The 56,047-nt window shown below is 74.0% G+C and carries 49 protein-coding genes (1 of these 49 cut by a window edge); 18 read left to right on the top strand and 31 right to left on the bottom strand.

The annotated features are described in order from the left end of the window. On the bottom strand, window positions 1-463 hold the 5' portion of the coding sequence (locus ACZ7H1_RS04465) for an alpha/beta fold hydrolase (RefSeq protein WP_470783671.1). The gene continues 362 nt to the left of window position 1, outside the view; only the first 463 of its 825 coding nucleotides appear in the window; its start codon is at window positions 461-463; its stop codon lies beyond the left edge, outside the window. 229 nt (window positions 464-692) lie between these two features. Here ACZ7H1_RS04465 and ACZ7H1_RS04460 point away from each other — a divergent pair, with 229 nt between their 5' ends. Continuing rightward, window positions 693-1,817 (top strand): alpha/beta hydrolase, encoded by a 1,125-nt coding sequence (locus ACZ7H1_RS04460; protein ID WP_470783669.1) that lies wholly within the window; start codon window positions 693-695, stop codon window positions 1,815-1,817. 16 nt (window positions 1,818-1,833) lie between these two features. On the opposite strand, the gene ACZ7H1_RS04455 is transcribed toward ACZ7H1_RS04460, so the two are convergent. Then, window positions 1,834-3,300 carry a carboxylesterase/lipase family protein gene (locus ACZ7H1_RS04455; protein ID WP_470783667.1) on the bottom strand — a complete coding sequence of 489 codons (1,467 nt, stop codon included), beginning with the start codon at window positions 3,298-3,300 and terminating at the stop codon, window positions 1,834-1,836. 295 nt (window positions 3,301-3,595) lie between these two features. Between ACZ7H1_RS04455 and ACZ7H1_RS04450 the strand changes: the two genes are divergently transcribed. Together ACZ7H1_RS04450 and ACZ7H1_RS04445 are read left to right on the top strand one after the other, a co-directional pair. Next, a complete protein-coding gene (locus ACZ7H1_RS04450; RefSeq protein ID WP_470783666.1) occupies window positions 3,596-3,907 on the top strand; it encodes a hypothetical protein in 312 nt (103 codons plus the stop codon). Window positions 3,908-4,002: 95 nt separating this feature from the next. Beyond that, complete coding sequence (locus ACZ7H1_RS04445; protein ID WP_470783665.1) at window positions 4,003-4,278, top strand: chaplin; 276 nt, start codon at window positions 4,003-4,005, stop codon at window positions 4,276-4,278. Window positions 4,279-4,377: 99 nt separating this feature from the next. On the opposite strand, the gene ACZ7H1_RS04440 is transcribed toward ACZ7H1_RS04445, so the two are convergent. The 5 genes from ACZ7H1_RS04440 to ACZ7H1_RS04420 form a co-directional block, all read right to left on the bottom strand. Continuing rightward, a complete protein-coding gene (locus tag ACZ7H1_RS04440) occupies window positions 4,378-5,241 on the bottom strand; it encodes a tyrosinase family protein (protein WP_470783663.1) in 864 nt (287 codons plus the stop codon). Between the two features lie 100 nt (window positions 5,242-5,341). Then, a complete protein-coding gene (locus tag ACZ7H1_RS04435) occupies window positions 5,342-5,788 on the bottom strand; it encodes a tyrosinase family oxidase copper chaperone (protein WP_470783662.1) in 447 nt (148 codons plus the stop codon). A 315-nt stretch (window positions 5,789-6,103) separates the two neighbouring features. Then, on the bottom strand, window positions 6,104-7,306 hold the full coding sequence (locus ACZ7H1_RS04430) for an acyl-CoA dehydrogenase family protein (RefSeq protein ID WP_470783660.1): 1,203 nt from the start codon (window positions 7,304-7,306) through the stop codon (window positions 6,104-6,106). After that, window positions 7,303-8,484, bottom strand: a complete 1,182-nt coding sequence (locus tag ACZ7H1_RS04425) for an acyl-CoA dehydrogenase family protein (RefSeq protein ID WP_470783658.1) — start codon at window positions 8,482-8,484, stop codon at window positions 7,303-7,305. Before ACZ7H1_RS04425 ends, ACZ7H1_RS04430 begins: the two co-directional genes overlap by 4 nt. Continuing rightward, on the bottom strand, window positions 8,481-9,464 hold the full coding sequence (locus tag ACZ7H1_RS04420; RefSeq protein WP_470783656.1) for an NADPH:quinone oxidoreductase family protein: 984 nt from the start codon (window positions 9,462-9,464) through the stop codon (window positions 8,481-8,483). Before ACZ7H1_RS04420 ends, ACZ7H1_RS04425 begins: the two co-directional genes overlap by 4 nt. A gap of 182 nt (window positions 9,465-9,646) precedes the next feature. Between ACZ7H1_RS04420 and ACZ7H1_RS04415 the strand changes: the two genes are divergently transcribed. After that, window positions 9,647-10,765, top strand: coding sequence for a hypothetical protein (locus ACZ7H1_RS04415; protein ID WP_470783654.1), 1,119 nt, complete (start codon window positions 9,647-9,649; stop codon window positions 10,763-10,765). Between the two features lie 67 nt (window positions 10,766-10,832). Beyond that, window positions 10,833-11,801, top strand: coding sequence for an SDR family oxidoreductase (locus ACZ7H1_RS04410; protein WP_470783652.1), 969 nt, complete (start codon window positions 10,833-10,835; stop codon window positions 11,799-11,801). 13 nt (window positions 11,802-11,814) lie between these two features. Here ACZ7H1_RS04410 and ACZ7H1_RS04405 read toward each other — a convergent pair whose 3' ends face one another. The 6 genes from ACZ7H1_RS04405 to ACZ7H1_RS04380 form a co-directional block, all read right to left on the bottom strand. Continuing rightward, a complete protein-coding gene (locus ACZ7H1_RS04405) occupies window positions 11,815-12,651 on the bottom strand; it encodes an enoyl-CoA hydratase/isomerase family protein (RefSeq protein ID WP_470783650.1) in 837 nt (278 codons plus the stop codon). A 48-nt stretch (window positions 12,652-12,699) separates the two neighbouring features. Next, window positions 12,700-13,440 (bottom strand): PIG-L deacetylase family protein, encoded by a 741-nt coding sequence (locus tag ACZ7H1_RS04400; RefSeq protein WP_470783648.1) that lies wholly within the window; start codon window positions 13,438-13,440, stop codon window positions 12,700-12,702. 80 nt (window positions 13,441-13,520) lie between these two features. After that, window positions 13,521-14,825, bottom strand: coding sequence for an alpha/beta fold hydrolase (locus ACZ7H1_RS04395; RefSeq protein WP_470783646.1), 1,305 nt, complete (start codon window positions 14,823-14,825; stop codon window positions 13,521-13,523). Between the two features lie 126 nt (window positions 14,826-14,951). After that, window positions 14,952-15,536: a hypothetical protein gene (locus ACZ7H1_RS04390; protein WP_470783645.1), complete on the bottom strand. Its 585-nt coding sequence runs from the start codon at window positions 15,534-15,536 to the stop codon at window positions 14,952-14,954. 86 nt (window positions 15,537-15,622) lie between these two features. Beyond that, the gene (locus ACZ7H1_RS04385) at window positions 15,623-16,708 is read right to left on the bottom strand and encodes an S-(hydroxymethyl)mycothiol dehydrogenase (protein ID WP_470783643.1); all 1,086 of its coding nucleotides are present in this window, start codon (window positions 16,706-16,708) and stop codon (window positions 15,623-15,625) included. A 62-nt stretch (window positions 16,709-16,770) separates the two neighbouring features. Then, window positions 16,771-18,462 (bottom strand): serine/threonine-protein kinase, encoded by a 1,692-nt coding sequence (locus ACZ7H1_RS04380; RefSeq protein ID WP_470783641.1) that lies wholly within the window; start codon window positions 18,460-18,462, stop codon window positions 16,771-16,773. Between the two features lie 197 nt (window positions 18,463-18,659). On the opposite strand from ACZ7H1_RS04380, the gene ACZ7H1_RS04375 reads away from it, so the two are divergent. Further along, a complete protein-coding gene (locus ACZ7H1_RS04375) occupies window positions 18,660-20,105 on the top strand; it encodes a Gfo/Idh/MocA family protein (RefSeq protein ID WP_470783639.1) in 1,446 nt (481 codons plus the stop codon). Window positions 20,106-20,182: 77 nt separating this feature from the next. Here the strand turns inward: ACZ7H1_RS04375 and ACZ7H1_RS04370 are convergent, their stop codons facing one another. After that, complete coding sequence (locus ACZ7H1_RS04370) at window positions 20,183-21,847, bottom strand: peptide-N4-asparagine amidase (RefSeq protein WP_470783638.1); 1,665 nt, start codon at window positions 21,845-21,847, stop codon at window positions 20,183-20,185. A 79-nt stretch (window positions 21,848-21,926) separates the two neighbouring features. After that, window positions 21,927-22,409, bottom strand: coding sequence for a ribonuclease E activity regulator RraA (gene rraA / locus ACZ7H1_RS04365; protein WP_470783636.1), 483 nt, complete (start codon window positions 22,407-22,409; stop codon window positions 21,927-21,929). 171 nt (window positions 22,410-22,580) lie between these two features. Between rraA and ACZ7H1_RS04360 the strand changes: the two genes are divergently transcribed. The 3 genes from ACZ7H1_RS04360 to ACZ7H1_RS04350 all read left to right on the top strand — a co-directional run bounded on the left by ACZ7H1_RS04360 (window position 22,581) and on the right by ACZ7H1_RS04350 (window position 28,803). After that, complete coding sequence (locus ACZ7H1_RS04360; protein ID WP_470783634.1) at window positions 22,581-23,924, top strand: radical SAM protein; 1,344 nt, start codon at window positions 22,581-22,583, stop codon at window positions 23,922-23,924. 104 nt (window positions 23,925-24,028) lie between these two features. After that, a complete protein-coding gene (locus ACZ7H1_RS04355; protein ID WP_470783632.1) occupies window positions 24,029-26,101 on the top strand; it encodes a SpoIIE family protein phosphatase in 2,073 nt (690 codons plus the stop codon). After that, entirely contained in the window at window positions 26,098-28,803 is a 2,706-nt protein-coding gene (locus tag ACZ7H1_RS04350; protein ID WP_470783630.1) for a SpoIIE family protein phosphatase, read from the top strand. The genes ACZ7H1_RS04355 and ACZ7H1_RS04350 overlap by 4 nt, the downstream gene beginning before the upstream one ends. Window positions 28,804-28,830: 27 nt before the next feature. On the opposite strand, the gene ACZ7H1_RS04345 is transcribed toward ACZ7H1_RS04350, so the two are convergent. After that, on the bottom strand, window positions 28,831-30,891 hold the full coding sequence (locus ACZ7H1_RS04345; RefSeq protein WP_470783628.1) for a SpoIIE family protein phosphatase: 2,061 nt from the start codon (window positions 30,889-30,891) through the stop codon (window positions 28,831-28,833). 229 nt (window positions 30,892-31,120) lie between these two features. Between ACZ7H1_RS04345 and ACZ7H1_RS04340 the strand changes: the two genes are divergently transcribed. Next, window positions 31,121-31,903, top strand: coding sequence for a VOC family protein (locus ACZ7H1_RS04340; RefSeq protein ID WP_470783626.1), 783 nt, complete (start codon window positions 31,121-31,123; stop codon window positions 31,901-31,903). Window positions 31,904-31,963: 60 nt separating this feature from the next. Here the strand turns inward: ACZ7H1_RS04340 and ACZ7H1_RS04335 are convergent, their stop codons facing one another. Both ACZ7H1_RS04335 and ACZ7H1_RS04330 read right to left on the bottom strand, forming a co-directional pair. Continuing rightward, entirely contained in the window at window positions 31,964-32,629 is a 666-nt protein-coding gene (locus ACZ7H1_RS04335) for an HAD family acid phosphatase (RefSeq protein ID WP_470783625.1), read from the bottom strand. A 138-nt stretch (window positions 32,630-32,767) separates the two neighbouring features. Continuing rightward, window positions 32,768-33,256: a MarR family transcriptional regulator gene (locus ACZ7H1_RS04330; protein WP_470783623.1), complete on the bottom strand. Its 489-nt coding sequence runs from the start codon at window positions 33,254-33,256 to the stop codon at window positions 32,768-32,770. Between the two features lie 88 nt (window positions 33,257-33,344). On the opposite strand from ACZ7H1_RS04330, the gene ACZ7H1_RS04325 reads away from it, so the two are divergent. Continuing rightward, window positions 33,345-33,683 carry an HGxxPAAW family protein gene (locus ACZ7H1_RS04325; RefSeq protein WP_470783622.1) on the top strand — a complete coding sequence of 113 codons (339 nt, stop codon included), beginning with the start codon at window positions 33,345-33,347 and terminating at the stop codon, window positions 33,681-33,683. A 25-nt stretch (window positions 33,684-33,708) separates the two neighbouring features. Here ACZ7H1_RS04325 and ACZ7H1_RS04320 read toward each other — a convergent pair whose 3' ends face one another. From ACZ7H1_RS04320 to rpmB, 5 genes are all read right to left on the bottom strand, one after another. Next, entirely contained in the window at window positions 33,709-34,041 is a 333-nt protein-coding gene (locus ACZ7H1_RS04320; RefSeq protein WP_470783620.1) for a hypothetical protein, read from the bottom strand. Window positions 34,042-34,161: 120 nt separating this feature from the next. Then, entirely contained in the window at window positions 34,162-36,102 is a 1,941-nt protein-coding gene (locus ACZ7H1_RS04315) for a glycoside hydrolase family 5 protein (RefSeq protein ID WP_470783618.1), read from the bottom strand. Window positions 36,103-36,194: 92 nt separating this feature from the next. Further along, window positions 36,195-36,734, bottom strand: coding sequence for a GNAT family N-acetyltransferase (locus ACZ7H1_RS04310; RefSeq protein ID WP_470783616.1), 540 nt, complete (start codon window positions 36,732-36,734; stop codon window positions 36,195-36,197). 171 nt (window positions 36,735-36,905) lie between these two features. Beyond that, entirely contained in the window at window positions 36,906-37,211 is a 306-nt protein-coding gene (gene rpsN, locus ACZ7H1_RS04305; RefSeq protein WP_470783614.1) for a 30S ribosomal protein S14, read from the bottom strand. Further along, window positions 37,211-37,447 (bottom strand): 50S ribosomal protein L28, encoded by a 237-nt coding sequence (gene rpmB / locus ACZ7H1_RS04300; protein ID WP_470783612.1) that lies wholly within the window; start codon window positions 37,445-37,447, stop codon window positions 37,211-37,213. The genes rpsN and rpmB overlap by 1 nt, the downstream gene beginning before the upstream one ends. Before the next feature lie 68 nt (window positions 37,448-37,515). On the opposite strand from rpmB, the gene rpmG reads away from it, so the two are divergent. The 4 genes from rpmG to rpsR all read left to right on the top strand — a co-directional run bounded on the left by rpmG (window position 37,516) and on the right by rpsR (window position 39,421). Beyond that, the gene (rpmG, locus tag ACZ7H1_RS04295; protein ID WP_470783610.1) at window positions 37,516-37,680 is read left to right on the top strand and encodes a 50S ribosomal protein L33; all 165 of its coding nucleotides are present in this window, start codon (window positions 37,516-37,518) and stop codon (window positions 37,678-37,680) included. 34 nt (window positions 37,681-37,714) lie between these two features. Next, window positions 37,715-37,963, top strand: coding sequence for a type B 50S ribosomal protein L31 (locus tag ACZ7H1_RS04290; RefSeq protein WP_470783608.1), 249 nt, complete (start codon window positions 37,715-37,717; stop codon window positions 37,961-37,963). Then, entirely contained in the window at window positions 37,960-39,111 is a 1,152-nt protein-coding gene (locus tag ACZ7H1_RS04285; protein WP_470783606.1) for a CobW family GTP-binding protein, read from the top strand. Before ACZ7H1_RS04290 ends, ACZ7H1_RS04285 begins: the two co-directional genes overlap by 4 nt. A 73-nt stretch (window positions 39,112-39,184) precedes the next feature. Next, window positions 39,185-39,421, top strand: coding sequence for a 30S ribosomal protein S18 (rpsR, locus tag ACZ7H1_RS04280; RefSeq protein WP_470783604.1), 237 nt, complete (start codon window positions 39,185-39,187; stop codon window positions 39,419-39,421). 59 nt (window positions 39,422-39,480) lie between these two features. On the opposite strand, the gene ACZ7H1_RS04275 is transcribed toward rpsR, so the two are convergent. Then, window positions 39,481-41,037: a S8 family peptidase gene (locus tag ACZ7H1_RS04275; protein ID WP_470783602.1), complete on the bottom strand. Its 1,557-nt coding sequence runs from the start codon at window positions 41,035-41,037 to the stop codon at window positions 39,481-39,483. A 277-nt stretch (window positions 41,038-41,314) separates the two neighbouring features. Here ACZ7H1_RS04275 and ACZ7H1_RS04270 point away from each other — a divergent pair, with 277 nt between their 5' ends. Then, window positions 41,315-42,715, top strand: a complete 1,401-nt coding sequence (locus ACZ7H1_RS04270; protein WP_470783600.1) for an NADP-dependent succinic semialdehyde dehydrogenase — start codon at window positions 41,315-41,317, stop codon at window positions 42,713-42,715. 13 nt (window positions 42,716-42,728) lie between these two features. Here the strand turns inward: ACZ7H1_RS04270 and ACZ7H1_RS04265 are convergent, their stop codons facing one another. From ACZ7H1_RS04265 to ACZ7H1_RS04255, 3 genes are all read right to left on the bottom strand, one after another. Then, window positions 42,729-45,995, bottom strand: a complete 3,267-nt coding sequence (locus tag ACZ7H1_RS04265) for a hypothetical protein (protein WP_470783598.1) — start codon at window positions 45,993-45,995, stop codon at window positions 42,729-42,731. A gap of 104 nt (window positions 45,996-46,099) precedes the next feature. Continuing rightward, the gene (locus ACZ7H1_RS04260) at window positions 46,100-47,233 is read right to left on the bottom strand and encodes an aminopeptidase (RefSeq protein ID WP_470783596.1); all 1,134 of its coding nucleotides are present in this window, start codon (window positions 47,231-47,233) and stop codon (window positions 46,100-46,102) included. Further along, window positions 47,230-48,162, bottom strand: a complete 933-nt coding sequence (locus tag ACZ7H1_RS04255; protein WP_470783594.1) for a serine hydrolase domain-containing protein — start codon at window positions 48,160-48,162, stop codon at window positions 47,230-47,232. The genes ACZ7H1_RS04260 and ACZ7H1_RS04255 overlap by 4 nt, the downstream gene beginning before the upstream one ends. Window positions 48,163-48,209: 47 nt before the next feature. Here ACZ7H1_RS04255 and ACZ7H1_RS04250 point away from each other — a divergent pair, with 47 nt between their 5' ends. Continuing rightward, window positions 48,210-49,544 carry an aminotransferase-like domain-containing protein gene (locus ACZ7H1_RS04250; RefSeq protein WP_470783592.1) on the top strand — a complete coding sequence of 445 codons (1,335 nt, stop codon included), beginning with the start codon at window positions 48,210-48,212 and terminating at the stop codon, window positions 49,542-49,544. Window positions 49,545-49,594: 50 nt separating this feature from the next. Here the strand turns inward: ACZ7H1_RS04250 and ACZ7H1_RS04245 are convergent, their stop codons facing one another. Beyond that, window positions 49,595-50,494 (bottom strand): aminoglycoside phosphotransferase family protein, encoded by a 900-nt coding sequence (locus ACZ7H1_RS04245; protein ID WP_470783590.1) that lies wholly within the window; start codon window positions 50,492-50,494, stop codon window positions 49,595-49,597. A 66-nt stretch (window positions 50,495-50,560) separates the two neighbouring features. Next, window positions 50,561-51,130 (bottom strand): GNAT family N-acetyltransferase, encoded by a 570-nt coding sequence (locus tag ACZ7H1_RS04240; RefSeq protein WP_470783588.1) that lies wholly within the window; start codon window positions 51,128-51,130, stop codon window positions 50,561-50,563. A 206-nt stretch (window positions 51,131-51,336) separates the two neighbouring features. On the opposite strand from ACZ7H1_RS04240, the gene ACZ7H1_RS04235 reads away from it, so the two are divergent. Further along, on the top strand, window positions 51,337-52,047 hold the full coding sequence (locus ACZ7H1_RS04235) for a hypothetical protein (protein ID WP_470783586.1): 711 nt from the start codon (window positions 51,337-51,339) through the stop codon (window positions 52,045-52,047). A 176-nt stretch (window positions 52,048-52,223) separates the two neighbouring features. Here ACZ7H1_RS04235 and ACZ7H1_RS04230 read toward each other — a convergent pair whose 3' ends face one another. Together ACZ7H1_RS04230 and ACZ7H1_RS04225 are read right to left on the bottom strand one after the other, a co-directional pair. Further along, window positions 52,224-53,099 (bottom strand): phosphotransferase, encoded by an 876-nt coding sequence (locus ACZ7H1_RS04230; protein ID WP_470784008.1) that lies wholly within the window; start codon window positions 53,097-53,099, stop codon window positions 52,224-52,226. Between the two features lie 130 nt (window positions 53,100-53,229). Beyond that, window positions 53,230-55,773 carry a DUF4118 domain-containing protein gene (locus tag ACZ7H1_RS04225; RefSeq protein ID WP_470784006.1) on the bottom strand — a complete coding sequence of 848 codons (2,544 nt, stop codon included), beginning with the start codon at window positions 55,771-55,773 and terminating at the stop codon, window positions 53,230-53,232. Between the last annotated feature and the right edge of the window lie 274 nt (window positions 55,774-56,047).

Genomic DNA, 56,047 nt, shown 5'->3' with positions numbered 1-56,047 from the left:
CGTACCCGTTCATGCCCTCGGTGAGCAGCCGTTCGGCGAGCGCTTTCCGGGAGGCCTTGCCCTCCTCGGTCTCCGCGATCGGCGAGGTGTCGGACAGGACGAGGGCGAGCACCCGGTCGGGGTGGGCGAGGTGGAACTCCATGGCGATCTGGCCTCCCATGGAGACGCCGCCGACCACGGCGCGGTCCACATCGAGGTGGTCGAGGAGGGCGGCGAGGTCGGCGGCGAAGTCCGCGAGCAGGGTCTTGCCGGAGACCACGTCGCTCTGGCCGTAGCCGCGCAGGTCGGGCAGGATCACGCGGTGGCCGGCGGCCGTCAGCGCGGCGGCCTGCGGGTGCCAGAGAGTGTGGTCGAAGGGGTGCCCGTGGACGAGCAGTACGGGCGCTCGTCCGGCGGGTGCGTCCTGCGGCGGGGTGAGGTCTTCGTAGCGGAGGGTCGCGCCGTTCACCGTAAGGGAGTTCATGCGTTCACCCTACGAGCGGCGTCGTCGCGGACGACCCCCGGACCGAAGTCCCCGGACCCCGCGACCCCGTGCCGGGCGGCCGCTCCGCGCTCCCGGACGGCAAGGGTCTGCTTTACGGAATGCCAAGAGAAGTAAAAACACGCAACCCGCACGGCCCGATCGGCATCTACAGGTCGGAAACGGAAACCGCCCCCCCGGGGCATGCTGCACAGTCCGGAGCACGCACACGATGTCGTACGCACCCCACGAGCCGCGGCCCGAGGGCCACCACCCCCAGCGCCCGCGCGCCCGCCGCTGGGTGATCGCGGGCGCCGGCGTGGCCGCGCTCGGGCTGATCGCCTGGCCCGTCATGTCGCACTTCGAGATACCCCCGTTCACGGACAAGGGGGACCCGGTCTCCTTCGGCGCTCCCGCGACGCGCGATCCGGGCGCCGCCAAGCAGCCGGGCGGCGGGCCGAAGAAGCAGGCCCAGGGGCCCTCGGCGCTGATGCCGACCGGTCCGGCCGCGGACTTCAAGAACTCCATGACGCTCGACGACGGCACGCACGTCGCCGTGACGACCTTCCACGGCAAGAAGTCCGGCTTCACGGGCAAGGTCTGGGTCTGGGCCCCCAAGGAGTACAGCGAGGAGAAGTTCGCCGCGAGCGGCTTCCCCGTCATGATCGCGCTGCCGGGCGGCGCCGGATACCCGAACAACTACTGGATGGGCACCGACCTCGGCCTCCAGAAGAGCATCAGCAAGTGGTACGAGGAGGGCAAGAGCAAGCCGTTCCTGCTGGCCATGCCCGTACTCAACCCCGGCCCCGACGACCAGGGCGTCTACTGGGACGGCTCCGACATCCCCGGCCAGCCCAGGATGGGCACCTGGCTCACGGAGGACGTGCCGGACCTGATGCGGGAGAACTTCCGCACGGTCGACTCGCGCGACGGCTGGGCCTTCATGGGCTCCTCGACGGGCGGCTTCGCGGGGCTCAAGGCCGTGCTGAAGCACCCCGACAAGTTCAAGGCCGTCATCGCGTCCGGCCCGGACATCCTCCCGGACTCCCCGCTGTGGAAGGGCCACGACAAGGAGAAGGCGGAGAACAACCCCGAGCTGCTGGCGAAGGACCTCATCGCCGGTAAGGGCCCGGACGTCTACCTCGCCTTCCAGGCCGGCACCAACGAGAGCAACAAGAACACCCTGCCGAACGTGCGCAAGTTCATCGCGGCCTTCGGCAACAAGGGCCCGGTCCACACCCAGCTGAACGTGATCGAGGGCGGACGGCACAACGCCAAGACGTACGTGCCCGCCATGGGCGAAGGCCCCATCCAGTGGATCAGCGAGCACATGGCGGGCCCGGTCCCCGCACCCTGACCGGCGGCGGGCGTCGTCAGATGCGGGCGCGCTCGGCCTCCGGCGCCTCCTGCCGGGGGCCGCGGAACGGATGCGGCTGCTCCGCCGCATCCCACGCCTCCCAGCCGGGCTCGCCCGACACCGCGAAGCGCACCCAGGCCCGGTGCATCTCGTCCGCGAGGGCCTGCGGTGCGCCCGGCCCCGCCAGCCACGCCGACTCCGCCACCGCGAGCGTGTCGAAGACGAACCCCAGCTCCAGCGCGTGGCACGAGCCGAGCCCGGGGATCCCGGAGCGCCAGGAGAACTCGTACACGTGGCACGGCGCCTCGCCGCGCGAGCGGGCCAGGGCGCGCAGCGGGTCCCGCAGCAGGTGGTCGGTGAGCAGCTGCCCGAGCACCTCGCCCGCGCCCGCACGCGGCGCCGCCGTCCGGCGGGCGCGCACCTCGGACGGCCCGCGTCCGCTGCGCAGCATGCCTCCGGCCAGGGCCAGCAGCCCCAGCCGGTCCAGCCGGGGCAGCAGCCCGGTCGGCGCCAGCCACAGCCGGTACTCCTCGGTGGTCCAGCCCAGCAGCAGCGGCACCCCGCGCCCGGCCCGGCCTTCGACGAGCGCGGTGAGCGGGTCTTCGGGGACGACGTCGCCGTCCGTGACGATCCCGAAGGCGGGCCCGCCGAGCAGCGGGCTGGAGCGGCGCAGGACGGCGCCCTGTGCGGCCAGCAGCGCGTCCCGGTCGACGGCGGCGAAGGCGGCGGCCGTCGCGGGGACCTTGAGTGCGGCGGCCATCCTGCGCACCATGGCCCGTACCTTGTCGCGGGGCAGCGCCTCCGGGGCGCCGCTCTGCAGGACCGCCCGGCGGAAGAGGCCCTCGGCCCGCGGCGAGGCGAGCAGGGCGCCGATGCTGATCGCTCCGGCGGACTCGCCGAACACCGTGACGCGGCCGGGGTCCCCGCCGAAGGCCCCGATGTTCTCATGCACCCATTCCAGGGCGGCGATCTGGTCCCGCAGGCCGCGGTTGTGCGGCGCGTCGGGGAACACCCCGAAACCCTCCACGCCGAGCCGGTAGTTCAGCGAGACCAGGACGACCCCGTCGCGGGCGAAGGCCCGGCCGTCGTAGACGGGTACGGCGGAGGAGCCGCGGGTCAGCGCCCCGCCGTGGATCCACACGAGGACGGGGAGGCGGGCCCCGCGCCCCGGGTCGGGTGTCCACACGTTCAGGTTCAGGCAGTCGTCCCCCGGCACCACGGGGTCCGGGAGCAGCGAGGCGAACGGCTCCGGATAGGGCACTTTGGGTGCGGTCGGCCCGTACGCGACGGTGTCGCGGACGCCGTCCCAGGGCTGCGGGGGCGCGGGGGCGGCGAAGCGCAGCGCGCCGAAGGGCGCGGCCGCGTAGGGGATGCCGCGGAAGACCGCGATGCCGTCCTCGGTCCTCCCGCGGACCCTTCCGTACCGGGTCTGTGCCTCGACGGCTCCTATCGCCCCGACCGGCTCCGCGTCCGCTCGCTCCATGCCGCTGCCACTCCGTTCCGCTGCCGGTGCGCCGCCGCGCCGTGCGCGGTGGTGCCTGCCGTCATCCCAGCATCCCCGGGCGCGGACCACCACCGGCGGCGGGGGATGCGCTGCGCCGTCCCATGATGCGGCGCGTCCGGTTGTGCCCCGCGCACAGGGGCCTCGCCCTCCTACGGGTGACTTGGCGTGACCCGGGGCCGGACGGGTGGTTGAGCCGACCGCAGGCGTGCGTCCTCGGCATGCGTGAGAACGGCGCCGCACCGACCGATCCAGCGATCGACACCGCGAGGCATCCATGCGTATCCACGGCACCCTCCTCCTGGCCGCTGCTGCGGCGGCCGCGGCCACCGGGGGCACGGCCCACGCGGCCGGCAGCGACTTCCAGTACGTGGGGAGCGACGACAAGGTCCACTCGATCCTCGAGCCGCACGGCTGCCACGCGGCCTCGGGAGGCGGCTCGCACGGCGTGGTGAACCGGTCCGCCCGGGACGCGGTGTTCTACGCGAGCACGGACTGCACCGGCAGCCCGGTGGCCCGGATCGCGGCCGGCGGCGTCGGCCCGGTCGGCCCGTATTTCGGTTCGGTGCACTTTCCGGTCACCGGGTAGGACCAGCGGCCGTGACCATGAGGCGGCCGCTGCGTTGTACGCCATGTCAACGCCGCAGGAACTCCTGCGGCTCTTCACTTCTCAAGGAGATCTCGATGTCGCGTATCGCGAAGGCGGCTGCTGTCACCGCTGCCGCCGGCAGTGTTCTGGCCGCCGGCGCTGGTCTGGCCGTGGCCGACGCCGGAGCGCACGGCGCTGCGGTCGGTTCCCCCGGCGTCGCGTCGGGCAACGTCGTCCAGGTTCCGGTCCACATCCCGGTCAACGTGTGCGGCAACACGATCAACATCATCGGGCTCCTGAACCCGGCGTTCGGCAACACCTGCATCAACGAGTCCGGTGACCACGAGAAGAAGAACGCCTACGGTCACTGATCTCCGGCGCTCCGGCGCTGCTGCGCCCGTGTGACGCGTTCCGGCCCCCCATCGCAGCCGCGGTGGGGGGCCGGTTCCGTGCGGACGTGACGCAAACGGTCACTCGTAGCGGTAGACGCCCTTGTGGCTGAGGAGGTCGGCCGGGGTGACGTCCCACGGCGGCATCGGGTCGTTGAGGGTCAGGACCCGGCCGCGCTGGCGGTCGGCGCGGTCCAGCGGCTTGGCGGGCAGGTAACCGGAGCGCGGGTGGCGGTCCTGCCAGCGGTCCCAGACGAGGTCCACGAAGGCGTGGTGCAGCCAGAAGACCGGGTCGTTGGGCGCCGTGCCGCCGGTCATGTGGCCGCCGATCCACTGGTGGACCTTGTTGTGGTTGCGCCAGCGCTCGCTGCGCGGGGCGGCCCAGCCCTCCAGCTTGTTGCGGAAGCCGCCGCCGGAGGCCGTCGAGTCCCAGGGCGAGGTGTCGTACACCGCGTCGTCGATCGCCCACTGCAGTTCGGAGGCGGTGGGCAGGGTGATGGGGTTCTGGGGGCGGCCGAGGTTGCGGGTGAGGTACGCCCCGTCGATCACGCCGACCGTGATGGCCCAGTTGCCCTTGTCGTGCGCGAAGGGGCCGGTCATGACCTTCCGGTCGCCGGTCCGGCCGGTGCCCCCCATGAAGTCCTCCCCCCACAGCGAGGACGCGGCGCTGCGGTCGGTGGTCCAGTCCCAGTACGGGACGGAGACGCCCGGGTCCAGGGCGCGCAGGGCCCGTTCGAAGTCGAGCAGGTAGCGGCGGTGCCAGGGGAAGAACGAGGGCGACATGTGCCCGACGCGCAGACCGTCGTCGTCGTCCGGCACGAAGTACCGGTCGTGGGTGCGGACGAACTGGTCGTACGTGCCGTTCCGCTTGAGCTCCAGCACGGCTGCGACGAAGCGCTTGCGCTGCGCGGCGGTGAGGTCCTTCTGGTTCTGGCGGGTGTACACGCGGGCGGATCCCCTTTGCAGCCGTGGCGCCCTGTGGCGCTTCCGGTACTGGTTCTGGCTCTGGCTCTGGTTCTGGTTCTGGTTCTGGTTCTGGTTCTGGTTACGGTCGGCCGTGGTGCACGGGTGCCGCGGCCAGCTGCGCGGTGCCGATCTCGTCGACCGCGGCGCGGGCGAGGGCCAGCGGGGTGTCGAAGGACTCGAAGTGGTTGACCCCGCTCAGGTAGCTGCCGTCGGCGCGGCGCATCACGTGCAGCGGGCGGCCGTCGATCCGTACGTCGAGCCGGGCGCGGCCCGTACCGCGCGCGGAGCGGAAGGCGGCGATGTGGCGGCCCCGGTACGTCTCCTCGAACAGCGGCACCGGGGCGCCGCCCGGTGTGGGTCCGGGGGCGACGGCGGGCTCGGGGGCCCGGCGGGACCGGACCACCGGCGCGAGGGCGGCCGCGGTGACGGAGACGACGGCCACCGTGAACGCCGTCCGCAGGGCGGCGCGCCGGGAGATCACGTCCCCGGCGCCCCGGGCGCCCCTCCGGATGCTCTGCGGGATCATCTGCTCTCCTTCGGTCCGCGTCCGTCAACCGCTTCAGGCGGTCTAACGCTGCGGTGGAGCCGAAGTCACCGGGCCGCGGAGCTGCGCAGCGGGGCAGGTGCAGGTAGCCGAAGACGGCGGCCATCCGCAGGGCGAAGGCGGGCGCGGCGGAGACCGCGGTGGCCGGGGTGCCGCCGACCCCGGCGCCGTGCAGCAGGAGGTGGCAGGCGGCGCCGGCGAGGGCCCCGCCCCGCGCATCGGCCGTCCGTCCCGGCCCGCCTCCTCCTTCCGGCCGGTGAGGCCGGTGAGGCGGGCCGGGCGGGTCCGGCAGGCCGGTCAGCCCGGCGGCGCCGGCAGGTCCGCGAGTGCCGCGATGCGGTCCCGGTGGTGGCCCGCCGTGCCGAGGGCGAGCGAGTCGGCCTTGGCCCGCTTCAGGTAGCGGTGCGCGGGGTGCTCCCAGGTCATGCCGATGCCACCGTGCAGCTGTACGCACTCCTCCGCGGCGTGCACCGCCGTGCGCGAGCAGTACGCCTGGGCCACGGCGACGGCGAGGTCCGCTTCGGGACTGCCCGCGGCCAGGGCGTCGGCGGCGTTGCGGGCGGCGGCGCGGGCCGAGGCGGTCTCCAGCCACAGCTGGGCGAGCCGGTGTTTGAGTGCCTGGAACGATCCCACGGGACGGTTGAACTGGTTGCGGCCGCGGACGTGGCGGACGGTCTCGGTCAGGCACCACTCGGCGATCCCGAGCTGCTCGGAGGCGAGCAGCCCGGCTCCGGTGCGCAGCGCGGTGCGGACGGCCGCGCGGGCGTCTTCGGGCCCCGCGAGCCGTTCGCCGTACGCCCCGTCGAGGGTGATCCGGGCGAGCGGGCGGGTCAGGTCGAGCGGCACCAGCGGGGTGGTCTCGGCCTCGTCGGTGCGTACGGCGTGGAGGCCGGTGTCGGCGAGGACGAGCAGCACGTCGGCGCCGGCGGCGTCGGCGACGCCCCGGACGGTTCCCGACAGCACGCCGCCGCCGGTGTCGTGGACGGTTTCGGGCAGCGGCGCCCACGGGCCGAGGGCGAGGGGCAGCGCGAGCACGCAGACGGAGGTGCCGGCGGCGAGGGAGCCGAGCAGGGCGGCCGCGGCGGGGTGTTCGGTGTCGCAGGCGAGCAGGGCCTCGGTGGCGATCACGGAGCTGGTGAGGTACGGCAGGTGGGCGGCGGAGCGGCCGAGCTCCTCCAGGACGACGGCGGCCTCGCGGTGGCCGGCGCCCTGGCCGCCGGCCTTCTCCGGGACGAGCAGCCCGGCGGCGCCGATGCCCTGGGCGAGGGTGCGCCAGGTCGCCGGGTCGTGCGGGCGTCCGGACTCGGCGCGGGCGAGGGTGGCCGTGTGGGCGGCGGCCCGGTCGTCGAGCAGGGACCGTACGGCGGCGCGGAGTTCGTCCTCGGCGGCGGAGTAGAGGAGGTCCGGTGCGGCGGGCTCCCCGGAGGTGCCGGCCGTGGTCGCGGTTGCGGTCGCCGTGCCGTCGGCCGTGTCGTAGGCCGTGTCGTTCGTCGGGGTCATCGCGCGAGGTCCTTCCAGGGCAGGTCCTTGTCGTCGCGCGGCTCGGGCGGCAGCCCGAGCACCCGCTCGGCGACGATGTTCAGGAGGATCTCGCTGGTGCCGCCCTCGATGGAGTTGCCCTTCGAGCGGAGGTAGCGGTGTCCGGCGTCGCGTCCCGTGAAGTCGACCAGTTCGGGGCGGCGCATCGTCCAGTCGTCGTACAGGAGCCCGTCCTCGCCGAGGAGTTCGACCTCCAGGCCGCTGATCTCCTGGTTGAGGCGGGCGAAGGTGAGCTTCATGCCGGATCCCTCGGGGCCCGGCTGCCCGGCGGACAGCTGCTGGCGCAGGCGTTCTCCGGTGAGCCTGGCCACCTCGGCCTCGACCCACAGTCCCAGCAGCCGCTGGTGGAGGTCGTGGGTGCGCAGGCCGGGGCGCTCCCGCCAGGCCGCGGCGACCGGGCCGATCATGCCGCCCTCGCGGGGCAGGCGCATGCCGCCGATGGACACGCGCTCGTTCATGAGGGTGGTGCGGGCGACCTCCCAGCCCTGGCCGACGGCGCCGAGCCGGTGTGCGTCGGGGATGCGCACACCGGTGAGGAAGACCTCGTTGAACTCGGCTTCGCCGGTGATCTGGCGCAGCGGCCGGACTTCGACGCCGGGGTCGGTCATATCGCAGAGGAAGTACGTGATGCCCCGGTGCTTGGGCAGGCCGGGGTCGGTGCGGGCTACGAGGATGGCCCAGCGGGCCACGTGGGCGCTGGAGGTCCACACCTTCTGGCCGTCGACCACCCAGGTGTCGCCCTCGCGGACGGCGCGGGTGGCGAGCGCGGCGAGGTCGGAGCCGGCGCCGGGCTCGCTGAAGAGCTGGCACCAGACCTCCTCGCCGATCCACAGCGGGCGAAGGAAGCGGCGCTTCTGCTCCTCGGTGCCGTAGGCGAGGATGGTCGGCGCGGCCATGCCGAGGCCGATCCCGATGCGGCGCGGGTCGTTGTCGGGGGCCCCGGCGGCCTCCAGTGCGGCGTCGACGACGGCCTGGAGGCGGCGCGGGGCGCCGAGGCCGCCGAGGCCTTCGGGGTAGTGGACCCAGGCGAGGCCCGCGTCGAAGCGGGCGCGCAGGAAGCCGGCGCGGTCCGTGCCGGCGGGCGGGTGGGCCGCCAGCAGTTCTTCGGTACGGCGCAGCAGTTCGGCGGCGGTGGTCATCGGCCGGCACCTCCGGCGGCGGGTACGACGGCCAGGCGGCCGGTGGTGGCTCCGTCGGCGAGGCGCTGGACGGCGTCGGCGGCGTCGCCGAGCGGGACGCGTTCGCTGACGAGCGGGCGGATGGTGCCCGCGGCGCAGAGGCGGGTCAGTTCTTCGTGGCAGGCGCGGATCGCGGCCGGGTCGTGGGTGGCGTACAGGCCCCAGTGCAGGCCGACGACGGAGTAGTTCTTGACGAGGGCGTGGTTGAGGGCCGGGGCCGGTACGGTCCCGCTCGCGAAGCCGACGACGAGGATGCGGCCCTCGAAGGCGATGCACTTCGCGGACGCCTGGTAGGCGGCGCCGCCGACGGGGTCGTAGACGACGTCGGCGCCCCGGCCGGCGGTGAACTCCTTGACGCGGGCGGCGAGGTCGGCGGGTTCCGTGCCGGTGCGGTCGATGACCAGGTCGCAGCCGAGTTCCTCGGCGACGCGCACCTTGTCCTTGCCGCCGACGACTCCGATGACGGTGGCGCCGGCGGCCTTGCCGAGCTGGACGGCGGCGCTGCCGACGCCGCCCGCGGCGGCGTGCACGAGGAGGGTCTCGCCGGGCTGGAGGCGGGCCCGGCGGTGCAGGCCGAACCAGCCGGTCTGGTAGCCGATGTGCAGGGCCGCGGCCTCGGCGTCGTCGAGGGATTCCGGGGCGGGCAGCAGCGCGGCCTCGTCGGCGAGGGTGTGCTCGGCGAAACCGCCGTACGGGAGGCGGGGGTTGGCGATGACGCGACGGCCGTCCTCGGTCTCGCCGCAGATCTCGACGCCGGGGGTGAAGGGGAGCGGCGGCCGGATCTGGTACTGGCCGCGGCACAGCAGCACATCGGGGAAGTTGACGTTCGCGGCGAGCACCCTCAGGCGCACCCGGCCTTCGCCGGGTACCGGTTCCGCCGCCTCCTCGAGCCGCATCACCTCGCGGGGCTCGCCGTGGGTGTGTACTCGCCATGCCTGCATCCGGGGCCTCCAGCCGCCGTCGAGGGACCGTGCTCGCGCGCATACTAAGCGGTCGCTTGGAGCGGAGGGAACAGGGTCGTCCGGATCGGCGCAAAACGGTTGGCGATATTCCGCCCCGGCCCGCTCGAACAGCAGGCAACATGTTCGATGCATCTGTCTCACACGTCACGGGGGATCCACACGTGAAGAAGAGCACGGCCGCATGCGCGGCCGCGGCGGTCCTGGCCGGTCTGGTCTCGGCGGCAACGCCCGCCACCGCGGCGGCGGCCTGCACTCCGAAGATCAAGGTACTGGGCGTGATCGCGTCCGCGGAGCCGTCCGCCCACGACACCGACACGGTCACGGACCTGGGCCGGGGCAACCTGGCCGTGGGCCGCTCGGCCGGCAAGCCCGTCTACTGGACCGGCACCAGGCTCCACAAGCTGCCGCTGCCCGGCAAGGACGACACCGGCTCGGTCCTGGCCGTGAACGCGACCGGCCTGATGGTGGGCCAGTACCGCCCGGCCGGCGGCCGGACGATCCAGGCCTTCAGCTACCGGGCCGGGGACGCGGCGCTGACGCTCCTGCCGCAGGCACACTGGGAGCGCGCCACGATGGACGTCAACGACTCCGGCACCGTCGTCATGAGGAAGGGCGACGGCACGGCCGTCGCCCTGCGCGACGGACAGGAGCGGGTCCTGGACCTGCCGGCGGGCAGCGGCCCCGGCACCCGGCTCGTCTCGGTCGCCGGCATCAACAACCGCGGTGACATCGTCGGCGCCGCCGAGCAGGACTACGAGGTCCCGGAAACCGGGCAGCACGTCCAGCGGTCGTACCCGGTGCTGTGGCCCGCCGACGGCTCGCCGTCCCGCGAGCTGCCGTCCAGCAGCGGCGGCGGCTTCCAGACCATCGAGATCCAGGACATCGACGACAACGGCCGCATCGTGGGCTACGACTGGCTGGGCCCGTGGCACGGGTACAACCCGACCGTCATGAACGCACCGTACGACCAGCCTGGTACGGACCCGGGGCGGCTGGGCGCGTTCCCCTCCGGCACCTTCGAGGCCGTCAGCCGGACGACCGGCGTGAGCGTCGGGACGGCCAAGTACCACCCGGACGAGGCCGTGCTGCCCGACCAGGCGCAGTACTGGGCCGGTTCCGGACCGGTGCGCGCGCTGCCGCGGCTGTCCCCGAACGGCGCCTCGGCGGCCGAGGCGGTCGACGACCGCGACCGCGTGGGCGGTTCGGCGGTCAACGCCAACGGCACGCGCAAGCCCGTGGTGTGGACCTGTGCGGGCAAGCAGGCCTACCTGCCGCAGTAGCCGGTGCCGGGCAGCCCGCAGCGCCCGGGGTCTGGTGATCTCGGGCCGGGCACGCTATCGATGCCCCATGGAACCTGCCGGACACAGCGGACACAGCGGACACGGGCTGCCCGGACTCCCCGCGCCGCCGCCCCTCGGGGCCAGCGCCCTGCCTTCCCGTACGTTCGAGGGGGCGGTGGTGCTGGTCACCGGGGGCGGCACCGGGCTGGGCAAGGCGGTCGCCGCCGAGTTCGCCCGGCTCGGCGCCCATCTCGTCCTGGCCGGGCGCCGGGCCGGACAGCTGGAGCGCGCCCGCGGGGAGCTGGAGCAGCTGGGCGAGGGCGGCCGGGTGGCGGCGGCCGTCTGCGACATCCGCGACCCCGAGCTGGTCTCCGCCGCCTTCGACGCGGCGGAGGCGGCCTTCGGACTGCCGGACGTGCTGGTCAACAACGCCGCCGCCAACTTCCCCGTGCCCGCGGAGGACCTCTCCCCCAACGGCTGGCGCGCGGTCGTCGACATCACGCTGACCGGGACCTGGTTCATGGCCCGGGAGTTCGGGCGCCGCCACCTGGCCGCCGGGACCCCCGGCTCGATCGTGAACATCGGCGCGTCGTACGCCTGGACCGGCGGTCCGGGCTTCGTGCACAGCGCGGCCGCGAAGGCCGGCGTCAAGAGCCTCGTCGAGACCCTCGCCGTCGAGTGGGGCCCGTACGGCATCCAGGTCAACGGCCTGGTGCCGGGGCTGATGCCGCACGGTGACATGACCGCGGACATCCGCGAGGGCCTGGACCGGGCGGGCCCGGACCGGGCGGGAGAGGACCGGGCGGGAGAGGACCGGGCGGGAAGGGACGACAAGGACGGCCGCCAGCCCGCCCTGCGCGTCGGACTGCCGCGCGAGCTGGGCTGGGCGGCCACCTTCCTCGCCTCCCCCTACGCCCGCTTCATCACCGGCCACACCCTGGTCGTGGACGGCGCGAACTGGCAGCGGCGCGACCTGGTCAACCCCGATGTGGTGCCGGTGCGGCGGCAGTTGGGGCGCGATCCGTTCTCCGGGTGAAGCTCCGGACGGCTCAGCGCCCCTGGAAGCCCGGGGTGCGCCGGGCCGCCTTGGCCGCGTAGCCCTCGCGGCAGTCCTCGGAGGTCAGGGTCAGGGCCGCGGTCATCGCCGTGCGCTCCAGCGCGGCCTGGAGCCGGTCGTCGGCGAAGGAGTCCACGGACCTCTTGATGCCCTGCACCGCGAGCGGGGCGTTGGCCGCGATCTCCGCGGCCAGCGCGCGGCCCGTCGCGTCCAGCTCCCCGGCCGGGACGACCTGCTGGACCAGGCCCAGGCGCTCCGCGGTGCCCGCGTCGATGCGCCGGCCGGTCAGCGCCAGGTACTTCGCCCAGCCCGCTCCCGCCTCGCGGGCGATGCGCAGGTCGCCGCCCGCGTCCACCGCCACGCCCAACTGCGCCTCGGGCAGGGCGAAGACGGCGTCCTCGGCGGCGACCCGGATGTCCGCCATGAGGGCGAGCTCGAAGCCGAAGCCGAGGCAGTAGCCCTGGACGGCGGCGATCACGGGCTGCGGGAGCCGGGAGAGGACCGCGAAGCGTTCGTGGACCCAGCGGATGCCCTCGTAGTAGTTGCGGGTCCGGGCGGCGGGCGAGGCGCCGGTGATGCCGCCGCCGGGGGCGGTGACGTCGATGCCCGCGCAGAAGGCCCGGCCCTCGGCCCGCAGCAGGACCGCCCGTACCGATGCGTCGAAGCGGATCCGGTCGGCCAGCAGGCCCAGCTGGCGGGTGGACTCCCAGCTCCAGCCGTTGAGCCGGTCCGGGCGGCAGAGGGTGAGGACCGCGATGCCGTCGTCTCCGGCGTCGAGGCGGATGCGCTCCTCACCCTCGGCGATCTCCGTGCTGGTCGTGTCAATCACCTGGCGCAGCCCCCTATTCTGATGGATCGTCAGAATAGGGGTCGGGCATCAGCGGGGGAAGAGTTCGAACGGCACGGCCGGCTTGCCCCCGAAGCGCTCCGCCGTCCGCTGCGCGTTCCCGGTGAGGAAGGTCCGGCAGTACTCGCCGGGCTCCTGGTCGGTGAGCGCCTCGATGTAGGCGCGGTGTTCCAGCAGCGAGGCGACCGCGCGCTCCATGCCCGGCCCGGCGTCGGAGGCGTGGGTGGGCGAGGGGGAGTTCGCGACGGCGACCCAGCGCACGCCGTTCCACGGTTCGAGGCCCTGTTCCAGCAGTTCGGGGAAAATCCAGCGGTTGCCCGCGTCGGCGGCCGCGTCGAGGGTGGCCAGGCCGACGGCCCGGTGGTCGGGGGTGTTCCAGAAGCCGCCGGGGCCGGGGGTCCAGGTGTCCCGGTGGTTGAGGGTGAGCACCAGCTCGGGCCGGTGGCGCCGGATCGCTGCCGCGATGTCCCGGCGCAGGCCGAGCCCGTACTCCACGACGCCGTCGCGGTGGTCGAGGAACTCCACGGCGCCGACGCCCACCACGGCGGCGCTCGCGCGCTGTTCGGCTTCGCGCAGCGGGGCGCAGGTCTCCGGGTCGATGCCGTCGATCCCGGCTTCGCCTCGGGTGGCGAGGAGGTAGACGACCTCCCGGCCGCCGTCCGTCCAGTCGGCGATGGCTGCGGCGCATCCGTACTCGAGGTCGTCGGGGTGGGCCACGACGGCCAGGGCGCGCTGCCAGTCGGTGGGCATGGGTGCGAGCTGCTCGGTCATGATCAGCACAATAGCGATGCCGTGCAGCACGCCCCCGACGGCCTGAGGACCGGTGCCCGTGCGCCCCGGCGGCCGGGCCCTCAGACCTCGTCGCGTACGAGGGCCAGCAGCCGGTCCAGGACGCGGGTGCCGCCCGCGCGGACCCCGTCGTGCTCGAACTCGTCGGTGACCCAGGTGCGCAGGCCGCGGACGGCGCGGGCGGTGTCCAGGGAGTGTGCGGTGTCGACGTACATGTCGTCGTGGTAGACGGCGGCCGCGACGGGCACGTCGTTGGCGGCGAGGCGGCTGCGGTCGTACAGGGGCTGCCAGCCGGTGCGTTCGGCGAGCAGGTGGGCGGTCTCGCGCAGCGGGATCAGCGCGGGGTCCGTCTCGAAGTGCCAGGGGTGCACGGTCTCGCCGGTGAACAGCAGCGGCTCGTCCCCGGCCAGGGCCTTCGCGGCGTCGAAGCGCGGGAACTCCGCGCGGACGCGCTCGGCGGCCCAGCCGGTGGGCTGCTGCGGGTCCTGGGCGTAGATGGACTCGTGCAGGACGGCGTACAGGGGGTGCCCGGCGTGCGACAGGACAGACTGCACGCCCTCCAGGAAGCCGTCGGCGAGTTCGTGGCCGGCGGGGGTGCGGACGAAGGCGTTCTCCAGCAGGTAGTGCAGCTGGTGGCTGCCGTCGCCGGCGCCGAGGAGGATGCCGAGGGACTGGAAGGCCTCGGGGGTGAGCCGGTGGCCGTTGGCCAGGACGACGGCACGCTCGGCGAGGTGGCCGGCGATGCGGCGGGCCCGCTCGGCGTCCATCGGGTAGCGGGCGTAGTGCGCGAGGTTCTTGCGCTCGATGCGCGGGTACGCGGCGCGGTACACGTCATCGGCGGTGGCGTCGAGGGAAGGGAGACCACCGGTGATCAGGGCGGCCTGCAGGCCCTCGGGCGCGGTGGAGAGGTAGTGCGTGGTGCAGAATCCGCCGAAGCTCTGGCCGAGCACGGTCCAGGGGGCGCCGCCGGTCAGCGTGAGCCGGACGGCCTCGCAGTCGCGGACGATGGAGTCGGCGCGGAAGTGCGTCAGGTAGGCGGCCTGTTCGGCGGGGGTGCCGCGCAGCGGCAGGCTCTGGCGGCCGGCGGGCGTGGAGCGCCCGGTGCCGCGCTGGTCGAGGAGCAGGACCCGGTACTCCTCCACGGCCCGGCCGAGCCAGGCCTGGCGGCCGGTGAAGCGGCGGGCGCCGCAGCCCGGTCCGCCTTCGAGGTAGACCAGCCAGGGCAGTCCGGCGGGGTCCTTGCCGCTCGCCACGGCCTCGCGGGCGTAGAGCTCGATCTGTTCCCCGGCCGGGTTCCCGTGGTCCAGGGGGACGGTGAACCGGTGGTCGGTCAGGACGACGCCGGGCTGGCGGTAACTGCTGGTCACGGGGGTTCCCTGAGGGTGTGGTGGTGCAGCGGTGCCCCGAAGTCTATGCACGCGCGCGGCGGGCCGGCGCCCCAGGGAGTGTCGACCCAGGGGGCACCGGCCCGCGTCCGTCCCTCGAGGCGGCCGTCAGGACCCGGCGGCCGGCGCCCGGACGACGGTGAACGCGTGCCGCACGCCGACGGAGTAGGCGCTCTGCTGGGTGTCGCTGCCGGCGTGGGCGATCAGCGAGGCATCGCCCAGGGGGGCGGTCGGCTTGAAGCGGATGCGCATGTCCAGGGTGGTGACGCGGCCCGCGGCCGCCTTCTGGTAGCCGAGGGGGCCGGTGGCCCAGCCGCGCAGCGCCCGGGCGCCCCACGGCTTCCAGACGCCGTCCTCGCGGTAGTCCATGCGGACGCCGGTCACCGTGCGCATCTCGCTGAAGGTGATCAGGGCGGAGCGCTTGACCTTCTCGATGTCCGCGGTCCCGGTGCGGTTGTCGAGGGTCAGTTTGAAGCGCTTCCAGGTGCCGTCCGCGACGATCTCGGCGGGCAGGCCCTTGATGCGCAGGGCGATCGTGCGCTGCGTGTCCGGGGCGCTGGGGGCTGCATGCGCGCCCGGCTGGTTCTGGAGGTACTGCGGGCCCTGCTGGGCGACGGCCGGAGCGGCCATCAGCGCGGCCGGGACGGCCACGGCGGCCGCTACGGCAGCCGTGACGCGCTGGAACAACTGCATGGAAAAGGAACCCCCGTGCGAAAGAAATGCCCGAGGATTCCCCGTCCACGGGCGAGATGGTCTGTTTTGATCCTAACCCGGACGGATCAGAGCTCGACCACCGAGCGGAGCACCTCGCCGCGTTCCATCCGGGCGAAGGCCTCCTCCACCCCGTCCAGCGGGATGGTCTCGGAGACGAACGCGTCCAGGTCCAGCCGGCCCTGGAGGTACAGGTCGATGAGCACCGGGAAGTCGCGCTCCGGCAGGCAGTCGCCGTACCAGGAGGACTTGAGGGAGCCGCCCCGTCCGAACACGTCGAGGAGCGGGAGTTCCAGGGTCATCTCGGGGGTGGGCACGCCGACGAGGACGACCGTGCCGGCCAGGTCGCGGGCGTAGAAGGCCTGCCGGTAGGTCTCGGGGCGGCCCACGGCGTCGATGACGACGTCGGCGCCGTGGCCGCCGGTGAGCGCCTGGACGGCCTTGACGACGTCCTCGCGGCGCCCGTTGACGGTGTGGGTGGCCCCGAGGCCGAGGGCGAGGTCCAGTTTGCGGTCGTCGAGGTCCACCGCGATGATCTTCCCGGCTCCGGCCAGCCGGGCGCCGGCCACGGCCGCGCCGCCCACTCCCCCGCAGCCGATGACCGCGACCGAGTCGCCGCGGCCCACGCTGCCGGTGTTCAGGGCCGCACCGAGCCCGGCCATCACCCCGCAGCCGAGCAGGCCCGCGGCGGCCGGGGAGGCCGCCGGGTCCACCTTCGTGCACTGCCCGGCCGCGACCAGGGTCTTCTCGGCGAAGGCGCCGATGCCGAGGGCCGGGGCGAGCGGGGTGCCGTCCTCCAGCGTCATCTTCTGGGAGGCGTTGTGCGTGGCGAAGCAGTACCACGGACGGCCCCGCCGGCAGGCCCGGCAGTCGCCGCACACGGCACGCCAGTTCAGGACGACGAAGTCGCCGGGCGCGACCGAGGTGACGTCCGGGCCCACCGACTCGACCACGCCCGCGGCCTCGTGCCCGAGGAGGAACGGGAAGTCGTCGTTGATCCCGCCCTCGCGGTAGTGGAGGTCGGTGTGGCAGACGCCGCAGGCCTGCACCCGGACGAGCGCCTCGCCGGGTCCCGGGTCCGGCACCAGGATCGTCGCCGTCTCCACGGGCGCGCCCTTGGCCCGCGCGATGACACCGCGCACGTGATGCGTCACAGTCAAACCACCTTCGTCAGCTCCGGTCAGGAGCCTTCGAACGTAGCAGCCCGGACGCTCCGTCAGTTGCGGTACACCTTCCTGACCTTGCCGTCGATCCCGGCGTACACGTACCCGCCCTCCCCGTACGCGTTGGTGAGGTACGGCCGCATCGAGGCGGTGCCGTCGAACAGCCAGGGCTCGACGAGGACGTAGCGCATGGTCGGGTCGGCGACGCCGAGGTCGCGTTCGGCCTGGCTGAGCAGCCCGGGGAGCGCGTCCCAGTTGACCGCCGTCATGTCGATCAGCGGCTCGTCGGCGTCGATCCGCCCGCCGGGGCCGGTGTGCTGGGCCGTGCCGTCGCTGTAGCGGTACTTGTCGTACGTCTTCGCCCCGGGCCGGGTCGGGATCGAGGCGAGGATGTACTCCTCGTAGATGTTCATGTCCACGAACTTCGTGGTGCCGGTCTCCTTGCGGAGCGCCTCGACGGCCGCCCGGATCCGGGCGGGCGTCAGCAGCGTGCCCCCGGCGGGCTGCTGCGCGGTGCCCCCGCTGACGGCCTGGGTGGCGCCGCGGGTGCCGCCGGCCGGGTCTGCCGTGGCCTCGCGGGTAGCGGGGGACGAGGGCGTCCGGGGCGCGCCCGGCGCGCCGGAGGACACCTGCTTCGCCTGGTTGTCCGTACCGCCGCCGGAGCCGTCGGGCAGCCATTCCACGAGGCCGTAGGCCCCGGCGGCCAGGGCGGCGACGAGGACGGCCGCGGTGACGGCCGCACCCTTCCTGCGGGCCGGAGCCGGGTAGGGCACGGGGACCGTGGTCGGCGGGCCGAAGAAGCCGGACCCGGCGGGCGGTGGCTGGTGCGCCGGGGCGTAGCCGGGGACCGGCGGGAGGGACGCGGCGGGGCCGTACGCGGTCGGGGCGGACGGGACCGCCGTGGCCGCCGCGGCCGCATCCTTCAGCAGCCGTTCGAGCCGCTCGCCGTCGGGGCGTGCGGCGGGGTCCCGTACGAGCAGCTGCGCCAGTACGGGGCCCAGCGGGCCGGAGCGGACCGGCGGCGGGATCGGCTCGTCGAGGATTGCGACCACGGTGGCCAGGCCGGTGGCGCGGCGCAGCGGGTGCAGCCCCTCCGCGGCCACGTACAGCATCATGCCGAGCGACCACAGGTCGGAGGCCGGGTCGCCCTCGACGCCGCGGATGCGTTCGGGTGCGATGTACTCGGGCGATCCGATGAGGTCGCCGGTCGCGGTCAGGCTGGTCGACTCGCGCAGGACGGCGATGCCGAAGTCGGTCAGGACGGCGCTGCCGTCGGGCCGCAGCAGGACGTTGGCGGGCTTGACGTCGCGGTGCTGCACGCCTTCGGCGTGGGCGGCGCGCAGGGCGGAGAGCACGTCCAGGCCGAGCCGCAGTACCTCGGCCACCGGCAGCGGGCCCTGGGCGAGCCGGTCGTGCAGGGAACCGCCCGTGACCAGTTCCATGACGATCCACGGCGCCGTGCCGTCCGCGGGGTCGACGACGTGGTGGATGGTGACGACGTGCGGGTGGGCGAGCCGCGCCAGTGCCCGCGCCTCGCGGAGCGCGCGCTCCCGGAGCTGGGCGCCGAGGCCGGGGCGGGACTGTTCGAGGGACGGGTCCGGCGGCCGGACCTCCTTGAGGGCCACTTCGCGGTGCAGGGCGATGTCGCGGGCGCGCCACACCGTGCCCATGCCGCCGCTCCCCAGGGGGGAGATCAGTTCGAATCGGCCGTCGATCAGCTGTCTGCCGGCCTCGCTGGTGTTCATGGCCCGCCATCGTACGAGGCGCCGACCGGCTGCTCCAGGCGGGTGGACCACACCCGGTGCCGAGCGTGCCGGAACCCGTGATGTGGCCGGTGGGCGCCCTTGTATAGCAGCAGGGCAAGCGGCCAGGGTCGTCATCGGAATTCACGATTTCATCCACCGGCCGTGCGGACGGCAAGCGGACGGCAACTGGAGGTTCGTTGAACGACGGAGCCACGGACAGCGCCAGGGACGGCGGGCCGAGCCGGCGCTCGGTGCTCAGGACCACGGCGGGTGCGGCGAGCACCGCAGGGCTGCTCGGCGGCCTCGGGGCGGCGCCCGCCACCGCGGCGGCGCAGCCGGCCGCGCGGGCGGCGGGTGCCGGCACGGCGGCGGCAGCGGCGCCGGGGAGCCGCCGGGCGGGGGCCACGATGGCCGGGGTGCCCTTCGAGGGGCGCAGCACCCTGCGGGTGGGGATCATCGGCCTCGGCAACCGCGGCACCGCGATGACCGACCTCTTCCTCGTGCTGCCGGGCGTGCAGGTGACGGCGCTGTGCGATCCGGTCGGGGCGAAGGCGGAACGCGCCGCCCGCAAGGTGGTCGCGGCGGGGCAGGCGTCGCCCGCCCTCTACACGAACGGCGAGCAGGACTACGAGCAGTTGTGCGCCCGCGGGGACCTCGACTTCGTCTACGTCGCGACGCCGTGGGAGCTCCACTTCCCGATGGCGAAGGCGGCCATGCTGGCCGGCAAGCACGTCGGGGTGGAGTGTCCGGCGGCGATGCTGCTGGAGGACCTGTGGGAGCTGGTGGACCTCTCCGAGAGCACCCGGCGGCACTGCATGCAGCTGGAGAACTGCTGCTACGGCCGCAACGAGATGCGGGTGCTGCGGATGGCCCAGGCGGGGAAGTTCGGCGAGCTGCTGCACGCGGCGGGGGCGTACAACCACGACCTGCGGGCGCTGATGTTCTCGCCGACGTACTACGAGGGCCCGTGGCGGCGGCACTGGCACACCCGGCTGCGCGGGGACCTGTACCCCAACCACGGGTTCGGACCGGTGGCGGGCTACCTGGACGTCAACCGGGGTGACCGTGTGGTGTCGCTGAGCAGTTTCGGCACGCCCGCGCTCGGGCTCGCGGAGTACCGGGCCGGGCACACGCCCGCCGACGACCCCAGCCGGCAGGAGACGTACGTCGGCAGCGACCGTACGGTCACGGTGATGCAGACGGCGAAGGGGCGGCTGATCCGGCTGGAGCACGACGTGTCCACCCCGCACCCGTACAGCAGGATCAACAGCCTCGGCGGGACGCGGGGCGTGTTCGAGGACTACCCGGCGCGGATCTACCTGGAGCCGGACCACGGGCACGACCAGTGGGCCGACTTCTCGGCCTACGCCGAGGAGTTCGACCACTGGCTGTGGAAGGAGCACGCGAACCCGCCCGGCGGGCACGGGGGCATGGACTACATCATGCTGTTCCGGCTGGTGCAGTGCATGCGGCTGGGCCTGGTGCCCGACATCGACGTCTACGACGCGGCGACCTGGTCGGCGCCCGTACCGCTGAGCCACGCCTCGATCAAGGCGCAGGGGGCGCCGCAGCAGATCCCCGACTTCACGCGCGGCGAATGGGAGAAGAAGCGTTCCGGCGTGAACTCGGTGAAGCCGGACTGAGGCGCCGCCGGGAGCGGCTGCGGGTGCGCGGGGTCCGGTCCGGGCCCCGCGCACCCGTTGTCGTCCGGGCCGGCGGGTCAGCAGCGGCGGCGGTCCTCGGTGACCGTCCCCTGGGCGGTGCTGACGGTCCGGTCGTAACAGCCCGGGGAGCCGTAGAGCCGGTGGCGTTCGGTGGTGGTGCCGACCGCGTGGCGCTGGTCGCGCGGCACGCCCGTCGTGTACGTCGCGTCGCCGGTGTAGCGGTGGTCGAGCCGCGACCAGGACCTGCGGTGGCCGCCGCGCAGGGTCACGCTGTCGGCGCGGTCGCCCAGGGTCAGCACGGTCCGCAGCCGGGCGTCGGCGCCGACGGTGGTCTCGCCGTCCATGGTGTAGGTCCGGTGGGTGCGGGTGCTGGTGCTGCCGCGGGTGACGGTCTCCTCGTCGGTCCAGGCGGCGGTGAGGGCGTCCCGGTTCTCGCCCTCGGTCCAGCGGTGGGCCGAGGTGTTGGCCAGGGTGCGGCTGACGGTGGTCGTGACGCGGCCGTGGGAGGTGTCGAGGTATCCGGCGACGGTGAGCCGGTGGCCGCCGCGGGTGTCCACGCGGTGTTCGGTGCCCGCGGTGTACACGGAGGAGTTGGCCGGATCGCTCTGTTCGTGGCGGGTCAGGGAGCCGGTGACGACGCGGCGGCCCTCGTCCTGCCACAGGAGCAGGTTGGCGGGCGTGCTCCAGCCGGTCTGCCCGGCGGGGACGCCGGCGACGGAGACCTCGATCCGGTGCGGGCGGCCGTCGTTGAGCAGTGCGGCGAACGGCGTCAGGTCATAGACCACGGGCTGGACGTCGAAGGCGCGGGGGCCGGGTGTGACGTACCAGAGGAAGGGGTTGGACCAGCCGCCCGTCCAGACGGTGGGGAAGGGCGCGGCGATGCCGGCGAGGCGGCCGTCCACGGCGATCCGGACCTCGCGGTAGGGGCCGTCGGGGGTGGTGCAGGAGTAGGGGGCCGTGGCCGGGGTGCTGAGGTACCAGTACTCTTCGCAGCCGCCGCCGGAGCCGGTGGCGTACACCTCGGCGAGGATCCGCTCGGTGTTGCGCGGGGTGGTGACGGGGTCGCCGGTGACCGGGAGGACCCGGTCGGGTACGGCGCCGGGCGTGCTGTTTCCGCCCGAGGCGTCCGTGCCGCCGGTGCCGCCGGTGGCGCCCGTGGCGCGGTTTTCGGGGGTGTAGAAGGTGAGGGTCACGGTGACGTCGATGACGCCGGTGTACGTCTCGTTGACGACGTTGCCGATGAGCATCTCGACCGGCTGCGGGCGGCGCAGGGTGTCGCGGTAGCGGGTGACGTCCTTCTCCACCGACCAGGTGATGCCGTCGGGCGAGGGCTGGGGGGTGGAGGTGCGCAGGATCTCGGTGCCGCCGAGGGAGAGGTGTCCCAGGCGGTCGTACTGGCGGCCCTTGACCTTGCCGTCGAGCCGGAGCACCACCTTGCTCCAGTCGCGGCCGCAGCCCCGGGGCGGTGTGTAGGTCCCGCGGTACGGCGTGAAGTCCCGGAACTGCGCGGCGGCCAGTGTGAGTTCGCAGGACCGGGTCGCGGGCCGGGTGACCGGCGGGGCGGCGGTGAGCGGGTCGTGCCAGTCGGTGCCGAACTCCGCGGGCGGGGTGTCCGCGGCGGCCCGGCCGGTGCTCGCGGAGGCCGCGGGGCCCGCCCCGGCAAGCGCGCCCGCGGCGAGCACCAGCGCGCCGAGCATGCTCATGATCCTCAGTCGTCTCATGGGCCCGCAGTGAAGCGCGGTGCGCGGGCCGGCACCAGGGCGGGCCGTGCGGCCGTGGCGCGTTTGTGTTCCCGCTGGCTCAGGCGGTCGGCAGGACCACGATGCCGTCGTCGTCGGCGTACACGGTGTCGCCGGGCCGGAAGGTGACGTCCCCGAAGGTGACCGGCTCGTCCACGGTGCCGGCGCCGGTCTTGCCGCTCTTGCGCGGGACCGTGCCGAGCGCCAGGACGCCGAGGTCGAGGCCGCCGAGGGCGACGCTGTCGCGGACGGCGCCGCGGATGATGAGACCGGCCCAGCCGTTGCGCACGGCGGCTCCGGCGATCAGGTCCCCGACCAGTGCGGTGCGCAGCGAGCCGCCCCCGTCGACGACGAGGACGGCGCCCTCGCCCGGGGTGTTCACGAGCTCGCGCAGGAGTGCGTTGTCCTCGTGGCACGACAGCGTGCGGACCGGCCCCGCGAACAGGGCGCGGCCACCCAGACGGCGGAACGGCACCGTGCAGATGGCCAGGTCCTCGCCGTGCGTGTCGTACAGGTCGGCGGTGGGAACGGGATCGACGCTCATGCGGGCAGCGTAGCCGGGCCGTCCCGCCCGCGAGCCCCCGCCCTCCGTCCTCCGTCCTACTGCGCTGGGCGGAGCAGCGGCTACTCCTGTGGGTTGATCACTGCGGGGCCGGGCGGCACTAGCGTGGCGGGCGGGGAAAACCCGAGCACCGACCGGCCGGAGGAACCGCAGATGCCCAGGCGTACCGATGTGGTCGAAGACCTGATGGGGCGTTTCCCGCAGGTACCGCCGGAGGCCGTGATCAAGGAGGACCTGCTGCGGGGCGGGATCGCCTTCGACGAGTCCGCGCTCAGCGACAGCGCCGACGACGCCGCCGGCGACATCAAGCCCAAGTCGTACTTCATCTTCTCCTTCGACCACCGCACGCTGCCCGAGCTGGGGGCGGCGGCGCTGCGCCGGCCGCCGGAGGAGATCGTGCTGACCGGCGGGCCGTACGGGATGCGCCGCACGGTGGTGTCGGTGCGGGTGAACCCGTCGTCGCCGTACCGGGTCAAGCCGGGCGGGGACGGTGTGCTGGGCCTGTACCTGGACGGCGCCCGGATCGCCGACGTCGGCCTGCCGCCGATGCCGGAGTACTACCGGCACACCCTCGCGGGCGGGAAGTCCGTGATGGAGGTGGCGCCGACCATCCAGTGGGGCTACCTGGTCTACCTGACGGTGTTCCGGGTGTGCCAGTACTTCGGTGCGAAGCAGGAGTGCCAGTACTGCGACATCAACCACAACTGGCGCCAGCACAAGGCCGCGGGCCGCCCGTACACCGGGGTGAAGCCCGTGGCGGAGGTGCTGGAGGCACTGGAGATCATCGACCGCTACGACACCGCCCGGACCTCGACGGCGTACACCCTGACCGGCGGGGCCGTCACCTCCCGCGTCGGCGGGCTCGACGAGGCCGACTTCTACGGGCAGTACGCGCAGGCGATCGAGGAGCGGTTCCCCGGCCGCTGGATCGGCAAGGTCGTCGCCCAGGCACTGCCCAAGGACGCCGTGCGCCGCTTCCACGACCACGGGATCCGGATCTACCACCCCAACTACGAGGTGTGGGACCGGCGGCTGTTCGAGCTCTACTGCCCCGGCAAGGAGCAGCACGTGGGCCGGGACGAATGGCACCGCCGGATCCTGGACTCCGCGCAGGTCTTCGGGCCGCGCAACGTCATCCCCAACTTCGTGGCGGGGGTGGAGATGGCGGAGCCGTTCGGCTTCACGGAGGTCGGCCGGGCGATCGACTCCACGGTCGAGGGGTTGCGGTTCTTCATGTCGCAGGGCATAACCCCGCGGTTCACCACGTGGTGCCCCGAGCCCACCACCCCGCTGGGCCGGGCCAACCCCGAGGGCGCCCCACTGGAGTACCACATCCGGCTGCTGGAGGCCTACCGGGCGACGATGGAGGAGTACGGCCTGAGCTCGCCGCCCGGGTACGGCCCGCCCGGGCCGGGGCAGGCGGTGTTCTCGGTGAGCTCCTTCATGGACAGCCTGCCCCCGGAGGGACCGCCCGCGGAGGCGCCCGGCCGGCCCTGAGGCCGCCGCCTCCCCGGGGCCCTCGGAGGATCCGGCCGCGCCACGGGCTGCGGTGCATGCCGGAGGGGGCGCAGCATGGAAGGACCAGAGGCAGGGAGTCACGCGTGACAGCCGAATCCTTCCGGGCCGGGGAAGGCGGGCCGGGTCCCCCGCCGGGACCGCGGGGCCTGCTCGACGTGCTCGGCGTCGCGGCGGTGGTCCTCGACGCCGAAGGCCGGATCGTCTTCTGGAGCCCCCAGGCGGTCGAACTCTTCGGCTACACCGCCGCGCAGGCCCTCGGCCGGCACGCCGCCCGGCTGCTCGTCCACCATGAACAACTGGACATGGTCGTACAGCTGTTCCAGGAGGTGCTGCGCAGCGGGGACAGCTGGGCGGGGGCCTTCCCGATCCGGCACGCGGACGGCGGCACACGGCTGGTGGAGTTCCGCAACATGCGGCTGACGGATTCCTACGGGGACTTCTACGCCCTGGGCATCGCCGCCGACCACGCCACCGTGCACCGGGTCGAGACCGACCTCGCGCTGTCCGAACGGCTGGTCTCGCAGTCCCCCATCGGGCTGGCCGTCATGGACGCCGACCTGCGCTACGTGCTGGTCAACCCGGCCCTGGAGCGCATCAACGGCATACCGGCCGAGGCGCACCTCGGTCACCGCGTCCGCGACACCCTGCACTTCCTCGACGCCGACGCCGAGGCCACCGAGGCCGCGCTGCGCCGGGTGCTGGAGACCGGCATCCCGCTGCTCGACCAGTACACGGTCGGCCACATCCCCTCCGATCCGGGTGAGGAGCACGCCTGGTCCGTGTCCTTCTACCGGCTGGAGGGGGCGCAGGGCCGGGTGCTGGGCGTCGCCACCTCCGTGGTCGACGTCACCGAACGTCACCGGGCGGCCACCGAGGCCGAGCGGGGCCGCCGCCGGCTGGCCCTGATCGCGGACGCCTCCGCACGGGTGGGAACCACCTTGGAGGTGGACCAGACGGCCCGGGAGCTCGCGGAGGTCGCCGTGCCCGAGCTCGCCGACATCGCGGCCGTCGACGTACTGGACTCCGTGCTGTCCTGCCGTCGCCCGGGGGCGCCCGACACCGGGCCCGAGCTGTTCCGGGCGCTGGCGCTGAAGGTCGCCACCCCCACCGAGGCGTTCGCGGCCGCCGACCCGGTCGGCGACCTCGCCATGTACGGGGCGGACCGGCTGATCACGCAGTGCGTGCACACCGGGCGGCCGATCCGGGTGGGGCACGTGGGCGACGGCGAGCTCGCCCGGATCGCGCGCAACTCCGACGCTGCCGAGATGCTCGCCCGGGCGGGCGTGCACTCGTACCTGGCGGTGCCGCTGATCGCCCGCGGCGAGGTGCTCGGCGCGCTCGACCTCAAGCGGTCCGTCAACCCCCTCCCCTTCGACGACGACGACACCGTCCTGGCCAGCGAGCTGGCCGCGCGCGCCGCGGTGGCCATCGACAACGCCCGCTGGTACCAGAGCGTGCGGAATTCGGCCGTGACCCTCCAGCGCAGTCTGCTGCCCGGGCACCCGCCGCACCCGGAGGGCCTCGAGATCGCCCACCGCTACCAGCCCGCGCTGGGCTCCAGCGAGGTCGGCGGGGACTGGTACGACGTGATCCCGCTCGCCGGGGACAAGACGGCGCTGGTCGTGGGCGACGTGATGGGCAGCGGCATCGACGCGGCCGCGACGATGGGCCGGCTGCGCACCGCCACCTGCGCCTTCGCCGACCTCGACCTCGAGCCCGAGCAGGTGCTCCACCACCTCGACAAGATCACCGCGGGGCTGGAGCACTACATCGCGACCTGCATCTACGCGGTCCACGACCCCCGCAGGGGCCGGTGCCGGATCGCGAATGCGGGACATCTGCCGCCCGCGCTGCTGCGGGCCGACGGGGAACACCGGCTGGTCCAGCTGCCCACCGGGGTGCCGCTGGGCGTGGGCGGGGTGCCCTTCGAGACCGTGAGCGTGCCCTTCGGCCCCGGCGACCAGCTGGTCCTGTACACGGACGGGCTGGTGGAGACCCGCCTCGACCCGATCGACGAGCGCCTCGAAGCACTCGTCGGCCTGCTGGACGACCCGGCGCGGCCACTGGAAGAGACCTGCGACCTGCTGCTGCAGCGCCTGCGGCACCCGGACGACCCCGACGACGTCGCGCTCCTCATCGCCCGGAGCCTGCCGTGACGCCCCGCACCCGCAGCGTGGCGGGCCAGGTCTTCGCCCTCCAGGCGGTGATCGTGCTCCTGCTCGTCGCGACGGCCGCCCTGGCGCTCGTACTCCAGGCCCGGCACGACAGCCAGCGCGACGCGCGCAACCGCTCGCTCGCCGCCGCCGAGGCCTTCGCACACGCCCCGGGCATCGAGGCGGCGCTGCGCGCCCCCGATCCGACGGCGGTGCTCCAGGCGCGGGCCGAGGCTGCCCGCCGGGCCTCGGGACTGGACTTCGTCGCCGTCATGAGCCGCGACGGGATCCGCTACACCGACGCCCGGCCGGAACTGATCGGCACGCGCGCCACCGGCGACATCGCCCGCGCCGCGGCCGGTGAGTCCTTCACGGAGGTCTTCCGCGGGGAGCCGAGCGACGCGGTGCGCGCCGTGGTCCCCGTACGCGACGCCTCGGGCGCCGTCGTCGGCCTGGTCGGCACCGGCATCGAGGTGCAGAACGTCGGCGACGTGGTGGAGGGCCAGCTGCCGGTGCTGTTCGGCGCCGCGGCCGGCGCCCTGGTGGTCGCCGTGGGCGGCGCCGCGCTGGTGAGCCGGCGGCTGCGCCGCCAGACCCTGGGCCTGGGCGAAGCCGAGATGGCCCGGATGAACGCGCACCACGAGGCGGTCCTGCACGCCGTGCGCGAGGGCGTGCTGATCATCGGGCCCGACCGCCGCCTCGTGCTGGCCAACGACGAGGCGCGCCGGCTGCTGGACCTGCCGGCCGACGCGGAGCGCCGGCACGTGACCGAGCTGGGGCTCGACCCGAGCACCGCCGAGCTGCTCGGCTCGGGGCGCACGGCGACGGACGAGGTGCACCTCGCGGGCGACCGGCTGCTGGCCGTGAACGTACGCCCGGCCAAGCTGTACGGCGGCCAGGCCTCCGGCAGCGTGATGACGCTGCGGGACTCCACCGAGCTGGCCGCCCTGTCGGGGCGGGCGGAGATCGCGCGCAGCCGGCTCCAGCTGCTGTACGACGCGGGGGTGCGGATCGGGACCACGCTGGACGTCGTGCGCACCGCCGAGGAGCTGTCGGAGGTCGCGGTCCCCCGCTTCGCCGACTTCGTGACCGTGGAGCTGCTGGAGCCGGTCCTGCGGGGCGAGGAGCCGGCGGGCGGCGCGTACACGGAGATGCGGCGCACGGCGCTCAGCGGCATCCGGGAGGAGCACCCGCTCCAGCCGGTCGGCGACCTGGTGCGGTTCGTCGTGCCCACCACCCCGATGGCCGCCGCGCTCGATGCGGGCCACGCGGTGCTGGAGGCCGACCTGTCCTCGGCCGCGGGCTGGCGGACACAGGATCCGGCGGGGACCCGCGAGGCCCTGGAGTACGGACTGCATTCGCTGATCGCCGCGCCGCTCCAGGCCCGGGGAGTCGTCCTGGGGATGGCCAACTTCTGGCGGGCGGACACGCCGGACGAGTTCGGGGAGGAGGACCTGTCGTTCGCGGAGGAGCTCGCGGCGCGGGCCGCGGTGTCCATCGACAACGCCCGCCGCTTCACGCGGGAGCACGCGATGGCGGTCACGCTCCAGCGCAGCCTGCTGCCGCGGGTGCTGCCCGACCAGTCCGCCGTGGACGTGGCGTTCCGGTACCTGCCGGCGAAGCCGGGCGTCGGCGGCGACTGGTTCGACGTGATCCCCCTGCCGGGCGCCCGGGTGGCGCTGGTCGTCGGCGACGTCGTCGGCCACGGCCTGCACGCGGCGGCCACGATGGGCCGGCTGCGCACCGCGGTGCACAACTTCTCCACCCTGGACCTGCCGCCCGAGGAGCTGCTCGGCCACCTGGACGACCTGATCGACCGGATCGACCAGAACGAGACTGCGGGAGAGGCCGGTGAGCGGGCGGGCATCACGGGGGCCACGTGCCTCTACGCGATCTACGACCCGACGTCCGGGAGCTGCACCATGGCGAGCGCGGGCCACCCGGGTCCGGCGCTGGTCCACCCCGACGGACGGGTGGACTTCCCGGAGGTGCCTGCCTGCCTGCCGCTGGGCGTGGGCCTGGGCGGGGTGCCCTTCGAGTCGACGGAGCTCCGGCTGCCCGCGGGAAGCCGCCTGGTGCTGTTCACGGACGGCCTGCTCGAGGACCGAGACCGGGACTTCGACACCGGCCTGGCGATGCTGCGGGAGGTGCTGTCCCGGCCGGGCCGCAGCGCGGAGCAGACCTGCGCGGACGTGCTGGCGGCGCTGCTGTTCCCGGCGCCGAGCGACGACATCGCGCTGCTGGTCGCCGACACCCGCCTGATGGACTCCGGCCGGATCGCCCAGTGGGACGTGCCGGCCGACGCCGCGGCCGTCTCCCGCATCCGCAACACCGGCTCGGCGCAGCTCGCCGCCTGGGGCCTGGAGGAGATCGCGTTCACGACCGAGCTGGTCCTCAGCGAGCTGGTGACGAACGCCATCCGGTACGGCGCCGAGCCCATCCGGGTCCGGCTGCTGCACGACCGCACCCTGGTCTGCGAGGTCTCCGACGGCAGCAGTACGTCCCCGCACCTGCGGTACGCGGCCACCACGGACGAGGGCGGCCGCGGGCTGTTCCTCGTCGCGCAGTTCGCGGAGCGCTGGGGCACCCGCTACACGGACCGCGGCAAGGTCATCTGGGCCGAGCTGCCCCTGACCGCAGGGGACACCGCGGGCGCGGCGGTGTCCATGCCCGACCTGGACGCGCTGGAGGACCTGGCGTGGTGACGGCCGCGCCCGGCGTCCCTCCCGGCTTCACCGGGCGGTCGTACGCGCCAGCAGGACCGCCACGTCGTCCTGGGGCGCCTCGGGCAGCAGCAGGCCGAGGACGGCGTCGCACACGGCGTCCAGCGGCCGGCCGGCGGCGCGCAGCGCTGCGGCGAGCCGGTCCATGCCCTGGTCGAGATCGCTGTTGCGGGCCTCGATGAGGCCGTCGGTGTAGAGGACGAGCATGCTGCCCGGGGGCAGGGCCACCTCCTCGGTGCGGAAGTCCTGCCCACCGGTGCCGAGCGGGGTGCCGGGGGGCCCGTCGAGGAAGGTGACCGCGCCGGTGGGCGTGACCACGGCCGGCGGCGGGTGGCCCGCCCGGGCGATCGTGCACGCCCCGGTCGCCGGGTCGTGGACGGCGTACACGCAGGTGGCCATCTCGTCCTCGCCGAGGTCGGCGACGACGGCGTCGAGTGAGCGGAGCAGCCGGGCCGGGGAGACGTCGTGGCGGGCGAGCGTCCGCACCGCGGTGCGCAGCTGCCCCATCACGGCGGCCGCGTGGATGCCGTGGCCCATGACGTCGCCGATGACCAGGCCGGTGCGGCCGCCGGGGAGGGCGATGACGTCGAACCAGTCGCCGCCGACGTCGTGGGCGCTGGCGGGCAGGTAGCGCCCGGTCAGTTCGAGCCCTTCGACGGCCGGCAGGGCGCTGTTGGTCAGGCTGCGCTGGAGGGTCAGCGCGGCCTGCCGCTGGCTGGTGTACATGCGGGCGTTGTCGATGTTCAGGGCGGCGCGGGCGACCAGCTCGTCGACGAGGAGGCAGTCCTGCTCGTCGAAGGGCTCGCGGCTGCGGACCCGGGTGACCGCGACCGCGCCGAGCACCTTGCCGCGGGCGACGAGCGGAACGAGCCGCGCCGATCCCAGCCGGGTGGCGAGGTAGGTGCGCAGCGCCTGTGCGCGGGGGTCCTTGATCAGTGCGGGGACGTCGGCCTGGAAGAGGTTCATGGGCAGGCCGTCGGTGATGACCTGCTCGTACACCGATCCGGGCGGGATCTGGAACGTCTGCCCCACGGAGAGGCGGGCCGTGGGCGCGGTCGGGTCGGGGAACTGCGCGGCGAGGCGCCGCAGCACCCCCTGGGTGGCGGCCCCGGCCTCGTCGGGGTCGAGCACCGACTCCAGCAGCTGTACGTCGGCCGAGTCGGCGAGCCGGGGCACCAGGACCTGCACGACTTCCTCCGCGGTCTGCCGCAGGTCCAGGGTGGTGCCGATGCGGGTGCCGGCCTCGGCGAGCATCGCCAGCCGCCGGCGGGCCCGTTCGGCCTCGACCAGGGCCCGCTGGCCTTCGGTGATGTCGATGAGGGAGGCGATCAGGCCGAGCGGGCGGCCCGCGCCGTCGAGGAGGGGGGCGTAGGAGCAGGACCAGGTGCGGTCGTGGTCGGGGTCGGCGGGGGTCCGGCCGGTGCGCCGGACGTCGACGACGGCGGTGCCCCGGTCCATCACCTGCCGCATGGTCGTCTCCAGTGCGGCGGCGTTGACCCCGGGCACCACTTCGGTGAGGCGTTTGCCGACGTGCGCGGCGGCGGAGACGCCGTTCATCCGGGCGAGGGCGTCGTTGACCCGCAGGAACCGCAGGTCGGGGCCGAGGGTGGCGAGGCCGATGGGGGACTGTGTGAACAGGCTCTGGAGGGCCGCCAGGGAGTCGCGCATCCGCAGGACCTCGGACGTCTCCACGGCGATCAGCATGGCGCCCGGCCGCCCCTGCGGGTCGGCGGCGGGGACGATCCACATCTCCATCGTGACGTTGTGCCCGTCGCGGTGGCGCACGGGCAGGGTCCCCACGACCGTCTCCCCCGCCTGGACCCGCCGGGTCAGCTGGTCGGCCAGTTCCCGGTTCGCGTCGGGGACGAGCAGGGGCGTGGCGATACGCCCGAGCAGGTCTTCGGGCCGGTGGCCGAGCAGGTCCTGGGCGGCCAGGGACCACTCCACGACGCGCCCGTCCGCGTCCTCCCGCCACAGCGCGATCGGCAGCAGCTCGCGGAGGACACCCGCGTACCCGACAGCCGCCAGCGGCTGGTCCGGCACCTCACTCGTCGACTGGTAAGTGTCCACGCATCGACCTAACGCCGGGGGGCGCGTTTCCTACCGAAACACCCTATCCGAGGCGTCGGCACGGGGCGCTGCGGAGCGTCGCACCGCCGGAGCGCCGCCGCCTGCGGCCGTACGGATGCACGACGGGACCTGCGCGTCACCCTCCGTAGCCTCAGCGGGTGCACCAGGTACCGTGATGTGTGAGGGTGAGGCCGACGCCGGGTCCTGCAAGCGGATGAGGTGGGTCGTCATGTCGACGTCTAGTCACGAGGTCTTCGGCGCCCCATGCTGGGTCAGTCTCATGGCCCGCGACCTCGGGGCCGCGGAGCGGTTCTACGGCGAGGTGCTCGGCTGGGACTTCCGTCCGGCCCGGCTCGGCGAGGCGTTCCGCGTCGCCTTCCTGAACGGCGCGCCCGTGGCCGGCATCGGTGCCCTCGCCGACACCCTGGCCGTCCCCGTGGCCTGGACCCCGTACTTCGCCGTCGACGACGCCGACGTCACGGCCGCACGGATCCGGGAGCGCACCGGCACCCTCGCGGTCGGCCCGCTGTCCTTCGGCACCGGCCGCGCCGCCCTCGCCGCGGACCGCGACGGCGCGGTCTTCGGCATCTGGCAGGGGTACGTCATCCCGGACTGGCACGTGGGCCGCGAGAGCGCGCCCGCGTGGCTGGAGCTGCACACGCGCAACGCCTTCGACGCCGCGATGTTCTACGCCGAGGTCCTGGACTGGGCCTGCGAGCGCGACGGCTGCTGCGACGTCTCGTACGAGAACGACCACGTGGTGCTGCGCCGCAACGGCCATCCCGTGGCCCGGCTGCGCGGCACCACCGTCGAGGCCGAGCCGGACCCGCAGGTCCAGCCGCGCTGGCACGTGTACTTCCGGGTCCCCGACGTCGAGGCCGCGGTCGAGCGGGCCCTCAAGCTGGGCGGCGAGGTGGTATCCGGCCTGGTGCACGACGGGGTCCACCGGTGGCAGCGGCTGCACGACGCGGAGGGCGGGCTCTTCACCGTCGCGACCGCCGTGCCGGGCTGACGGCGCCGGGCGCTCCCCCGTCCGCACGTACGGAGGGACGCCCGGCGCGTGCCGCGGCGGCTAGGAGAGCTTGCCGTCGTAGTCCGGGAGCTTGAAGGTGCGCTCCGCGTGGCCGCCGACCAGATCGCTCTGCTTGTTGCCGATGTTGGCGATGATCGTGTAGCCGCGGGCCTCGATCTCGGCGCGCTTGGCCGTCTTGTACGTGCTGACCTCCTCGAACAGGTCGGGCAGGTCACGGACGTAGAGCCCGGAGACCGGGTAGCCCACGGCCTTGAGGTTGTACTGCGTCAGGGAGTGGATGATGCCCGGGCGGGCGGTGACGAAGAAGATGGCGACGCCGCGCGCGTGGGCGTACTGGGTCAGCTCGCGGACCTGGGAGATGGCCGGGGTGGGGAACGTCCAGAAATAGTGGAAGTCCGTCTCCAGCGAGGAGTTGTCGATGTCCAGGACGATGGCCGGCTTTTCGCCGGCGGGCGAGGCGTCGATCCGCCGCTGGACGTACGGGCGGGCCTCGCCGATCACGGCGGCGACGTCGCGCTGCCAGGTGGCGTAGTCGATGCCCAGGATGGCGGCGTTGCCGCCGGGCGCGGAGGCGGTGGCCGCCATCCGGGGCGCCGGGGCGGGCCCTGCGGCCTGCGCGGCGGCGGCCGGGACGAGCGTCAGGGCGGCGGTCGCAGCGGCCGCGGCAACGGCCGTGCGGGACCTCAGGGTGCGGGTGGTGCGCATGGGGGGCTCCTCGGTCACGGAGTGACATGTACACCCCAAGACTCGACAGGAACCGGCCACATGTCTACTGGTCGGTAGGAAACTTCTCGTTGACGGACGGTGAATCAACTCCCGCCCGCCCCTGGCCGGATCGGGTCCTCAGCCGAGCGACAGGCGGCCCGCGCGGACGTCCTCCAAGTGCGCCCGGGCCTCTTCGGCGGCGCGCGCGAACCAGTCCGCGACGACCGCGACCTCCTCGGGGGTGTAGTCGGCGAACAGGCCCGCGAGGCGGGCGTACATCGGTTCGTAGACGGCGACCAGGCGCGCGGCGGCTCCGGGGTCGGGGACCACCCGGACCCGGCGCCGGTCCGAGGGGTCGGGCTGCCGACGGGCGTAGCCGGCGCGCTCCAGCCGGTTGAGGACACCCGTGACGGCGCCGGTGGTGATGTTGGCGCGCTCGGCGAGGTCGCCCGCGGCCAGCGGGGCGTCCCCCGCGCCGAGGATGTAGCCGAGGCAGGTCAGGTCGGTGACGTTCAGCCCCAGCAGCTGGGCGATCTCCTGCTGGCCGACCACCCCGAGGGCCATATAGGTGTCCATGCGCCGGATCGCCTCCGCGGCCGTGGCCGGGGGGCGGGTCTTGCCGTGCACGCCGATTCTCCTTAGCATCTAAATTACTTAGCTCGTGAGATAAAACGTCTCACTCCGAGCCTACTGCCGCCTGCCCACGGGGAGAGTCATGAGCGCGCACGGAGATGTCGACCTCGGCCACACGGTGGCGGGCTGGACCGGTACGGTCCTGGGCCTGCTCGGGGCCACCGGCGCGGGCGCCGCGCTGTGCGCCGCCTGGACCCCCGGCATCTGGCTGGGCCTGGGCGTCTGCGCCCTCGCCGCCGTGACGACCTGGGCGCTCCACCTGGCCGGCTGGGGCAAGCCGAGCGGGGTCCGGCACCGCTCTCAGTGGAACTGGCGCGTGCGCGACACCGCGGCCCGCGCCGGACACCCGGACTGCCTCGGCTGCCGGATGGCCGGGCGCGCCACGGCTCCGGTCGGCGAGGCGGTCCCCGGTCTGCCGTAGCACCCGGCCGCACGCCGGGCCGTCGTCAGCCGCGCAGGCGGCGGAACGTCTTCGCCGCGCCCCGGACGAGCAGGACGTTCACCACGGCGCCGCCCGCGAGGTAGACCAGCGGGCCGAAGGGGTTCGCCGCCTCGGGGCCCCCGCCGCCGGAGAGGCCGGCCAGCGGCAGCAGGCAGAAGGCCGTGACCAGCAGGGAGCCCGGGAAGGAGAGGAAGTAGAGCACGGCCGGCCAACCGTCGCCGGAGGCCCCGGCAAGACCGCGGACCAGGCCGGCGGCGACCATGAGGCCGATGTAGCAGAAGGCCATGGACCGCGCGGCGTGCGCGGGGCGGGCCAGGTGGGCGGGGCGCGGGCTCATCTGCGGCGGTCCGTCGTCTTCCGGTGCGAGGGGTACGGGCCCGCCCTCGAGGGCAGACCCGGCCACCATTATTGAACACGTTCAATCCTGCCGGTGCCACGGGGACCGGACGCAGCCGCCCTACAGTGTGCGGCACAGCAGCGCCGCGGGGCCGCCGCGCGAGCCGACCCGGGTGGTGAAGGCCAGCCCCGCCGCGTACTCCCCCGTCGCGCACTGCCCCTTGAAGTGTCCGTACGCGAAGTCTGCCCCCGGGGCCGCCGGCGGACGGTTGTCGGAGCGGTCGAACCACACGGTACGGCCGGTGCTGCCGAGCGGGCTGCGGGCCGGTGCGCACAGGGCGGCGGACAGCCGCTCGCCGCGCACGCCGTACCCGATCAGGAACTGCTGCGCGGGGCACTGGAGCTTGGTGTACCCCGTCGCCCAGTCGCCGCCGGGCGGGACGTACCGCTCGTCGCGGACCACGGTCGACGCCGTGCCCGCAGCCCTGAGGTCGGCCGCGGCGGGGGCGTCCGTGCACAGCCCCCGGCCGCGGGTGTGGCTGATGCCGGCGAGCCGCTCGCCGTCGGGGCACACGGCCTTGCGGGCGCCCGCGTCCCAGTCGCCCGTGGCGCGGGTGCGCAGGGACTGGACGTGGTCGCGGTGGTCGGTGTTGAGCTGGTGCCAGGCCGGGGCCGGCGCGACGGCACCGGTCCGTCCCGGGGTCGTGGTCAGGGCGCGCCAGGCGTCGGCGCGCCAGTCTCCCCCGTCCAGGATGCCCGTACGGGCGGCCGCGCGGTCGTAGCGCAGCAGGGCCCAGCTGTCGTGCCCGGCCCAGCCGATGAGCGGCCAGTACGCGAAGTCCGCGTCGGCGGCGGTGAGGCGGCTCGTGAAGCGGGTGAACCAGGCGCGGGGGGCCGCGCCCGCCTCGTCGGCGCCGATGCCGAACTCGCTGATCCAGACGGGTGCCGTGAAGTGGGCGCCGGTCTCGGCGGAGACGTAGAAGGCCTGGTCGTAGAGGACCTGCTCGAGCTGCGCGGGGGCGAGGTCCTGGTAGCGGGGGTCGCTGGTCTCGCCCATGCCGGTGGCGCCGCTGTGGTGGGGGCCGGTGTAGCCGTAGAAGTGGGCGGAGTAGACGAGTTTCCCGGAGACGGCCAGGGTGTGGGAGAGGGTGCGCGCCGGGGTGAGCGTGGGACGGCCGTGCGCGAAGCCGTCGACGGGGATCCCGGTCCAGTTGATGCCTTCGATGACGACGAGCAGGTCCGGATTGGCCTCGGTGAGGATGCGGTCGGCCGCCTCCTGGGCCGCCGCGTACCAGTCGTGGTCGTCGCCCAGGCCCCAGTTGGGGTCGTCGAGGACGTTGCGGCGGACCTCGTTGTAGAGGTCGGCGCCGACGACGCGCGGGTCGTGCCGGTAGCGGCGGGCCATGAAGACCCAGTCGTCGGCCCACGCCCGGGTGGTCTGGCCGGTGTTCCAGCGTTCGTTGCCGTCGAGGCCGCAGCACCAGCGGGTGGTGATGGTGTGGTTGTTCAGGATCACGGCGAAGCCGTCGGCGGTGAGGGCGGCGACGACGGCGTCGAACACCTGGAGCGGGGTCTTGCCGCGCAGGGCGGGGTTGGCGGCGACGGCCGCGTCCGGCACCGGGGCGGTGGCGCGGAGCATCTCGTTGGAGTACGGCAGCCGGATGCTGTTGAGGCCCAGCCGGTGCAGGTCGGCCAGGATCACGGGGATCGGGGCGCGGTCGAGGCCGAGCGGGATGCCGTGGGAGGGCTGGCCGCTGTGGTGGGAGGCCGGGTCCGCGGCGTCGCCCGATCCGCTCCAGGAGCCCTGGGCGCCGTCCCAGTTGCCGGACTTGAGCCGGAAGCGCTTGCCGTCGGCGTCGACGACGTACCGGCCGCGGGTGGACAGCGGCGGCGTCCAGGCCTCGGCGGCCGCGCGTGCGGCGGGTGTGCCGGCGGCCGGCACGGTGGCGGTCGCGGCGGGTGCCGCAGCGGCCGGGCCGGTGCCGGCGCCTGCGCCGAGTCCGGCCAGCAGCAGGGATGCGGCGACGATCGCACGGCATGCCGTGCGGAGGACGGTGTTCACGGTACCTGCCTGGTGTCCGGGGCCTGGTCGGGTCGTGCGGAGCTCCGCCAAGCTACCGGCGAGTTGCGCCAGTTACCAGGGGTAAGCCACGCTCACCGGACGGGCCGGTCGATGCGGTAGACGTAGTGCGCGCGCCCGTCGGCGGGGTTGTCCGGTTCCAGCGAGACCTCGGCGACGCGCCGCAGGCCGGCCTTCTCCAGCGCCCGCCAGGACGCCCGGTTGGCGACGCTGACGGGCACGATGACCGCGGGGGCGTCCGGATGGTCGGCCCATGTCGCCTCGACGACGGCGCGGATCACGCGCCCGCCGAGGCCCTGCCCGGTCAGCAGCGGATCGCCGATCAGGTAGTCGACCGTCACCGCCCCGTCCGGTACGTCGACCCCGGCCGCCAGCTCGGCCCGGTAGTCGGGATAGTCGTCGAAGCGGCAGCGCTGCACGAGTCCGACCGGGCGGCCGTCGAGCAGCACGAGCAGGTCCTCCGAGGGCTCCTCCCCGCGGGCCGCGGGGCCGAAGTCGCGCTCGACCGCCGCCGCGCCGGTCTCGTGGTTCCACCAGCGCGCGACGTGCGGCTGCGCGAGCCACTGCCGCAGCTGCGGGAATTCGGCTTCGCGCACTCGACGCCAGGTGATCATCACAAGCCCTCCGCGGAACGCCCTCGGGCCGTCCGGCGGCCTCCGGTCGGCCGTCGGGCCCTGTCACTCCGGCCGCGGCGTCCACCCGCGGTCCCGGCCCGGACAGTACCGGGCCGGGACCGGGCGGGCGCGCGCTTTTCGGGCCGCCGCGGGGATCGCGTCAGGAGGCCGTCACCAGGACGACTTGGTCACCCCCGGCAGGAAGCCGGCGTGCGCCTGCTCCCGCATCCGGACCCGCGAGAGCCCGAACCGGCGCAGGTGGCCGCGCGGCCGTCCGTCGACGCCGTCGCGGTTGCGCACGCGGGTCGCACTCGCGTCGCGCGGCTGGCGGCGCAGCTCCGCGAGGGCGGCGCGGCGTTCCGCCTCCGTGGCCGACGGCCTGCGCAGGATCTCCTTCAGCTCGGCGCGCCGGGCCGCGTACCGCGCCACCGTCGCCTTGCGCTTCTCGTTCTGCGCGATCTTGCTCTTCTTGGCCATCAGACCGTCACCCCGCGCGCCCGGATCCGGGCCACGGCCGCCTCGACGCCGATCACGTCGACGGTCTTGACCGCCCTGGCGCTGAGGGTGAGGCGGACGTGCCGGCCTTCGCTCGGCAGCCAATAGCGCTTGCGCTGGATGTTGGGGTCGAAGCGGCGCGGGGAGCGCCGGTGCGAGTGGGAGATCGTGTTGCCGAATCCCGGCCGGGCGCCGGTGAGCTGGCAGTGGGCGGACACGCGGTGTTACCTGCCTCTCCCCCGAGGGGGCTAGATGAACATGATTTCCATTACCGTATACTAGCCGCATGGCACGCAACGAAGTCCGCCCGATCATCAAGCTGCGCTCCACCGCGGGCACCGGCTACACGTACGTCACGCGCAAGAACCGGCGTAACGACCCCGACCGGATGACCCTGCGCAAGTACGACCCGGCCGTCCGCCGGCACGTCGACTTCCGCGAAGAGCGCTGACGCCCCCGCACTCCCCCGTTCGAAAGAGCCACTCATGAAGCCTGGGATCCACCCCGCCTACGGGCCCGTCGTCTTCCGCGACAAGGCCGCCGGCCATGCCTTCCTCACCCGCTCCACCGCTACCAGCAACAAGACGGTGACCTGGGAGGACGGCAACACCTACCCCGTCATCGACGTGGAGATCTCCTCCGCGAGCCACCCCTTCTACACCGGCACCGCCCGCGTCCTGGACACCGCCGGCCGCGTCGAGCGCTTCGAACGGCGCTACGGGGGCGGCAAGTGACCCTGCCCGTCGTCCTCGTCGGAGGCCTGCACGCGGAGGCGCGCAGGGAGACCGTCGAGCACCTGCTGCGCACCGTGCCGGGCAGTGTCGCCCTGCACCACGACCTGTCCTCCGCGGCCGAGGGGACCGTACGCCGTACCCTGAGCGACGCCGGGGGCGAGATGTCCCGCGGCGAGGCGCCGCTCGTCAACGACTGCGCGTGTTGCGCGCTGCGCGAGGACCTCGTCCCCGAGCTGCTGCGACTGGCCGCGAGCGGCCTGACGCGGCTGGCCGTCGTCGAACTGTGGGACTCGGTCGAGCCGCGGGCGATGGCCGAGGTCGTCGTCGCCCACGGCGGCGAGGCGCTGCACCTCACCAACGTGGTCACCGCCGTCGACCCGGCCCTCGTCCTGCCGTACCTCGGCAACGGCGACGACCTCGCCGAGGCCGGGCTCGCCGCCGCGGCCACCGACCGGCGGACCGTGGGCGACACCTGGGCCCGGCAGCTCGAGTACGCGCCCGTGCTCGCGCTCGCCGACAGTGCCGGTGCCGGTGTCGAGGACGACGAGGCCCGCGCGCTGCTCACCCAGCTGCACCCCACTGCCCTCCGGGTGCCGAACGGGTCGGCCGAGCTGGCGCGGCTGGTCTTCGCCGGATTCGACGTGGAGAGCGCGGCGGCCGCGCAGCATCCGGCCTGTGCGCTGCTCCCGCAGGAAGCGGACGAGTCCGGCGTCGCCACCCTGGTGTGGCACCGCCGCCGGCCGTTCCACCCGGAGCGGCTCTACCAGGCGCTGGAGGATCTGACCTGCGCCGCGGCCCGCAGCCGCGGCCGGTTCTGGCTCGCCGACCGGCCCGACACGCTGCTCGCCTGGGACGCGGCCGGCGGCGCCCTGTGCGTCGAGAGCGCCGGGCCCTGGCTCGCCTCGCTGCCGGACGCCGCCTGGGAGATGGTCCCGCCGGTGCGCCGGGCCGCCGCCGCCCTCGACTGGCACCCCGAGCACGGCGACTGCTGCCAGCACCTGGTCTTCACCTCACCCGGGCTGGACCGCGACGGCCTCGAGCGGCTGCTCGACTCCTGCCTGCTCACCGATGCCGAGTACACCCCGGGGCCCGAGGCGTGGAAGCGGCTCCCGGCCGCCTTCGACCTGCTCCTGGACCCCGTCTCCTGACCACCCGCCTCCGGGAATCCGCTTCCCGGCCCCGGCCCGCCCGTCCCCCCGCCCGACCCGTGAAGGAACACCGATGGCCCGTCGCCCCGCCCCGCCCAAGCCGCTGAAGTCCCGCCCCAACCCGCTGGACGCGGCCGGGATCACGTACATCGACTACAAGGACACCGATCTGCTGCGGAAGTTCATCTCCGACCGCGGCAAGATCCGCAGCCGCCGGGTCACCCGGATCACCGCCCGGCAGCAGCGCCGGATCGCCGCCGCGGTCAAGAACGCCAGGGAGATGGCCCTGCTCCCGTACGCGGGGAGGTAGGACGGCCGCGGCCGGGCCGCATCGGCAGGCGTACCGATGCGGCCCGGCCGCGTCAGGGCTCAGAAGCCCAGTGCCCACCCGTCGAGGTAGCCGCCGAAGTAGTACCGCCGGTCGGAGACCCGCAGCTTCCACGTGCCGTTCGCGGTCTCCGCGGAGGCGTTGACGCCGTAGATGCCGATGACGTCCTGGCCGATGTCGCCCTCGCCCTCGGTCCTGATGCGGTACACCGAGCCGTCCGGTGCGATCAGTTCGATCCGCAGGTCGGTGCGCCACTGGTGCTTGATGTTCAGTTCGACGTCCAGCTCGGAAGGGGCCCGGCCGGGCACGCCGGTGACCTTCAGCGAGGACACGATCGTGTTGTCCTCGATGGTCTGGTCGGTGCGGTTGACGAAGCGCGGGCCGGGCGGGCGCGTGGGCGCGGTGCCCGCGTACAGCAGCCGGTTCGGCGAGCCGGGCCCGACGTCGCGCAGCGAACGCGTCCCGGCGGCCGCGATCAGGGCCTTGGCCACCGCCGCCGGGGTAGCCGTGCGGTGGGTGGACAGATGGAGGGCGGCCGCCCCCGCGACGTGCGGCGCGGCCATCGAGGTCCCGGACAGGATCGCCTCGTGCTCGTCGTACCAGCCGCCTGCCGACACGATGTCCGCGCCGGGTGCGAACAGGTCGACGAGCTTCCCGGTGTTGGAGAAGGAGGCCCGGCTGTCGTCGGAGGCGGTGGCCCCGACGGTGAGCGCCGTGGGCACGCGGGCCGGCGAGTGCTTCGAGGCGTCGACGCCGGCGTTCCCGGCCGCCACCGTGTACGTCAGCCCGGAGGCGATCGAGTTGCGCACCGCCTTGTCCAGCGCCACGTCCGGGTCGCCGCCCAGGCTCATGTTGACCACGGCGGGCTTGACCGCGCGCCAGGTGACCCAGTTGATCCCGGCCACGACCTGCTCGGTGGTGCCCTCGCCCTGGTTGTTCAGTACCCGCACGGCGACGATCTTGGCCTTCTTGGCGATCCCGTAGGCCTTGCCGGCCACCGTGCCCGCCACGTGGGTGCCGTGGCCGTGCCCGTCTTCCGCCGTGCCGCCGTCGATGGCGTCGAAGCCGTACCGGGCACGGCCTCCGAAGTCCTTGTGGGTGATGCGCACCCCGGTGTCGATCACGTAGACGGTGACGCCCTGTCCGGCGGTGGTCGGGTACACGAACCGCTTGTCCAGGGGCAGCCGCCTGCGGTCGACGCGGTCCAGGCCCCAGGAGGGCGGGTTGGGCTGGGTGGCGTCCAGCTTCAGGCGCCTGTTCTGCACCACGGCGGCGACGGCCGGATCCGCGGCGAGCCGCTGCGCCTGCCGCGGGGACAGCTCCACCGAGTAGCCCTGGAAGGCGGCGTCGAAGGTGCGCCGCAGGGTCCCGCCGTAGCGTGCGGCCAGTGCCGCACCCTGCCGGGGCGCGGCCATCGGGCCGGACTCCTTGAGCATGACGAGATAGCTGCCGGGCACCGCGTTGGCCGCGCCGGCGTAGTGGACGGTGCCTTCACCGGCGGACGCCGCTGCCGGCGGCGCCAGGCCGCCAGTGGCCGCCAGCGCGACGGCGAGCAGCACCGCGGCCGGGCCGCGGTGTAAGCGCATGCTGGAGAACATGACGTACTCCCCCCTCGTTCGCCCGCACCCCCCGGCGCGGGACGTGTCCGGCGCGACCCCGCGCCGGCGGCCCCGCGGCGCGCAGGCCGCGGGGTACTTCCCCGGCCACAGAGCCTGACTCACCCGGGGCCCGCCGACAAGACGGCCGACGTGACCGCATCGTCCGCGCCGGGTGGCGCCACCCCTGCCGCGGGCCGGACGGGCCGCGCTCGCGTTGCGCGGCCAGGGGCGAGGGGGCAGGGTCGAGTGGGCGGTTCATCGCAGGGAGGCCCCGATCATGACCATCGCCACCGTCGACCCCACGACCGGGCGGACGCTGAAGACCTTCGACCCGCTCGGCGCGGACGCCATCGAGCAGGCGCTCGCCGACGCGGCGCAGGCGTTCGCCTCGTACCGCCGCACGTCCTTCGCGGAACGCTCCGCGCTCCTGGTGCGCGCGGCGGAGCTTCTGGAGGAGGAGTCGGAGGACGTCGCGCGGACGATGACCACCGAGATGGGCAAGCCGCTGGCCGCCGCCCGCGCGGAGGCCGCCAAGTGTGCCAAGGCGATGCGCTGGTACGCCGAGCGCGCCGAGTCACTGCTGGCCGACGAACACCCGGCCGATGCCGACGTCCGCGACGCCAGGGCGTCGGCCGTACGGGTGTGCTACCGCCCGATCGGGGTGGTGCTCGCCGTCATGCCGTGGAACTTCCCGCTCTGGCAGGTCGTGCGGTTCGCCGCGCCCGCGCTCATGGCAGGCAACGTCGGCCTGCTCAAGCACGCCTCGAACGTCCCGCAGACCGCGCTCTACCTCGGCGGCCTGTTCCGGCGGGCCGGTTTCCCGCACGGCTGCTTCCAGACGCTGCTGATCGGATCCGGGGCCGTGGAGAAGGTGCTGCGCGACCCCCGGGTCGCCGCCGCCACCCTCACGGGCAGCGAGCCCGCCGGCCGGGCCGTGGCCTCCGTCGCCGGGGACGAGGTCAAGAAGACCGTGCTGGAGCTGGGCGGCAGCGATCCGTTCATCGTGATGCCGTCGGCCGACATCGCGCGGGCGGCGGAGACCGCCGTGACCGCGCGCGTGCAGAACAACGGCCAGTCGTGCATCGCCGCCAAGCGCTTCATCGTCCACGCGGACGTCTACGACGCGTTCGCCGAACGCTTCACGGCCGGCATGGCGGCGCTGACCGTGGGCGACCCGATGCAGGAGGCCACGGACGTCGGCCCGCTGGCCACCGAGTCCGGCCGCACCGACGTGGAGGAACTGGTCGACGACGCCGTGCGGCAGGGCGCCACCGTCCTGTGCGGCGGCCGCCGCCCGCCCGGCCGCGAGGAGGGCTGGTTCTACGAGCCGACGGTGCTGGCGGACATCACGCCGGACATGCGGATCGACCTGGAGGAGACCTTCGGGCCGGTGGCGACGCTGTACCGGGTGGACAGCCTGGACCAGGCCGTGGAGCGCGCCAACCACACGCCGTTCGGTCTCAGCGCGAACGTCTGGACCCGCGACGACGAGGACGTCGCGCGCTTCGTGCGCGACCTCGACTCCGGCGGCGTCTTCGTCAACGGCATGACCGCCTCCCACCCGGCGCTGCCGTTCGGCGGCGTCAAGCGCTCCGGGTACGGCCGGGAGCTGTCCGGCCACGGGATCAGGGAGTTCTGCAACATCACCACCGTCTGGCAGGCGCCGGACGGGAGCTGAGGGGTGCCGGGCCCTACAGCCCCGCGTCCCGGCACTGCGCCCGGGCCTCGGCGAGCCTGGTGGTCAGCGCGGACGCAGTGCCCGGTTCCGGCGGCGTGTGCGCGCCCGTTCCCTTCAGCCTCACCAGCTGGTCGTCCAGTTCCTGCTGCGCGCTGCGCGACAGCACCCAGCCCAGGGGGGCCTGGGCACCGGGGCCGCGTACGTTGGCGAGCGTGAGGTATCCGTCGCAGCCGAATGCCTCCAGGGCCCGCTGGCGCGCGCTCGCCTCGGCCGACCGTACGGCGGCGGACTTGCCCTTCAGCGGCACCAGGAGCTCCCGGGGGCGGCCCGGATGGGGTGCCGACGCCACGCTGGAATAGCCGTTGTCGATCTGGACGAGTACGGCCCTCACCGGCCGCGTCGCGGTGCCGGTGCCGTTCTTGCAGTTCTGCACGCCGGCAACCTGCCCGTTGTGGCACGCGATCAGCTCGCCGAGTTGCGCGTGCAGGTCGATGGCGGTCAGGCTGCCGGTGGCGTCGACGTACCCGCCGTCGATCACGGACACGGCGGCCCCCTCGTGGCCGCACGCGTCACCCGTCAGCCGCCCCGACGGGGTGATGAAGGGGAAACGTGCGGAAAGCAGCGCGGCGGTCGACCGGTTGACGTCGGCGCGCCCGCACAGGAATCCGGCGCGCAGGTCGATGAGTGCCGGTCCGCCCAGCCGGGGCTCTTCGCCCGGGGCGCCCTTCCGCTGGCGCAGCGCCTCGGGGCGCTGCGTGCAGGAGGTCGCCCCGACGGGGAGGTCATAGGCGCCGAGCCTGACGGGGGACGTCAGCACCCGGCATCCGCTCTCCGTCGCGCTGCCGTTGAGGATCGCCAGTGGCGTCCAGGGGGTCCCGGTGTCCTTCGGAAGCGTCCGCCAGGTCGCGTAGAAGGCGTCCCCCAGCTCTTCCTGTCGGCGTTCCCAGGACTTTTCGAGTACGGCCGCCCGGTCCTGGCCGCCGAACCCGACGAACGCCCGGAGCAGGTCGACGAACGCCAGCCAGGCCACCGCCTCGGAGAGGTGGTCCTGCCCGAAGACCTCCCGGTGGCTCGGTGCGTCCGGCGCGCCGGCCTCGGTACGCGCGATCCAGGACACCGCGCCGAGGCTTCCGCCCGAGACGCCGCTGACGGCGAAGACGGGGGCCCGTCCGCCCGCCGGAGTGCAGGAGGAGCCGGCGGGCGGGGCGACGGGGCCCGGCGGGAAGAGCCAGTCGAGAACGGACGCCGTCCAGTACGCTGCCCGGATCCCGCCGCCCGAGGCGGCCACGATCACCAGGGGTACGGGCTCGCTCGTACTCGGGGAGCCCTGCTTTTCGGAGCCGGCCGGTACGCTCGCGCAGTTGGCGACGGCCCAGCTCTGGAAGGCGGCTTCCAGACCCACTGCGTCGGCCAGGTGCGGCGCGTCGGCCTCGTTCCGGACACGTACGGCGTGTTGGCCTTCCGTGTCCATGACCGAGGCGACCACGAACCAGGCCAGCAGCAGCACGAAGACGGGCGTGCGCTCCAGCTGCAGGAGCCGGAATCCCGCGACCGGCGTGGCGCGTTCGGACCAGCGCTGCATCTCGTTGAAGGCGAAGAGCACCAGACCGAGGACCCCGGCCAGCACGGCCAGGGGGCCCACCCCGGCCGGTACGTTCCAGGTCACGTCCGCCCCGACGGTGCCGACGCAGGCGGCTGCGAACGCGACGAACAGCACGGCAAGGACGTAGTACGGCACGTGCCGGCGGTTCTCCGTGTCGGGCGGTTGCGCCCAGCCGCACCTGTCTTCGACCCGTTTCAGCACGTACGGGAGCAGGAGCCCGACCGCGGCAGCCAGCAGCCCGAGGACGACGAGGGCGACGGCGGACCCGCGCCGCGGTCCGACGATGGCGGGGGCGACGGCCGAGCTGACCGCGAACACGCCGAGCACCAGCAGCGGCAGCGCGGCGAGCCCGCGCGCGAGGGTCAGCTGCACCTCGGTCAGCAGGAACGTGATCGTGGTGTCTGCCGGGGTGCGGTCCCGGGCTGAGGCTGTGGTCGTGGGCGTGGGCTTGGTCCGGATAGTGGTCATCTCGGCGGCGCGCTGCTTCGTTCTCGTCTTGGCCGCCTCCTCTTCCTTGTCTTCCTCGTCTTCCCTATCGCCGTCTGCGCTCTTGCGGAAGCGGGCCCCGCCGATCCAGGACAGGACGAAAACGCAGCCGAGAACGATGGCCAGGGCCCGCAGGTTGGGCAGGTGCGGGACGAAGCTGAGACCCCCGCAGAGAACGGCTGCCAGCAGCACCGGCCACTGGGGGACCGGGCCCTGCATGTCCTCCTCGGCGACCGCGGCGCGGTACACGCTGCGCCACATGAACAGCGCCAGCAGGAAGACGGCGACCGGTGTGGCGACGAGGGGGCCCGGGTGATCGAGCATCCCGAGCAGGGCATCGGGCACCTGGTCGATCCCCACCCCCGCAGCCAGGATCAGCAGCAGGGCCGAGACGCCGAGTTGCAGCCGCAGTCCGGCGAGTTCCCGCCAGGGAGCGCCCTTGCCCACCCGGGTGTGCACGGCCAGCACGAGGAGGAGGAGCAGGGCCAGGCCCACGAGGACCCACTTGGCGAGGGCGGCCCAGCCCACCAGCTGGTAGAGGAAGCTGACGGTCCCCGTCCCCAGGCCGGTGCGGGCCAGCCAGTACTGGCCGATGCCCTCGACGACCTCGACCACGCCCAGGACGACGATCAGGACCCGGACGCGGGCCGGCCGGGTCGCCCGGTACAGCATCGCCGTCGCAGGGTCGACGGTCTCGGGATCCGGGGGGCTCGGGCACATCAGCGAACGGAGCGCGGCCACAGCCCGGTAGAGCAGCGCGAGGTAGAGCGCGACCATCATCAGGTCGAGTACCACGTACCAGCGGATGAGCTGCCGCGCCTGCGGCCCGCCCGCCTGGGGCGCGTCGGGCTGCCGGGGCCTGTCCGCGAAGGCGGCCACGCACTGCTTCACCCGGGGCCCGGGCCCGGGGTCCGCCTGGGGGGTCCGGCCGGCGCCGGCCGCACGCGTGTCCGGCAGTGCGTTGAACCACACGCACCACGCGGTGTACGCGTCGGCGCGTGCCTGCCCCGAGCCGGCGTTCAGCGTCACCAGGCTGCCCCAGGTCGCGGAGGGGTAGCCCGGGGCCTCGATCCGGCCGAGTGCGTCGTCGATCCGCCCCAGCACGATGAACAGGAGCGCCAGCAGGACCAGCGCGGGGGCCAGGAGTCGCCTTCCCCACTGCCGTGCAGGCGGTTGCGCGCCTCCGGTCATGTACGCTCCCCCGCTCCCGCTCGGTCGATGCCGCCATCGTGGTCGCATGGCTCGGCGCGCGTAAGCCGCCGAACGGGTCTCCCGCGCCGCGCCGTCGGCTACGGCTAAGGCACCGGGAGGGGCAGGCCGTCCAGGAGGACCGGTTCGCCGTCGGAGGTGACCGTACTGCCGCGCCGCAGGTCCACCGGGAACGTCCAGTGCACCGGCGAGTGGTTGGCGCTGCCCGTCGGGGTGTGACCCTGGCCGAGGGAAACGGACATGAGCCCGGCCGCCTTGGTGTCGATGAGGGAGTAGCCGACCGGTTCGCCGACGCGCTCGTTGAGGCCGAAGCCGATCTCGCCGATCCGCCCGGCCGCGTCGTCGACGGCGAGCGCCGCGGCCACCTGCTCCGCGCCCGACGAGCACTCCCAGTCGGCAACCCGGCCGGCCTCGAACCGCAGCCGCAGGTCGCGGACTTCGGTGTCGTGGAGGTACGCGGGCCCGCTCGCCCGGATCCAGCCGTGGACGCTGTCCTCCAGCGGGGCGATGCACAGTTCGCCGTCCGGGAGGTTCTGGCGGCCGCAGGAGTTGTCGACGGGGCGGCCGCGCAGCGACATCCGCAGGTCGGCGTCCGCGCCGGCGATGTGAAGGGTGCCGGCGCCGGCGAGGCGGTCCGCGATGCCCTGCTGGCGGCTGCGCACCCGGCGCCAGGCCGCGACCGGGTCGTCGGTGTCGGTGAGCATGACGCGGTGCACCAGGTCGGTGTACGCGTCCAGTGGCATGCCGGCCTGCCGGGCGTAGCCCTCGGTCGGGTAGTGCGTGGTGCACCGGCGCAACGTCCCGTCGGCGAGCCGGCGCAACTGCTGGTGGATGAGGGAGAAGCGGGAATCCTGGCGGGCCTCCTGGTCGGCCGGCGGATGGTCGCGCAGGGCGAAGGGGTTGTCCTCGGCTTCGATGCGCAGTACGGCGTCGGCCGTGTCGTAGAGGTGGACGAGCATCGGGTCGGCACGGCGGTGGAGCGCCGGGTCCCGGGTGGCTCCGAGCACGAGGGCGTCCTCGTCGGCGAGGTGGATGTAGACGGACGGCCGGGCGCCGCGGGCGAGGCACTGGGTGTACAGCTCGCGTACGAGCGGCTCGCCCGCCGGTCCGGTGGAGCGGATGAGGACGGTCTCGCCCGCCCGCACGCCGAGCGAGTGGTCGAGGAGGGTGCGGGCCAGGCGGGAGGTGCGGATGTCCGCCGCGGGGGTGGGGCCGGTCATCGGAAGTCGCCCTCCAGGAGGGTGTCGAGTACGTCGGTGGCGAAGGACCAGCCGCCGTCCGGCTGGAAGTTGTGGACGAGTGCGACTCCGGCCCGGCCGTCGTCGGTGGCCTGGAGCTGGCAGCCGGATCCGCGGATGCCGCCGGGGTGGCCGTGCCGCGGGATCCCGCGGCGGGTGCCGACGTACAGTCCGAGGCCGTAGCCGTCGAGCTCCTCGCCCTGCGTCGAGGCGTGCCGGACCTTCATCTGCGCGGGCACGTGCCGCAGGAAGCGCACGAGGTCGGCGGCGCTGCTGTAGGCGAATCCGGCGGCGGCGTACACCGCGTGGTCGTAGGCCGGGCGTACGACGGCGGCCGGGCTGCCCTCGTGGCACTGGGCGGGGGCCCAGGTGACGGCGTCGGCCAGCCGCCAGGAGGTGCGGGTCATGCCGAGCGGGCGCAGCACGAGCTGCTCGACGAGGTCGGCCATGGGGGTTCCGGTGGCCCGTTCCGCGACGTGGGAGGCGAGGGCGATGCCGGGGTTGCTGTACCGCCAGGGGCGGGGCTCGGGCGTACGGTCCGCCGGGACGGGCGGCAGCTCGCCGGCCCAGCGCGCCAGGGCGTCCGGGCCGGCAGGGCCGTACAGGTTGCCGGGCGTGATCGGGTCGGTGGGGAAGCCGCCGGTGTGGCTGAGCAGCCGGCGCAGGGTCGTGCCCCAGGGCAGCGGGTCGTCGAGGGGCAGGCCTGCGGCCAGGATCGCGGCGGTGGTGAGCGGCTTGGTCGTCGAGCCGATGCGGAACGGCGTGTCGACGGTGACCGGCACCGGCTGTTCGATGTCGGCGACCCCGGCGGCCGCGGTCAGGACCCGGTCGTCCTTCCAGGCAGCCAGAGCGGCGCCGGGGATGCCTGCCCGGCGGATTTCATCCGCGAGCAGTTCTGCGAGTTTTCCCATGTGAAAGACGGTAGAGCGAAACAAGTTCCGGTACAATCATGTCTTGTATGGACACAACTTGGCGGCCCCGTCCGGCCCCCGGCAGCGGCCCTCTCTACCGGCGGCTCGCCGACGGCATCGCCCGTGACATCGAGGCGGGCCTGCTGCCCGACGGCTGGCGCCTGCCGACCGTGCGGGCGGTGGCCCACCGGCTCGCCGTCACCCCGGGCACGGTCTCGCGCGCGTACACGGAGCTGAGCCGGCGCGGCCTGACCAGCGGGGAGGCGGGGCGCGGCACGTTCGTCCGGGCGGGCCGGGGGGTGACGGGCTTCGATGCGGACGCCCGGGGCGGCGCCGGGGTCGTGGACCTGTCCGGGAACTGGGCCGCTCCCCCGCCGTCGGCTCTGCTCGACGAGCTCGGCGGGGCCTGGACCCACGGGCAGCTCTCGACCCTGCTGGGCACCGGTGTGGCGCGGGACGCGGACGCGCTCGGCGCCGACTATCTGGACGCGTTCGGGCTGCGCGTGCCCGGACAGCGGGTGATCACCGTCTCGGGCGGCCAGCACGCGCTGTTCACGGCCCTCGCCTCCCTGACCCGCGCAGGGGACCGGATCGCCGTCGACGCCCTGGCCAACCCCGGGGTCGGCGCCGCCGCCCGGCTGCTCGGGCTGCGGCCGGTGCCCGTGGCGCACGACGGAGACGGAATGCGGCCGGACGCGCTGGCCGCCGCGGCGGTCCACGCCTCCGTCGTGGTCACGTCCGCCACGCTGCACAATCCGACCGGGGTGACGGTGCCCGCCGGCCGCCGCGCCGAGCTGGCCGAGGTTGTGCGGGCCTGTGGGCTCACGCTCGTCGAGGAGGATCCCTTCGGCCCGCTGGCCAAAGGCGCTCCGGCGCCGGTGAGCACGCTCGCCCCCGAGCGCAGCGTGTATCTGGCCAGCACCAGCAAGGCGGTTGCCCCCGGTCTGCGGCTGGCGTTCCTGAGCTGTCCTCCCGCGCTCGGCGACGGCATGGCGGCGGCCGCCCGGGGAAGCGCCTGGACGCCGGCGTCCCTCGTCGTGGACCTCGTGCACCGCTGGCTCGTCGACGGGCTGGTGGCGCGGCTGGCCGAGGGGCGCCGGGCCGAGTCCGCCGCGCGGCTCGGCCTCGTACGGGAACTGCTCCCCGGGGCGCGGCGCTGCGCCGTGGGAGGTGCGCACGCCTGGGTGGACCTCGGGCGCGGGGAGGACGGGGCGGAGTTCGCGGCGCGGGCGCGGGCCCGGGGTGTGGCCGTGGCGCCCGAGGGCGAGTTCGGCGGCGTACGGCCGGGCTTCCGCATCGGGCTGGGCGCGCCGAACTCACGGGCGGAACTGACCCGGGGCCTGCAGCGGCTCGCCGCGCTGCTCGAGGCCGCCGCCCGCTGATCCGCATGCTGCGGGCGGCAGTCGGCGACGGCCCGTACGACGAGGGGGTGTCAGCGCTCTTCCAGCACCGCCCGGATCACGTGCCGGGCGTTGTGCGCCATGGCCGGGTTCGTGGTGCGGTAGTACGGCAGCGCGATCAGCGCCTGCGAGAGCGTCCGCGCCCGGCCACTGATCCAGGTCGCGTCGTCCACGCCGAGCTTCTCGCGGAAGACCTCCCGCGCGCCGGGCGGCAGCAGGTTCCACGCGGGGAAGAGGTCGCAGGCCGGATCGCCCACGCCCATGCACCCGAAGTCGATCACCGAGGTCAGCCGGCCGCCTTCCACGAGCAGGTTGCCCGGCATCAGATCGGCGTGCAGCCACACCGGCGGCGCGTCGCGGTCCGGGGCCCTCACCGCCTCGTCCCAGACGGCGGCCACGGCATCGCAGTCGACGCCCTCCTGCGGGATCCCGCGCAGCTGCTCGATGGCCGCGCGCGTCGACGCGTCGAGCGAGGCGAGGGGCCCGCCGCGGTAGGCGGCCGGCGCCCCCGGCAGGGTGAGGCCGCGCATCGCCGCGACGAAGTCCGCCAGGTCCCCGGCCAGCAGTACGGGCTCGTCGAGCGCGCCCGCACGGGGGTTCTCCCCCGCCAGCCAGCGGTACACCGACCACGGCCACGGGTAGCCTTCGGCGGGCTCGCCGGCCCCGAGCACCTCGGGGACGGCCGCGGGCAGCCGGGGCGCGAGCCGGGGCAGCCAGGCCTGCTCCGTCGGTACGTCCCCGGCTCCGCCCTTCACCAGCGGCAGCCGTACGACCATGCCGTCGCCCAGCCGGTACATGCCGTTGACCGTGCCGCCGGACGGAAACCGCTGCACCGGCAGGCCGGCCCACTGGGGGAACTGCCCTGCGACCAGCCGCCGTACGAGGTCGTCGTCGACGGGGTGCGGGCCGGGGTGCGGGTGTCCTGTGCTCATGACCGCCATCCGATCGCCGGACGCGTGCGGGGTCAATCGGTTTTCCGGGGGCCGGACTTGCCCGGCTTACCCGTCGCCGGCGTGCCGTACGTGCAGGTGGCCGCCGAGGGGGTGGGCGGGCGGTGCCGCGGGCAGGAGGCTGTCGAAGGCGTACCGGCTCTTCTCGGCGACGCGGCACGATGCCGAGTTGTCGACCTGGTGGAGGAGTTCGAGGCGCTCCAGCCCGTCGTGCCCGAAGGTGCCGAAGGCCCACTCCGTGAGCACCTCCAGTGAGCGGGGCGCCACGCCGCGGCCGCGGGCGTGTGCCGCGGTCCAGTAGCCCACCCCGGCCGCCGGCTTGCCGGGCACGAGGTCCTTCAGGACGGCGTTGCCCACCAACAGGCCCCCGTCCACTCCGGGCCGGGTCTCGAGCACGGCGAATCCGAACCGGTCCCCGGCCGCCCAGCCGCGCTGCTGGTCCTCGACGTACCGTTCCGCGTCGGCCTCGCTCTCCACGGGCGAGCTGATCCAGTGACGCATGGCGGCGTCCTGCCACACCCGGACCAGGGCGGCGGCGTCCTGCATGCACCAGGGCCGGAGTACGAGAGGGGGAGCGGACGGCGTCGCGTCCGCCTTCAGCACGACGGAGGCGTTCACCACATGATCATATGCATCGGCGCTCCGGCGGGACGCCGGACCTGCCGCCGGTCGGGTTCCGCTCGAGTTCCGGGCCGGTCCGGCAGCTGCGAACCGGCACCCAGGCATCAACGGGGGTTGATGCCGGTAAACTCTCGTCAATTGCTGTCAGGGGACGGAGCGGTGCGTCCCCGTCGTTTCTGCGGTCGGGACCAACGGGGGTTCGGATGAGTGACAGGTCTGTTCCCGATCCGGTCGGGACCGTCAGGCGCATCGTCGCGCTGCTGGAGCGTGCAGGGCTCGACCGGGGCGACGTACTGCGCGTCGAGGGGAAGGGCGGGCTGTCCTACGCCTCCGGCCTGCCGGAGGAGGACGTGGAGGCGCTGCTCCGCGGGGCGCCCGTACCGTCCGCAGCGGCTCCCGGTGCGACGCCGGACCCGGTGGAGCAGCGCCACCGTCAGGTGGTGGCCAGGATCCTGTTCCTGCGCAGGACCCGGCTGAAGGTGTCCCCGGACGGCAGCCGCCGCGTCTACTCGCTGGCGGAGATCGCGGCCGGCGCGGGCACGAGCGCACAGTGGCTCGACAAGATGATCAAGACGGGCAAAGCGCCCAATCTCGACCACGCCGCCGGCATCGCCGACTTTTTCGGGGAGAAGATCGAGTTCCTGATGGCCCCGCCCGCCGAGGCCCTGGACCGCGTGCTCCAGCAGATCCACAAGGACCTCCTGGAACGCACCGTCGAGCGCCAGGAGGAAGACCTCCGGCGGCTCAACGGCCCCGGCTCGGCCGAGGACCTGAGCGCGAACTTCGGCGTCGTCAGCTATGCGGCGCGCGCGCTGGCCGACGTACCCGACGACACCGCGCAGCCGATCATCGCTCTGATCGAGTCCATCGCCAGGCGATCCCGCGAGGAACGCGCCCGGGAGTCCGGGGCGTAGGTGCAGACCCCCGTTCTGCACCTACGCCGGTGAACGCCTCGCCCCCGTACAGCCGCTCCGGCGCCCCGCCGGGGCGGCGACGTCGAGCCGTTCGAGTGAGACCGTAGTCGCTGAACGGCCAGGAATCAACTACAGATGAATTGATCTCATCCATAGTTGATTTCCGGACGGCCCCGTCAGGCTGCCAGGACACGCTCCAGCGTCGCCCGGCCTGCGGGCCCCCAGGTCTTCTTGCCGCCGGGCAGCCCCCGCTCCCCGGCCCGGCCGATGGCGACGAGGCCGAGACCGCGCAGGACCGCCCAGCCGCGGGCACGCCGGACCGTCGCGGCGTCCGCTTTCGCGTACGCGTCGAAGAAGCCCGCGGCCGCGCCTGCGGGGAGCAGGAGCCACGCGGCGGCGAGGTCCGTCGCCGGATCGCCCGCGCAGAGTTCCCCGAAGTCGATCACGCCTGCGAGCGTCCCTTCCGCGACGACGACGTTGGCCGGGTGGAGGTCGCCGTGGAGCCACACCGGCGGGCCCTCCCAGAGGGGAGCCGCGAGCGCCTCGTCCCAGACATTCCCGAGGGCGCGGGAGACCCGGGGGTCGAGGGCCTGGAACTGCTCGTCCAGGTCGTGCGCGAGCGCTGCGAGGGGAACCCCGCGCTCCGGGTTCACCGGCGCCCCGGCCGGCGCCTCCCGGTGGAGCGCCCCCAGGAAGCCCGCCAGGGCCCCGGCCGCGTGCGGGCCGTCGGTGACGGGCGTGCGGTCGCCCGGCTCCCCGGGAACCCACCGCGCGATGGTCCACGTCTTCGGGAAGAGGGCGGTCGGTTCGCCGATCCGCACGGGCGTCGGAACCGGGAGCGGAAGGCCCGGGGCGAGGAGGGGCAGCCAGTCGTGCTCCTTGCGGAGCAGGTCCGGCGCGCGCGGCGTGCGCGGCAGGCGCACGGCCAGCTCGTCGCCGAGGCGCCACAGCCGGTTGTCCCAGCCGCCGTCGACCGGGCGCAGTGCCATCCCGGCGAGGTCCGGATGCTGCTCGTGCAGGAGGGAGCGGACCCCGTCCTCGTCCCACTCGATGGTGTCCACGGATGGAACTCCTGTCCTGGTACGGCCTGTGGCGTTCGCCTGTCGCCTCGCGGGAGCCATGATCACCCGGATGGGTCCCCGGAGCTCCACCCCGGCGGCCGGCCGCGCCCGTCCGCGGTCCTCAGGAGGTGGCCGTGGGCGGGAGGGAGGCCGGTGCGGGCGCGTGTCCCGGTGACGGGCGGAGGGCGAGGACCATCGTGAGGCCCCCGCCGGGGGTGTCCTCTGCGGTGAGGGTGGCTCCGATGGCTTCCGCGAAGCCGCGGGCGACGGCGAGGCCGAGGCCCACCCCCGCACCCCGTGGGGCGTCGCCGTACCGCTGGAAGGGGGCGAAGATACGGTCCTTCGCCTCGTCGGGGACGCCGGGGCCGCGGTCGATGACGCGCAGTTCGACCCGGTCCGCGATGGCGCTGGCGGACACCAGGACGGTCTGGCCGGCCGGGCTGTACTTGACGGCGTTCTCCACGATGTTGGCGACGGTGCGCTCCAGCAGGCCCGGGTCCACGGAGACCATGGGGAGGTCTTCGGGGATATCCAGTTCGACGCTCTCCTCGGGTACGCCGCCCAGGGCCATCGGGACCACCTCGTCGAGGTCGATCTGCCGGATGACGAGGCTGACCGTGCCGGTCTGCAGGCGGGACATGTCCAGGAGGTTGTCGACGAGGTTGCCCAGCCGGTCGGCGCCGATCTCGATGCCCTCGAGGAGTTCGGCCCGGTCCTGCTCGGACCACTCGACGTCGCCGGAGCGCAGCGAGGAGACGTTCGCCTTGATGCCGGCGAGCGGGGTGCGCAGGTCGTGGCTGACCGCGGCGAGCAGGGCGGTGCGGATCTTGTTGCCCTCGGCGAGGCCGCGGGCGGCCTCCGCCTCGACGACGAGCCGCTGGCGGTCGAGCACGACGACGGCCTGGGCGGCGAAGGCTCCCAGGATCCGGCGGTCCTCGGCGGGCAGGACCCGGCCGGAGAGGGCGAGGGCCATGTTCTCGCCGATGGGGGTGTCCACGTCGGCGTCCTCCGGGCGCTCGACCGGCGACGGGCCCACGCTGCCCGTGCAGGTCCACGGTTCCACGTCGCTCGCGCGCTCCAGGAGGGCCACGGACTCCATGGCGAAGGTCTCGCGGATGCGTTCGAGCAGGGCGTCGAGGCTGGTCTCGCCGCGCAGGAGGCTGCCGGCGAGGAGGGTGAGGATCTCGGACTCGGCCCGCAGCCGGGCGGCCTGGTGGGTGCGGCGGGCCGCGAGGTCCACCACGGAGGCGACCGATACCGCGACCCCGAAGAAGATCGCGATGGCGACGATGTTCTTGGGGTCCGCGACGGTCAGGGTGTGGATCGGCGGGGTGAAGTAGTAATTGAGCAGCAGGGAGCCGACGGCCGCCGAGGCGAGGGCAGGCCGCAGTCCGCCGAGGAGGGCGGCCGCCACGGTGAGGGCCAGGAAGAGCAGGACGTCGTTGGCCAGCCCCGGCCCGCCGTCCATGACGTACAGCAGGAGGGTGAGCAGGGCGGGGCCGAGGACGCCGACGAGCCAGCCCCAGAGGATGCGCGAGCGGTCCAGCCGGGTGGTGCGTGCGACGGGCAGTCCGCGGCCCTTGGCGACTTCCTCGTGGGTGACGATGTGGACGTCGAGGTCGGGCCCGGATTCGCGGGCGACGGTGGCACCGACGCCGGGGCCGAAGACGTACTGCCAGGCCTTGCGGCGGCTGGAGCCGAGCACGATCTGGGTGGCGTTGACGCCGCGCGCGAACTCCAGCAGGGCGCTGGGCACGTCGTCGCCGATCACGTGGTGGAAGGTACCGCCGAGGTCCTCGGCCAGGGTCCGCTGGACGGCCAGTTCCTTGGGGGAGGCCGATGTCAGGCCGTCGCTGCGGGAGATGTAGACGGCGAGGACCTCGCCGCCGGCGCCCTTCTCCGCGAGCCGGGTCGCCCGGCGGATGAGCGTACGGCCCTCCTTGCCGCCGGTCAGGCCGACGACGATGCGTTCGCGGGCCTGCCAGGTGGAACGGATGTCGTGCTCGCCCCGGTACTCGCGCAGGTACTCGTCGACCCGGTCTGCGGTCCACAGCAGGGCGAGCTCGCGCAGGGCGGTGAGGTTGCCGGGGCGGAAGTAGTTGGACAGGGCCGCGTCGACCTTGTCCGGCTTGTAGATGTTGCCGTGGGCCATCCGGCGCCGCAGCGCCTGCGGGGACATGTCGACCAGCTCGATCTGGTCCGCGCGCCGGACCACCTCGTCCGGAACGGTCTCCTTCTGGCGCACGCCCGTTATCGCCTCGACGACGTCGCCGAGGGATTCCAGGTGCTGGATGTTGACGGTGGAGACGACGTCGATGCCCGCGTCGAGGAGCTCTTCCACATCCTGCCAGCGCTTGGCGTTGCGCGAGCCGGGGACGTTGGTGTGGGCCAGCTCGTCGACGAGGGCGACGGCGGGACGGCGGGCGAGGACGGCGTCGACGTCCATCTCCGTGAAGACGGCGTCGCGGTAGCCGAGCTCCCGGCGGGCGGTCTGCTCCAGGCCGTGCAGCATCACCTCGGTGCGCGGCCGGTTGTGGTGCTCGACGAAGGCGACGACGACGTCGGTGCCCCGCTCGGACCGGCGGTGCGCCTCGGAGAGCATCGCGTACGTCTTGCCGACGCCGGGTGCCGCGCCGAGGTAGATCCGGAACTTGCCGCGTCCCATGGTGTGAAGCCGTTCCTGCATGTCGGTTGTGCAGCCCGTGCCGGTGGTTTCCGGACAGCCTGACCTTGAGAAAACAGCCTGCTCCGGCCCGCGAAGACGTCCTTGACGGGCCCCATACGCCCCCGGGCGCAACTTTGACGCGTCCTTAACGGCCCCCGCCCCCGCACGGCCCGCGTCCGGGCGGGGGGGGGGGGGGGGGGGGGGGGGGGGGGGGGGGGGGGGGGGGGGGGGGGGGGGGGGGGGGGGGGGGGGGGGGGGGGGGGGGGGGGGGGGG

Source organism: Streptomyces sp. NPDC037401, from assembly GCF_055602345.1.
This window is presented reverse-complemented; position numbering and strand designations above follow the sequence as displayed.

What these genes read in the sequence shown, in the direction of transcription:
- ACZ7H1_RS04460 (WP_470783669.1), top strand. Translation starts at nt 693, where the DNA reads ATGTCGTACGCACCCCACGAGCCGCGGCCCGAGGGCCACCACCCCCAG.
- ACZ7H1_RS04455 (WP_470783667.1), bottom strand. Translation starts at nt 3,300, where the DNA reads ATGGAGCGAGCGGACGCGGAGCCGGTCGGGGCGATAGGAGCCGTCGAG.
- ACZ7H1_RS04450 (WP_470783666.1), top strand. Translation starts at nt 3,596, where the DNA reads ATGCGTATCCACGGCACCCTCCTCCTGGCCGCTGCTGCGGCGGCCGCG.
- ACZ7H1_RS04445 (WP_470783665.1), top strand. Translation starts at nt 4,003, where the DNA reads ATGTCGCGTATCGCGAAGGCGGCTGCTGTCACCGCTGCCGCCGGCAGT.
- ACZ7H1_RS04435 (WP_470783662.1), bottom strand. Translation starts at nt 5,788, where the DNA reads ATGATCCCGCAGAGCATCCGGAGGGGCGCCCGGGGCGCCGGGGACGTG.
- ACZ7H1_RS04430 (WP_470783660.1), bottom strand. Translation starts at nt 7,306, where the DNA reads ATGACCCCGACGAACGACACGGCCTACGACACGGCCGACGGCACGGCG.
- ACZ7H1_RS04425 (WP_470783658.1), bottom strand. Translation starts at nt 8,484, where the DNA reads ATGACCACCGCCGCCGAACTGCTGCGCCGTACCGAAGAACTGCTGGCG.
- ACZ7H1_RS04420 (WP_470783656.1), bottom strand. Translation starts at nt 9,464, where the DNA reads ATGCAGGCATGGCGAGTACACACCCACGGCGAGCCCCGCGAGGTGATG.
- ACZ7H1_RS04410 (WP_470783652.1), top strand. Translation starts at nt 10,833, where the DNA reads ATGGAACCTGCCGGACACAGCGGACACAGCGGACACGGGCTGCCCGGA.
- ACZ7H1_RS04400 (WP_470783648.1), bottom strand. Translation starts at nt 13,440, where the DNA reads ATGACCGAGCAGCTCGCACCCATGCCCACCGACTGGCAGCGCGCCCTG.
- ACZ7H1_RS04390 (WP_470783645.1), bottom strand. Translation starts at nt 15,536, where the DNA reads ATGCAGTTGTTCCAGCGCGTCACGGCTGCCGTAGCGGCCGCCGTGGCC.
- ACZ7H1_RS04380 (WP_470783641.1), bottom strand. Translation starts at nt 18,462, where the DNA reads ATGAACACCAGCGAGGCCGGCAGACAGCTGATCGACGGCCGATTCGAA.
- ACZ7H1_RS04370 (WP_470783638.1), bottom strand. Translation starts at nt 21,847, where the DNA reads ATGAGACGACTGAGGATCATGAGCATGCTCGGCGCGCTGGTGCTCGCC.
- rraA (WP_470783636.1), bottom strand. Translation starts at nt 22,409, where the DNA reads ATGAGCGTCGATCCCGTTCCCACCGCCGACCTGTACGACACGCACGGC.
- ACZ7H1_RS04360 (WP_470783634.1), top strand. Translation starts at nt 22,581, where the DNA reads ATGCCCAGGCGTACCGATGTGGTCGAAGACCTGATGGGGCGTTTCCCG.
- ACZ7H1_RS04340 (WP_470783626.1), top strand. Translation starts at nt 31,121, where the DNA reads ATGTCGACGTCTAGTCACGAGGTCTTCGGCGCCCCATGCTGGGTCAGT.
- ACZ7H1_RS04335 (WP_470783625.1), bottom strand. Translation starts at nt 32,629, where the DNA reads ATGCGCACCACCCGCACCCTGAGGTCCCGCACGGCCGTTGCCGCGGCC.
- ACZ7H1_RS04325 (WP_470783622.1), top strand. Translation starts at nt 33,345, where the DNA reads ATGAGCGCGCACGGAGATGTCGACCTCGGCCACACGGTGGCGGGCTGG.
- ACZ7H1_RS04320 (WP_470783620.1), bottom strand. Translation starts at nt 34,041, where the DNA reads ATGAGCCCGCGCCCCGCCCACCTGGCCCGCCCCGCGCACGCCGCGCGG.
- ACZ7H1_RS04310 (WP_470783616.1), bottom strand. Translation starts at nt 36,734, where the DNA reads ATGATCACCTGGCGTCGAGTGCGCGAAGCCGAATTCCCGCAGCTGCGG.
- rpsN (WP_470783614.1), bottom strand. Translation starts at nt 37,211, where the DNA reads ATGGCCAAGAAGAGCAAGATCGCGCAGAACGAGAAGCGCAAGGCGACG.
- rpmG (WP_470783610.1), top strand. Translation starts at nt 37,516, where the DNA reads ATGGCACGCAACGAAGTCCGCCCGATCATCAAGCTGCGCTCCACCGCG.
- ACZ7H1_RS04290 (WP_470783608.1), top strand. Translation starts at nt 37,715, where the DNA reads ATGAAGCCTGGGATCCACCCCGCCTACGGGCCCGTCGTCTTCCGCGAC.
- rpsR (WP_470783604.1), top strand. Translation starts at nt 39,185, where the DNA reads ATGGCCCGTCGCCCCGCCCCGCCCAAGCCGCTGAAGTCCCGCCCCAAC.
- ACZ7H1_RS04275 (WP_470783602.1), bottom strand. Translation starts at nt 41,037, where the DNA reads ATGTTCTCCAGCATGCGCTTACACCGCGGCCCGGCCGCGGTGCTGCTC.
- ACZ7H1_RS04270 (WP_470783600.1), top strand. Translation starts at nt 41,315, where the DNA reads ATGACCATCGCCACCGTCGACCCCACGACCGGGCGGACGCTGAAGACC.
- ACZ7H1_RS04265 (WP_470783598.1), bottom strand. Translation starts at nt 45,995, where the DNA reads ATGACCGGAGGCGCGCAACCGCCTGCACGGCAGTGGGGAAGGCGACTC.
- ACZ7H1_RS04260 (WP_470783596.1), bottom strand. Translation starts at nt 47,233, where the DNA reads ATGACCGGCCCCACCCCCGCGGCGGACATCCGCACCTCCCGCCTGGCC.
- ACZ7H1_RS04255 (WP_470783594.1), bottom strand. Translation starts at nt 48,162, where the DNA reads ATGGGAAAACTCGCAGAACTGCTCGCGGATGAAATCCGCCGGGCAGGC.
- ACZ7H1_RS04250 (WP_470783592.1), top strand. Translation starts at nt 48,210, where the DNA reads ATGGACACAACTTGGCGGCCCCGTCCGGCCCCCGGCAGCGGCCCTCTC.
- ACZ7H1_RS04245 (WP_470783590.1), bottom strand. Translation starts at nt 50,494, where the DNA reads ATGAGCACAGGACACCCGCACCCCGGCCCGCACCCCGTCGACGACGAC.
- ACZ7H1_RS04235 (WP_470783586.1), top strand. Translation starts at nt 51,337, where the DNA reads ATGAGTGACAGGTCTGTTCCCGATCCGGTCGGGACCGTCAGGCGCATC.
- ACZ7H1_RS04225 (WP_470784006.1), bottom strand. Translation starts at nt 55,773, where the DNA reads ATGGGACGCGGCAAGTTCCGGATCTACCTCGGCGCGGCACCCGGCGTC.